Here is a 57,671-nt window from a genome sequence, read left to right on the forward strand (position 1 = left end):
GCAGATTGCGGCGATCTGGGCGGATGTGCTGAAGCTGGAGAAGGTCGGCCTGACCGACAACTTCTTCGAGCTGGGCGGCGATTCGATCATTTCGTTGCAAGTGGTCAGCCGTGCGCGCCAGGTGGATATCCAGTTCACCCCCAAGGAGTTGCTGCAGCATCAGACAGTGCAGGGGCTGGCCTCGGTTGCCCGGTGCAGCGAAGCACAAGTGCTGGAGCAGGGCGCGGTCACCGGGCCTCTGCCACTTGTTCCGGTGCAGCACTGGTTCTTCGAGCAAGCGCTTGTAGTACGTGACCACTGGAACCAGTCGGTGCTGCTCGAACCTGTTGAGGCACTGGATGCGCACCTTTTGAACATGGCGCTGGGCAACCTGCATGCCCATCACGACCTGCTACGGCTCAATACCTGGCAGAGTGCCGGGCGCTGGCAGGCCGCGATCGGCGCGCCGGTATCGACCGAGCTGCTATGGGTACGCGAGTGTGTTGATAGCGAGGCGCTGGAACGCTTGGCTGATCAGGCCCAGCGCAGCCTGAACCTGGCTCAGGGGCCACTGTTGCGCGCCGTGCTGGCAACGCTGGCAGACGGCAGCCAGCGGCTGCTGCTGGTCATTCATCATCTGGTGGTCGATGGCGTGTCATGGCGGATCCTGCTGGAAGACCTGCAACAGGCCTACCAGGCGCTTGCCCTCGGCCAGCCGCTGAAGTTGCCGGCCAAGACCAGCGCGTTCAAGGTCTGGGCCGAACAGCTGCAGGCCTATGCCAGCAGCCAGGCACTGCAACATGAACTGCACTACTGGCGTGATCAACTGCAAGGCGCCAGCGATGCTTTGCCTTGCGATCATCCCCAGGGCGAAAACCGGCAGAAGCATGCAACGTCGGTCAGCACTCGCCTGGACCCGCTCTGGACCCGCAAGCTGCTGCAGCAGGCACCGGCAGCCTATCGCACGCAGATCAACGACCTGTTGTTGACGGCATTGGCCCGTGTGGTCAGCCGTTGGACTGCGCAGCCGCAGGTACTGGTACGCCTGGAAGGCCATGGCCGCGAAGACCTGTTCGACGGTATCGACCTGAGCCGCACGGTGGGTTGGTTCACCAGCATGTACCCGGTCAACCTCAGCCCTCAGCCCGAGCTGGCCAGCTCGATCAAGACCATCAAGGAGCAACTGCGCGCGGTGCCCCACAAGGGCCTGGGCTATGGTGTGCTGCGTTACCTGGGGGCTGGTGAAGCTCGGCAGACGTTAGCGGCGCTGGCCCAGGGGGCGATCATCTTCAACTACCTGGGGCAGTTCGATGGCAGCTTCGACCAGCAGGCGAGCCTGTTCAAACCGGCCCGCGAGAATGCCGGGCTGAACCAGGATGAGGGCGCGCCATTGAGCAGCCTGCTGGCGCTCAATGGGCAGGTGTACGGCGGCGAGCTGACACTGGGCTGGACGTTCAGCCGTGAAGTCTTCGATACCTCGACCATCCAGCAACTGGCCGATGCCTATGCAGAAGAACTCAAGGCCTTGATCGACCATTGCTGCCAGGATGACACCCAAGGCCTCACGCCATCGGACTTCCCATTGGCCCGTCTGAGCCAGGCGCAACTGGACGACCTGCCGGTACCTGCTGCTCAGATCGCCGATATCTACCCGCTGTCGCCGATGCAACAGGGCATGCTGTTCCATACCCTGCAGGAGAGCGACGCCGCGCTGTACATCAACCAGACTGCGGTCGATGTGCACGGCCTGGACATCGACCGCTTCGTCGCGGCCTGGAACCAGGTGATCGCCAGCCACGACATCCTGCGCACGGTCTTCCTGTCATCGGCCCGGTGGGCGGAGCCCTTGCAGGTGGTGCAGCGTCAGGCCAGTCTGCCGCTGCGCGTGCTCGACTGGCGTGGGCGTGAGGTGACCAGCGACGCCTTGCAGGCGCTGGCAGCCGAAGAGGCTGCCGAAGGCTTCGACCTGGCGTGTGCCCCCCTGATGTGCCTGACGCTGGTTCGAGTGGACGAGCAACGCCTGCACCTGATCTGGTCGCGTCACCACATCCTCATGGATGGCTGGAGCAATTCACGGTTGCTGGGCGAGGTGTTGCAGGTTTATCACGGCCGGCCTGCCAGCCATGCGGGGGGGCGCTTCGGTGACTACATCCGTTGGCTCGCCGAGCAGCCGATGGGCAAGCTGGAGCAGTTCTGGAGCGAGAAGCTGCGTGCCCTGGAGGGGCCGACGCTGTTGGCCGAAAGTGTTGCGCCGCAGGCGGACGGCAAGCTTGTCGGGCACCATGCGCTGTACCTGCATTGGGATGCGCAGCGCACGCAACACCTGCGTGACCAGGCCCGGCGCCTGAGGGTCACGCCCAATACCCTGGTCCAGGCCACCTGGCTGTTGCTGCTGCAACGCTACACCGGCCAGGCCAGCGTGTGCTTCGGCGCCACAGTGGCCGGGCGCCCCAGCAGCCTGGCTGGTGCAGGCGAGATGCTGGGGCTGTTCATCAACACGCTACCGGTGGTGCAGGCGCCGCAACCCCAGCACATTGTCAGCGACTGGCTGCACCAGCTGCAGCACTACAACCTGGAGCTGCGCGACCACGAGCATGCAGCGCTGGCCGATGTACAACGCTGGGCCGGGCGGCCAGGGCAAGCGCTGTTCGACAGCATCGTGGTGTTCGAGAACTACCCGGTTGACGATCGCCTGCGCGAGGGCGGCGGCGGAACGTTGCGCTTTGGTGAAGTACGTAACCGCGACGTCACCAACTATGCCATGGACCTGGCCGTGCAATTGGGCGAAACCTTTTCGGTAGAGTTCCTGTACCTGCGCAACCGCTTTACCGAAGCCGCTGTCGAGTGCCTGCGCGGCAGTTTCGAAAGCCTGCTGAGCGCCATGCTGGACAATCCCCAGGCCACGCTGGGCAGCCTGGGCATGCTGACGCCGGCGCAGGCAAGGCACGCCGACCTGCGCAACCAGCTTGCGGCACCTGGGCGCGAGCAGCCGCTGCTCGCCGAGCGTATCGCCGGGCATGCCCGTGAGCGTGGTGAGGCCATGGCGGTAGTCTGCGGTGGCCAACAGTTGACCTATACCCAGCTGGACGCTCGCGCGAACCGCCTTGCCCACCACCTGATCGCGCAGGGCGTGCGCCCGGAAAGCTGCGTGGGCATTGCCCTGGAGCGGTCGGTGGAGGTGATCGTGGCCTTCCTGGCAGTGATGAAGACTGGCGCAGCTTATGTGCCACTGGATATCGACTATCCACAAGAGCGCCTGCAGTGGATTGTCGAGGACTCGGCAATGCACCTGCTGGTCAGCAGCAGTGGCCTGCGCCAGCGCTTTACCCAGGTAGCGCGGTGCGTCGAGCTCGACCAGCAAGCGCTGGACCATCTGCCTGCTACTGCACCTGTACAGCGCGCGTGCGCGGATAACCTGGCTTATCTGATCTACACGTCTGGTTCTACCGGCAAGCCCAAAGGTGTGGCGGTGAGCCATGGCCAGATTCGCATGCACTGCCAGGCCATCGCCGGGCTGTACGAGATGGACCTGCACACCCGCGAGCTGCTGTTCATGTCGTTCGCCTTCGACGGGGCGCAGGAACGCTGGCTGTCGACGTTGTCCTCGGGTGGTTGCCTGGTGGTGCGTGACAACCGGCTGTGGACGGCAGAAGAAACCTGGCAGACCTTGCATGCCCAGCGTATCGACATCGCCTGCTTCCCGCCGGCCTACCTGCAACAGTTGGCCGAATTCGCCGATAGCCAGCAGCAGCCCGCGCCAGCAGTGCGGGTGTACTGCTTTGGCGGCGATGCGGTACCGGACGCCCTGTTCGAGCACGTCAAGCGCACGCTGCGCCCGCGCTGGTTGACCAACGGCTATGGGCCGACGGAAACCGTGGTTACGCCTTTGCTGTGGAAAGTGCCGGTGCAACGAACCTGTGAGGCTGTGTACGCGCCGATCGGCGACCGCGTTGGCGAGCGTGCGCTGCACGTGCTGGACCAGCACCTCAACCCGCTGCCCGATGGTGTGGCCGGTGAGCTTTATATCGGCGGAGAGGGCGTGGCGCGTGGCTATCACCAGCGGGCCGCACTCACGGCCGAGCGCTTCGTGGCCGACCCGTTTGCCACGGGTGGCCGCCTGTACCGTACCGGTGACCGGGTGCGTCGCCGCGCCGATGGCGTCATCGACTTCCTCGGGCGGCTGGACAACCAGCTGAAGATTCGAGGGTTCCGCATCGAGCCGGGAGAAATCGAGGCACGCCTGCGCAACCTGGCTGGCGTGCGCGATGCCGTGGTGGTGGCGCGTGACATCAGCACGGGCAAGCAACTGATCGGCTACGTGGTAACGGACAATGCCGATACCCGCGCCAAGCAATTACGTGATGCCCTGCGCGCCGACCTGCCGGATCACATGGTGCCGGCACAGCTTGTACTGATGCCGGCGCTGCCGCTCACCCCCAACGGCAAGATCGACCGCAATGGCCTGCCGGCACCCGAGTTTGCCGCAAGCCGGGCATGGGTTGCCCCGCGTAATGCGATCGAGCAGGCGCTGGCAGCGATCTGGCAGGAAGTACTGCAAGTCGAGCAGGTCGGTGTCGATGACAACTTCTTCGAACTGGGTGGTGACTCGCTGCGCGTGCTGAAGATGCTGTCCAAGGTCCGCGCCTGCGAGGATTTGCCTATCGAACTGAAACTGCGTGATGTGATTGCCCGGCCGACCATCGCCGAGTTGTCGGGTTATGCCCCCGACGATGCCAGCCTGGACCCGCTGTTGTTGCTGAACAGCCGAGTGAGCGCGAGTACGCCGCTGTTCTGCCTGCATGCCGGGTTTGGCACGGTGTTCGATTACGAGCCATTGGCCCGCCGGCTGGAAGGCCGTTGCACGGTTTATGGCCTGCAATGCCGGATGCTGCTGGATCACGCCTGGGTGGATGATTCGCTGGAAACGATGGCTATCGATTACGCACAGTACATCCGGCAGAAGCAACCCGAAGGGCCTTATCAGCTGGCAGGTTGGTCGCTGGGCGGCACCCTGGCGGTGTTGGTGGCCAAGGAGTTGGAAAGCCAGGGGCAGCGGGTTGCGGTGCTGGCCTTGGTGGACAGCTTCGTGCCCTCGACCAGGCAAGCCGTGCAGGAAAGTGACTGGAGCGCCGACCTGCGTGGCTTCCTGGCGGTGATTCTCGGGGTTTCGGCCGATGCACTGGTGCTGCCGATCGTGCCCGCCGGCAGTACTCAGGATGCCCTGGAGCGCGTGATCGGAACGGCAAGGGCCGCACAGGCTGCACAGTCGGCCTATGCCGAAATCGGCAACGCTGATCTGGCGCAGACCTTTGTTGTGGCAATGAAACTCAAGGCGCTTTCGCGTCAATTGCGCCAGCTACCGTCTACCGAGGCAGCGGCAAGTTGCTGGTGGGCGGGGGAGGGCGCGCACGCGGGTGGCATTTCGGGTAGCTGCCAGGACATTGCTGTTGATGCCGGGCACTATGACATCCTCGAACAGGTGGATGTCCTTGAGGGGATGATTGCCAGGCTGTTGCTGGCAGATACGATCAGCCCGTAAACCTGCTCACTCTTTGTAGGAGCGGCCTTGTGTCGCGAAAGCGACACAAGGCCGCTCCTGCAACGGACCGCGTACCGATGCGAAGACCATGCAGGCATGAAAAAGGCGACCTCCAGGGTCGCCTTTTTTCGTTCTGCTGATCAGAAATCGTAGCGCAGGTTCAGCGTCGCGTTTCTCGGCGCGCCATAGTGGCCATAGTTGCCGGCCAGGCCTGCGTAGTACTTTTTGTCGAACAGGTTGTCCACGTTCAGCGTGGCGGCCAGGTGCTCGCTGATCTTGTAGCGGGCCATCAGGCTGGCCACGGCGTAGTCTTCCTGGGTGATGCGCGTGTTGTAGCGGGTGGCCAGGGATTGCTGGGAGTTCCAGTTGACTCCACCACCAACAGTCAGGCGCTCCCATTCGCCGGGCAGGCGGTAGGTAGTCCACAGGCGGAATGTATCCAGCGGCAGTTGAGATGTCAGGCGAGTGCCATTGGCATCTTCCGTGCGGGAGTGGCTGTAACCGGTATGAACTTCCAGCCCGCGAGCCACTTCGCCGGACAGTTCAAGATCAATACCTTTGGTTTCGGCGCCGCTGACCGCGCGGTAAGCGGTGGAGTTAGGCACGCCCGGTACGCTGAAGCCGGTGTCTTCCTCTGCAAGGTTGTCGCGCTTGATGAGGTAGATCGCCGCGTTGGCGTTCAGGCGGCCGTCGTAGAATTCACCCTTCCAGCCCATTTCATAGTTCTGCCCGATTACAGGGTCCAGCACCTTGCCGGTACGGTCGCGGCTGGTCTGTGGCTTGAAGATATCGGTGTAGCTGGCGTACACCGATTGCTCATCGGTCAGGTCGTAGATCAGGCCGGCGTACGGTGTTACCTCTCCGCGCTCATTCAGTTGCGTGGGGTTGCCGTTGCCAGTGGTCAATACCACCTGGTTCGAGTCCGAACGGTAATTGGTGGTACGGGCACCGAGAATCATGTGCAGGTCGTCGGTGAGGTTGAGCCGGGTGGCAATGAAGTAGCCGGTCTGGCGGATAGTCAGATCATAATCCAGCAGTGGCGAATAGTTGCCAGGTTGCGGTATGCGGTTGCCCCAGGTGTAGAAGTTGAATGTGGCTTCCCCAGCTGTCCCGGTGAAGTGGTTGTTCTCGTAATCCATGTAGTCGAAGCCGGTAACCAGTTCGTGGGTCTGGCCAAACAGCTCGAAAGGCCCCTGCAGCGTGATGTTCATGCCCCGCTGAACCTGATGGGCATCGACTTGCAGCAGGTCGGACTTGGCGTTGCCGGTGGCTTGATCGAGGGTAGAGACACCGGCACCGGTGCGATAGAACGCCGACAGCGAGTCGCGATCGACATCCATGTAGTTGCCGGCCATTTTCAACTGCCAACCATTGCCAAGCTCCTGATCCAGGCCGAAGGAGTAGTTCTTGGTGGTGTAGTCTTCATACATCCAGCGCGGCCCGGAACTGGTCGAGCGGGAGAAGTTGGTGGGCTGGCCATTGCTGAAAAACAGCGGCACACCTGGCGCGCCATTGGCGTCGTAGGTCTGGTAGTCCATGCCGAAGCGCACGGTGGTGGTATCGGTCAGGTCTGCTTCGAGCACGCCGTAGACCAAGTCACGGTCCTGGCTGTACCAGTCCATGTAGCTCTGGTTGCTCTGCTTGGCGGCCACCAGGCGGCCACGCAGCTTGCCGCTTTCGATCAGCGGGCCGGATACATCGGCCTCGGTGCGATAGTAGTCCCACGAGCCCACACCGGCCTGCACATACGACTGGAATTCACGCGTGGGGCGTTTGCGTACCATGTTGACCACACCGTTGGGCTCGCCCGCACCGGTCATCAGGCCAGTGGCACCGCGGACGATCTCGATGCGGTCGAACATGGCCATGTCCATCAGGGTGTTGGGCATGTTGCGCGTCAGGTAGTCTTGCGTGGTGTTCACGCCATCGAGCTGGTAGGTACTGATTTCCGAGCCGCGCGAATAGATGTGAAAGCGCTCGCCACCGTCCTGGGACATGGTGATGCCCGGGTTCTGCTTCAGCACGTCGGTAATGGTCGCCAGGTGCTGGTCGTCCATTTGCTGACGGGTGATGACGCTGATGCTTTGTGGTGTTTCGCGTATCGACAGGTTCATGCGGGTGGCCGTGCTGGTCACGCCGGTAGTGTAGGAACCCGTGCCTTCGGTAGTGGCCCCCAGGCCCACACTATTGACGTTGGTCGCCGAAAGCTCGACCTGACCGTCCTTTGCGGCTGAACTCGCTGTTACCGTCACGGTGTTGCCGTCGATCTGATAACGCAGCCCGCTGCCGCCCAGCAGGATGCGCAGGGACGAAGCTAGGTCGTGGCGCCCTTTGAGTGCAGAGGAGCGCAGGCCACCGATATCTTCCGGGCTGTACAGCAACTGGGTATCGGTCTGCCTGGCCAGTGCCTGCAACGCCGAATTCATCGACTGCGCAGGAATATCCAGGGTCCACTCCTGTGCCTGCACCTGGGCAACCATCGCAGCGGATATCGCCAGGCCCAGGCCGATGCGTGTGAACGCGCGCTGGGGACGAAGGGAATGACGGATCAGTAATGCTTTGGCAAGCGGGTTGAGCGGGCCGGGGAGGGACTTGGACATCTATTGCGGTCTCGTTGGCAGAGGGTTTTTTTCTATGTCAGCTATAGGACGCAGCACCTGTTAAAAACCGGAACGATTCTTATTGGCGATTTTTTTGGCCGGTGCTGCGTTAACCGCGTCACAACTTCACAGTTCGCGTGCTACGCGAAAGCCGAGGAAGTCCCCCCGGGTGGTCTTGAGGCGGTCGTTGCGGTTGGCCGAGCGGGAGAAGATCGGCGGCTCGCCCCAGTCGTTGCCGCGCATGTGCGCGCGAATGCACTTGGGGTTCTGGATCCAGGCACTGCCGTCGGTGGGGGCGCCTTCGTAGCTGTCGTGGTAGCAGTCGGCGACCCATTCGTAGACGTTGCCGTGCATGTCGTACATGCCGAAGGCATTGGGCGGGTAGCTGCCCACCGGGGCGGTGAAGGCATGACCGTCCTTGGGGCCATAGGTGTTGGCGTGCTTGCTGATCTCGTACTTGCCCGGTTCGTCGAAGGGGAAGGGGAACGGGCCGCTGGAACCGGCACGGGCGGCATATTCGCGTTCGGCTTCGCTGACCATGCGGTACGGTTTGCCGGTGGTTTTCGCCAGCCATCGGGTGTAGGCCTGCACCTCGTCGTAGTCGACGCACACCGCCGGCTGGCGGGGGCCTTGCTTGTAGCTGGGCTTGCTGGCTTCGCACCAGCGGCCGGGGCGCTCGTCGCCGCTCCTGATGACGGTGCCGGTGGCCTTGATGTAGGCATCCAGTTCGCCGGCGGTGACCTGGTAGCGGCTCATGGCGAAGGGCTTGGCGAAGGTCACGGTGTGCAGCGGGCCCTCGTCGGGTTGGCGGCCGACTTCGTCATCGGGGGCACCCATCACGTAGCTGCCGGCGGGCAGCACGACCATCTCGGGGCAGTCCTTGCAGTCCTTGAACACGTCGCCGGGCTTGGCGGCGTGGGCGTAGGCGCTGACCAGCAGCAGGCAGGTGATCTGGGCTGGCCGGTAGCGCCAGGTGGATATTTTCATCGGTAGGCCTCGAAACGGGTGAATGCGGGCTGCGTTTCGCATTCAGACGAATCGGGGCGGTGAGAAATTAACCAACATCCAAGGTAGCGCGGTCTTACTGTGGGAGCGGCCTTGTGTCGCGAAAGGGGCGCGCAGCGGCCCCACACTCTCAGCTTCGCCGCAGATATTGCTGGGGCCGCTCTGCGGCCCTTTCGCGACACAAGGCCGCTCCCACAAAAGCTGTTCGCGCGAGTACCGTAGGCAGTGGTTGCAAGGCATGGGGCACCGGGCTATAGTCCAGTCCACTGTTCCTTTCCCGAAGACCTGTTCATGCCAGCCAGCCCTTCCACCACAAGCTTTGCCATCGCGCCAGTCGCGGGCATGGTCGTGCGTGGCTGCCAACAGCCGGCGATGATCAGTCACTATCCACCACCACCTGTCAGTGGCGTCGTAGGCGGCGTAGCTCCGCCTCCTTGCGTGGTCGTGCTGGGCTGATCGGCTTCTGGCCGCAACCCTTCGCACACGCAACCTACTGAACACGGTCGGCGGCTTCCCTCGCTGAAGCGCACGCCGTCCGTCTGGCTTATTCGCCTTGAATCAGGTGGCAATACATGTCTGTCTTTAGCAAAGCATCCGTGGCCTCGGCGGCCACTACCAGCCTGTTCGTCCTGCTGTGGAGCAGCGGGGCGATCGTCTCCAAGCTCGGCCTGGCGCATGCCAGCCCGTTCGCCTTCCTGCTGTTGCGCTCGGCGCTGGCCCTGGCCGGCCTGCTGCTGATCGGCCCGTTGCTGGGGCTGCGCTGGCCGCGCAGTCGCGGGGCCATCCTTCGGGCCCTGGGCACTGGCTGTGTGCTGCTCGGCGCCTACCAGATCTTCTACCTGCTGGCGCTCGATACCCATGTCACCCCCGGCATCATGGCCACGGTGATGGGAGTACAACCGATCCTGACCGTGGTGCTGATGGAGCGCCAGCGCTCCTGGAGCCGCTTGTTCGGCTTAGGGTTGGGGCTTGGCGGGTTGATCATGGTGGTCTACCAGGGCATCAACCTGGGCGGGGTGTCGCTGGCGGGAATGCTGTTCGCCCTGCTGGCGCTGGCCAGCATGACCTTCGGCTCGATCCTGCAGAAGCGCATCACCGACAACCCCATGGGCACGCTGCCGCTGCAGTACCTGGCCGGCTTTGCCATGTGCGCGTTGTTCGCGCCGCTGCAGCCGTTGCATGTGGAGTGGACTGGCGGTTTCGTCGGCGCGCTGCTGTGGATGGGGCTGGTGGTCTCGCTGCTGGCGACCCTGCTGCTGTACCGACTGATCGCCAAGGGTAACCTGGTCAATGTCACCAGCCTGTTCTACCTGGTGCCGGCAGTGACCGCGGTGATGGACCTGCTGATCTTCGGCAACCGCCTGGCGCCGCTCAGCCTGCTGGGCATGGGGTTGATCGTGGTGGGCCTGCTGTTCGTGTTCCGCAAGCCCGCCGCGCGCTTGGCCGAGGCGTAGGCCCTAGCGGAATTCTTCGGGGATGGCGTGGCGCAATACGCCCTCCTCGAAGTCCAGCAGGCCGGCTTCGCGCTGGGTGAGCAGGTAGTAGAGCAAGGTGTCGAGCGAGCGCTGCGGCGGGACCTCGACCGCCAGCATCTTCACCGCCTGCTCGGTTTCGCAGTTGCAGCCGAAGTCGTGCAAGGCCGCGCGTACCTGGTCCAGGGTTTCCGGGGGCCTGACGATAACCCGGAACACCGAACTGCCGCTGCTGTGGCGCAGTTCGGCGAACCAGGTTTCGCCGGCTTCCTCACGGGTGCCGATCACGTCGCCCGGGGCGATGCCGTAGACATGGAAGGGAATGTTGTCGACGGCATGGCCGCCTTCCACGGCCTTGGCCCACAGGCCCTCGACCGAGGCGGGCGGGTAGCCATTTTCGTCCTGCTCCAGGCGGAACAGGACCTTCTTGTACGCGTCGTTCATCCTGTACCCCGCTTCAGCTGCGCGCCGGGCGCAGCACCAGCCACAATGCCAGGCCAATCAGCAGGCCGCCGTACAGGTGCGCCATCGACAGCGGTTCGTCCAGCAGCCACGCACCCCACAATACACCGAATACCGGGATCAGGAAGGTCACGGTGCTAGCCTTGACCGGGCCGATCTCCTCCAGCAGGCGGAAGTACAGGATGTAGGCGAACGCTGTGCACAGCAGGCCCAGGCCCAGCAGCGACAGCCACACCTGCCAGCCGCCCCAGCTGGCCGGTGGCTGGCTCAGCGCGCTCCAGGCGAACAATGGGCTCAGCATCAAGGTGGCGCCGAGCATGCTGCCCAGTGCCGACAGGCGGCTGTCCAGGCCGCTTACCCAGCGGCGGGCGAGGAAGCCGGCAAAGCCGTAGCAGGTGGTGGCCGCCAGGCAGGCAAGGGCGCCTTGCAGCAGGGCCAGGTCCAGGGCCACCGGGCCGGCGCCGCTGAGGATGCCGACGCCGAACAGGCCCAGGAAGATGCCGCAGAGCTTGGCCAGGGTCATCGGTTCGCGGAAGAACAGCACGCCGACCAGCACGCCCATCAGCGGCGTGGTGGCGTTGAAGATTGCCGAGTAGCCGGCTGGCAGCACCTGGGCGGCCACGGAGTAGAAGGTGGCGGGGATACCGGAGTTGATCATGCCCAGTACCAGGCAGGCGCCGAGCTTGCCCTGGAAGTCCCAGCGCACGCGGGCGGCGGCAAGCAGGGCGACCAGGCCCAGACAGGCGATGGACACGCGGAAGAACGCCGTCGGCACCGTGCCCAGTTCGGGGGCGATGATGCGCATGAACAGGAAGCTCGCCCCCCAGACGGCGGCAAGGGTCAGCAGACGGGCTAGGGCGATGGGGCTCACAACGGTCTCCGGAGGCAGGGCAGGGGCGCGAGTGTACGCCAGGGGGGCAGGGGATTCTTGTGCTTTCTTGCGGTGTAAACCTGTGCCGGCCTCTTCGCGGGCACGCTCGCTCCCACAGGTTCTCTGCAATGCTCGGCCCTGTGGTAAGCCTGTGGGAGCGGGCGAGCCCGCGAAGAGGCCGGCACAGGCTCCGCAAAAACCAAGAGGCGACTAAGCTCTGTAACTCAACACCGCACCGAGGTCTTCGCATGTCCCAGCCCTGGCCCGCTGTCGAAATCGCCCGGATGATCCTCGCCGGCTTCGACAACTACCGCGACCACTTCCAGCGCATCACCCTCGGTGCCCGCAAGCGCTTCGAGCAGGCGCACTGGCAGGATATCCAGCGTGCCTCCGCCGCCCGCATCAATCTCTATGAAGAGAAGGTCGCCGAGGTCAACGGCTGGCTACGTCAGGGCTTCGCCGAGGATGTGCTGCTGGATGTGGATCAATGGCCCCTGGTGAAGAACGCCTATATCCACCTGATCGACCCGCGGCTGGACGACGAGCTGTCCGAGACCTGGTACAACTCGCTGTTCTGCAGCCTGTTCAGCCACGACCTGATCAGCGACGGCTGCATGTTCATCCACACCACCCGGCCGTCCATGCGCAGCCGTGAGCGCGCCGCGCAAACCCGTACCTATCGGCCTGACGCTGGGCTCAAGAGCCTGCTGCGGGCGGTGTTCAGCGATTACCCGTTCGAAGTGCCGTACGGCGACCTGGAGGGCGACCTGGCGCGCCTGGAAGATCAGCTGCGCGAGTGCCTGCCGGACTGGGTATGCAAGGATCCGAAACTGGCGTTGGAGCTGTTTGTGCCGGTGCTCTACCGCAACAAGGGTGCCTACCTGGTCGGCCGGCTGTTCAACAGCGACGAGCAGTGGCCGCTGGTAATCCCGCTGCTGCACCGCGAAGGGCACGGTATCGAGGCCGATGCGCTGATCACCGACGAGGCCGAGGTGTCGATCATCTTTTCCTTCACCCGCTCGTACTTCATGGTCGATGTGCCGGTGCCGGCGGAGTTCGTCAACTTCCTCAAGCGCATCTTGCCGGGCAAGCACATTGCCGAGCTGTATACCTCCATCGGTTTCTACAAGCACGGCAAGTCGGAGTTCTACCGGGCGCTGATCAACCACCTGGCCAGCAGCGACGACCGCTTCGTCATGGCGCCCGGGGTGCGCGGCATGGTCATGAGCGTGTTCACCCTGCCGGGCTTCAACACCGTGTTCAAGATCATCAAGGACCGTTTTTCACCGTCGAAGACAGTCGACCGCGCCACGGTGATCGACAAGTACCGGCTGGTGAAAAGCGTCGACCGCGTCGGGCGCATGGCCGATACCCAGGAGTTCGCCGATTTTCGTTTTCCGCGCAGCAAGTTCGAGCCGGAATGCCTGGCCGAACTGCTGGAGGTGGCGCCATCGACCGTGGCGCTGGAGGGTGACACGGTGCTGATCCGCCACTGCTGGACCGAACGGCGCATGACGCCGCTGAACCTGTACCTGGAACACGCCAGCGAGGGCCAGGTGCTGGAGGCGCTGGAGGATTACGGCCTGGCCATCAAGCAGCTGGCGGCGGCGAATATTTTCCCAGGCGACATGTTGCTGAAGAACTTTGGCGTTACCCGCCATGGCCGGGTGGTGTTCTATGACTATGACGAGATCAGCTTCCTGACCGAAGTGAACTTCCGCCATATCCCGCCGCCGCGTTACCCGGAAGACGAGATGTCGGGCGAGCCGTGGTACTCGATCGGGCCGCATGACGTGTTCCCCGAGGAGTTTCCGCCGTTCCTGTTTGCCGATATCGGCCAGCGGCGCTTGTTCAGCCGGCTGCATGGGGAGTTGTACGACGCGGATTACTGGAAGGGGCTGCAGGCGGCGATTCGTGAAGGGAAGGTGATCGATGTGTTTCCGTATCGGCGCAAGGGGCGGTGACTGTGCTTTAGCAGGCCTTGCCTCTTCCCGGGTACGGCACAGGATTCGAAACCAGTGGGGTCCATGTGGGAGCGGGTTTACCCGCGAAGAGGCCGGGCCTGCTTTTCCCAGTTACCCCTTCAAACACTTCAATTCACTGAAATCGGTGCGCACCTTGCCCAACCGCTCCTGCAGGAACCGCCGCTGCTGCGGGGTACTCTGGTGCACCAGGTCCACCAGCAAGCTGCGGGCCTGCTGCTCGGTATTCTGGTACGCCGCCCGGTACTCCGGCGTCCACAAGCTCTCCTTGCGCTGCAACAACGTCGCCAGGCGCGGCTCGAAACTGGCATCATTGCGCTGGTTCATCGCCAGCAGCAATTGCTGTTGCCAGTGCGCGCGGTTGGCGATCCATTCGCGGTTCTGGTCGCCCAGCGCCTGGGACCAGGCCTGCACGCGCTGCTTTTGTACCGCGGTCAGCTCGCCAAACCATGGCGTCAGGCGTTTCTCCATGCGTTCGGCACGGCGGGCAATCTGCTTGTCCAACGGCGTATCCACATACTTCTTCTGCCGTTCGCTGATGTCCTCGCGGAACGCCTCGCGCATCTCCGCCACCTGGGCATCGCTCATGCCGCGCAGCAGTTCGGTGGCCGAAGGGGTGATTTCCTCGGCCACCCGGCCAATCGCCTCGCGGGCTTCGCGGGTACGCTGCTGCAGGGCCTGGTCGGTCACCTGGTCGTCGGCGACCATGTCGCGTACCCGGTCCAGCCAGTCGAGATAGCCGGGCAGCTGGGTCTTGCAATGCCAGGCCAGGTGCTCCCGCAGGCGGTCGTCAAGCATGGCCTTCTGCTCGCTGTTCATGGCCAGGTAGTCGCCAAGCGACCACGGCACCAGGCGGTCGAGGTTGCGGTAGGCCAGGTCGATACGGCTGCAGGCGGCCAGGGCCAGGGCGCAGCCGATGGCGACGAGCAGGGCTTTGGACAGGCGTAGCGGCATGGGCTGTTCCTTGCGGGGGCTTGCCCGACGGTAGACGCAAAGAGGCGCTGACGGTTCCACTGCATCAGCGGTCGGGCGGCGCGCTGGCTTCAGGTGTAGAATAGTCGCCTTGTCTTGAGGAACATCGGAAATGGCTCTGCTTGGGCGTTACAACAGTTTGCAAATCGTGAAACACGTGGACTTCGGCCTGTACCTGGACGGCGGCGCCGACGGCGAGATCCTGCTGCCCGGGCGCTACATCCCGAAAAACGCCGAAACCGAAGTGGATGACTGGCTGAACGTGTTCATCTACCTGGACAGCGAAGACCAGCTGATCGCCACCACCGAAAAGCCCAAGGTGCAGGTTGGCGAGTTCGCCAGCCTCAAGGTCAAGGACATCAACGGTGCCGGCATCTTCCTCGACTGGGGCCTGTCGAAGGACCTGCTGATGCCGTACTCGGAAGAGGCGCGGCCGCTGAAGATCGGCGACTACTGCGTGGTGCACGTGTACCTCGACAAGCGCACCCGCCGCATCACTGCCACCTCTCGCCTGGACCGTTACCTGGACCGCACCCCGGCCGACTACCAGGTAGGCCAGCCGGTCGAACTTCTGGTGGCCGGCGAGACGCCAATGGGCTTCAAGGCGATTATCAACAACCGCCACTGGGGCCTGATCCACAAGAACGAGGTGTTCAAGTTCCTGCGCTCGGGCATGCACGAGAAAGGCTTCATCAAGGAAGTGCGCGCGGACGGCAAGATCGCCTTGAGCCTGCAGCCGGTCGGCGCTGCCCTGGCCGACAGCCTGCAGGAGCAGATCATGGCGCGCCTGGAGGCCGAAGGCGGAGTGCTGGGGGTGTGCGACAAGAGCGATCCGGCGCTGATCAGCAAGCTGTTCAACGTCAGCAAGGGCAACTTCAAGAAGGCTATTGGCGGGTTGTTCAAGCAAGGCCGCATCGTCATCCATGACGATCGCATCGAGAAGGCCTGATCAGGCCTGCACGAAGGTACGGAAGTCCAGCTGCTCGCCACCCGGGCGGGTGTCGCGCAGCAGCGAGTCGCGGTCGGCGCTGAGGGCCAGGCTGATGGTCGAGCGGCGCTTGCCAGGGTTGCGCACTTCCATCTGTTCCTGGTGAGCACGCAGGAAGTTGGTCGGCACCTTCAAGTGCTGCAGCTCGTCACTTTCCGGGGTGTGCAGCAGCAGGTTGACCCAGTCGGGCTGGCCCTTGCGCAGCAGCGCCACCGGCACCTCGAACCACCACAGGTTGCGCTTGCGGTCGAGGATGGCGAACAGGGTGTTGCTGCTGGTCAGCACCGGGCGGGCCAGTGCTTCGTTGCGCCGGGCGATGGCTGCGGGTTTGTCGAGTTTCATGCAGGTTCCTGCGGGTTGACGCTATGAAGGCCTGCATTGTGAGGGGTGGCGGGTAGCGGGGCAAGGTTTGCCAACCGCCTTGCCGTTCGGCTCGAGGGCGAGAAAACTGTTGGAACGCTTGGCGAAGGCGTTGGGTCCACCGACTGTCGGCACGGTCCACGTGCCCCCAATTGCAGGAGTTTTGCCATGAGCGGTACCAAAGACAAAGCGAAAGGCCTGGCCAACGAAGCGATCGGCAACGTCAAGCAGGGTGTCGGCAAAGTGACCGACAACGAGCGACTGCGGGCCGAGGGTGAAGCGCAGGAGCTCAAGGGCGAGGGGCAACAGATCAAGGGCAACGTGAAGGACGCGGTGAAAAAGCCTTGATGTAAGTGGCCTGTCCCGGCCTTTTCCCGGGTGAACCCGCTCCCACAGGTGCTGCACAGACTTCACGCACTGTGCAGCACCTGTGGGAGCGGGTTTACCCGCGAAGAGGCCGGTACTTGCGTAAGCAAATTCTTGCAGCATGGCCGGGATCAGCACAGTAACGGCATGGTCTATTAGACTTACCGTGGTACTCACGAATCGAGCGGCGAAAGGAGACGCTATGATTTTCCCCGACCTGCGCGGTCTGCCCCTGCACCGCGTGCTGGTACGCACCGTCAAGGAATTCCTCGACGACGAAATGTCGACCTACGCTTCCGCGCTGGCCTACCAGATGCTGTTTTCGTTATTCCCCTTCCTGCTATTCCTGATCGCCCTGATCGGTTTCCTGCACCTGCCGGACTTCTTCTCCTGGCTGCGCCTTCAATCGGAGCTGGTGTTGCCACCCCAGGCGCTGGAGCAGGTGAACCCGGTGATCGACCAGTTGCAGCAGTCCAAGGGCGGGCTGCTGTCGGCGGGTATCGTGATTGCCCTGTGGACTGCATCGGCGGGTGTGCGCTTGATGATGAGCGCGATGAACGCCGCCTACGATGTGCCCGAGGGCCGCCCCGTGTGGAAGCGCATCCCGTTGTCGATCGTCTACACCGTAGGCATTGCCGGCATGTTGCTGGTGGCTGCGGCGCTGATGGTGCTGGGGCCGCAGGTGATGGAGTGGATTGCCGCCCAGGTCGGCATGCAGGAGGTGATCGTCACGGTGTGGACCATTCTGCGCTGGCCGGCAATCATCATCCTGATGATGGTGGCGGTTGCGCTGATCTACTACGTGATGCCCGATGTGAAGCAGCAGTTCCGCTTCATCACCCCGGGCTCGGTGCTGGCGGTGGTGGTTTGGATCGTGGCGTCGCTGGGCTTTGCCTACTACGTGAAGACCTTTGCCGACTACAACGCCATGTACGGCAGTATCGGTGCAATCATCGTGCTATTGCTGTATTTCTATATCTCTGCTGCCGTTTTGCTGCTGGGCGCGGAGATGAACGCAGTGATCGAACACATGTCGAGCGAGGGCAAGAACCCTGGCGAGAAGGACGTCGATGAGCACAAGCCCCGCGAGACCATTAGCGTGCTGGGCCATGAGCACCCGGTACCGAGCGAGCACCAATCTTCAGAGCCGACACCCCGATGATCCGTGACATTCTCAAGATGGGCGACGAACGCCTGCTGCGCATCGCCCCACCAGTGCCCGAGCACATGCTCGGCAGTGCCGAACTGCAGCAACTGATCGACGACATGTTCGAAACCATGCGCCATGTGGGCGGCGTGGGGCTGGCCGCGCCACAGATCGGCATCGACCTGCAGCTGGTGATCTTCGGCTTCGAGCGCAGCGAGCGCTACCCGGATGCCGAACCGGTGCCGCAGACCATCCTGCTCAACCCGGTCATCACGCCGACATCCAGCGAGATCGAGGATGGTTGGGAAGGCTGCCTTTCAGTGCCCGGCCTGCGCGGTGTGGTGCCGCGTTTCAAGCACATCTGCTATGAAGGCATCGACCCCCAGGGCAATCCGATCAACCGCTTTGCCGACGGCTTCCATGCGCGGGTGGTGCAGCATGAATGTGACCACCTGATCGGTCGGTTGTACCCGTCACGCATCCAGGACTTTTCCCGGTTCGGCTACACCGAGGTGCTGTTCCCCGGGCTCGACGCCAGCGACGACTGACCTCGTTGCAGTGCCACCAGGCGCTTGCTGCGCTGATAGCGTTGCAAGCGGCCAGCCAGGGCTTCCGGCAGCTGCAGGGCCATGTCGAAGCCCAGGCGCTGGTAGAAGGGCGCAAGGTCCGGGTGGCAGAACAGCCAGGTGGGCCCGCCAGCCTGCGCCAGCGCCGCCTCGACCAACCGCCCGGCCACCCCCTGGCTGCGCCGCTGCGGGTCGACGAACAACCCGGTCAGCCAGAAGCCATCGCCCACCGGGCTCAGGCTCAAGCCTGCGATGATGCCGGGGCCCCGCGCCACCCACAGCTCAGCATCGCCCGCAGCACGCATGCGTGAGCCGTGCTGACGGTAGAAGTGGTCCAGCAGCCGGCGTTCCGGGGCCGAAAGCTTCGAACAGTACAAATTTTCAGAAATTGCTCGCCCTGCCCTGAAAGGTGGCCAGAGGCTCTGGCCCGATGTTTTGCGGTGAACTTGTCGCAGATTGTTGCATATCTGGCAAGGGTGAATGTCCGAGTTCGGGGTTCAACTATTCCAGGCCGGGAGTAGACTTTTACTCATCCCCACTGGCAGTACGAAGCGGGATCGGTACTTCGTGCCATCTTCACCGCAGATGGCAACTTCTCCGCGCCGGGCACGGCAATAGAAGTCAATCGATCAGCTTGAATGCTCAAAAGGCAGACTCACATGAAACCATTACTGATTCTTGCATTGGTCGGTATGTCCTCGTTCGCCCTCGCCGATGAGGCCAGACCCGTCTCCAGCGAGCCCGTCGCCCAGCAGTACGACTACTCCATGAACCTGGACATCAAGCGGGTGATCAACCTGTCGACCATCCCCAACGTCTGCGAAGTGGTACCTGCGACCATGACTTACGAAGACCACCAGGGCCAGGTGCACACCATTCAGTACCGGGCCATGGGTGAGGGGTGCCAGCAGGGTTGAGCCCGCCAAGGACCCGCCACAGCATTTTCAGCACCTGTGGGATCGAGCGCCGCCCGCGCGGCGCTCGGTCTCACAGGCGCCACATCACCCAAGGCATGCACCTTGTCGCCCCTATGCAATTCCCCGATATGCATTTCAAACCACAATCAACCCAGAATAATTTCCTCGACCTGTCGATTCCTCCCTCCCCCGTTCGACCATAGGTGAGAGCACGTTGCACCCCTGTGCCCAATCACCCATGACCTGTCGGAGGAACCCCCGATGAGCACCGCAGCCGAAACCGAGATCCGCCAATTGATCGAGCGCTGGATGCAGGCCGTGCGCGACCGCGACATCCCCAACATCGTCGCTCCCTATGCCGACGATATTGTCGCCTTCGATGCCATCCAGGCCCTGCAATTCAAAGGCAAGGCAACCTACCAGGCGCATTGGGAGATGTGCATGAACATGTGCACCGGCCAGATGGTTTTCGAATTCGCTGAACTCACCATGCATGCCGATGGCGACCTGGCCCTGGCGCACTGGCTGAACCGCTGTGGCCCAGCGGACAACGAAAGCCAGTGCGGTTTCATGCGCGCCACCGTGGGCTATCGTCGTCAAGGTGGCCAGTGGCAGGTAATCCACGAACACTGGTCGGCGCCATTCGACATGGCAACTCAGAAAGCCCTGTTCGATCTCAAGCCCTGAGCCGTTATCGCCAAACGCACTTTGCCAATGCCCTGGAGGTGACCATGAAATACCTGTGCCTGGTCTATTGTGACGAGGGGCTGCTGCACAGCCTGCCCGACAGCCCGGAAGACGCCGAATGCATGGCGTATGCCGAATCCATCCAAGGCTCCGGGCGAATGCTGGCGGCCGAGGCGCTGAAGCCGGTGCAGACCGCCACCACCGTGCGCGTGCGCAACGGGCACATGAGCCTGACCGACGGCCCGTTCGCCGAGACCAAGGAGCAACTGGCGGGCTTCTACCTGGTGGAAGCCCGCGACCTGAACGAGGCGCTGAACATCGCCAAGGGCATCCCCGCCGCGCGGGTCGGCAGTGTCGAGGTGCGGCCGGTGCGCGAACTGCAACCCTGACAGCAATGGAGACCTAACAGCATGAGCCTTGCACACCCCGCGCAAGCGCAACACGAGTTGTCCATCAGCCGCCTGATCGACGCGCCACCGGCCAAGGTGTTCCGCGCCTGGACCGAGCCCCAGTGGCTGATGCAGTGGTGGGGGCCGCACGGCATGACCACCCCGGAGTGCGAGATGCAGCTGTGGAGCGGTGGCCTGTTCCGCACCCTGATGCGGGCGCCGGATGGCAGCGAGTATCCGAACCAGGGCGTGTTCCTGGAAATCGCCGCGCCGCGGCGTCTGGTGTTCACCGATGCCTTCGGCCCAGGCTGGGTACCTTCGGACAAGGCCTTCATGACTGCCGTGATCAGTTTTGACGAGGAGCAGGGCAAAACCCGCTACACCGCCCGCGCCTGGCACTGGAATGCCGCCGATTGCCGCGCCCATGAGGAAATGGGCTTCCACCAGGGTTGGGGAGAAAGCCTGGACCGCCTGGTGGAGGTGGTGACCCAGCGGATGCCCGACTGATGTCGGTACTGGCGCAGGTACGTGCCGAGGTCGAGGCGGTCTACCGGAGCGAGTCACGGCGCATCCTGGCGACACTGATCCGCCTTCTGGGTGATTTCGACCTGGCCGAGGAGGCCATGCACGATGCCTTCTTCATCGCCGTCGAGCGCTGGCAGCGCGACGGTATTCCCGATAACCCGCGGGCGTGGCTGGTGTCCACCGGCCGCTTCAAGGCCATCGATGCGTTGCGTCGACGGGCCCGATTCGACCGTTCCCAGGCAGACCTGAGCATGCTGCTCGACGGCCAGGCACAGGACCCCAGCGAGGAAGAACTGCTGGCTGACGACCGTCTGCGGCTGATCTTCACCTGCTGCCACCCGTCCTTGTCCGCCGATGCCCAGGTGCCGCTGACCCTGCGCGAAGTCTGCGACCTGACCACCGAGCAGATTGCCCGTGCATTCCTGCAGAGCCCGGCCACCATCGCCCAGCGCATCGTGCGCGCCAAGGCCAAGATCCGCGATGCCGGCATCCCTTATCAGGTGCCGGAGCTGAACGAACTGCCCGAGCGGCTGGAGAGCGTGCTGCGGGTGATCTACCTGGTGTTCAACGAGGGCTATTCGGCATCGTCGGGCGAGGCGCTGTTGCAGCAGGAACTGAGCGATGAAGCCATTCGCCTGGCGCGGCTGCTGGTGCAGTTGCTGCCCGACCCGGAGGCGGTCGGCCTGCTGGCCTTGATGTTGCTGCAGGCGTCCCGGCAGCGGGCACGTACCGATGGCCGGGGCAACCTGGTATTACTGGAGCATCAGGACCGCAGCCTGTGGGACCGGCAACGCATCGTAGAAGGCTGCGAGCTGGTGCGCCAGGCCCTGCAAAGCCGGGCGTTTGGTGCCTATACCGTGCAAGCGGCGATTGCGGCGGTGCATGCCGAAGCGGCGACGGCAGCAGCGACCGACTGGGCGGAGATTGTCGGGCTGTATGACGTGCTGCAGCGGCATTGGCCGTCAGCAGTTGTGGAGCTGAACAGGGCCGTGGCGCTGGCGAAGCGGGATGGGCCAGAGGTCGGGCTGCGGGAAGTCGAAGGTATTCTGGCGAGGGGTGAGTTGCTGGACTATCACCTGGCGCATGCGACGCGGGGTGAGCTGCATTACCAGTTGGGGCAAAAAGAGGAGGCCCGTGCGGCCTGGCGGCAGGCGCTGGCGCTGGCCCGGCAGGAGCCGGAGCGCAGGCATATCGAGCGGCGGTTGCAGGCTATCGAATGATGTTGGCTGTGCCGGCCTCTTCGCGGGTAAACCCGCTCCCACAGGATTGCGTCACAGCTTGATGCTGTGAGGTCCATGTGGGAGCGGGTTTACCCGCGAAAGGGCCGGTACTGCCTGCATCAATCTTCAGCTAGCCACAAAATTCGGCGGCGAAACCAGTTCGACGGTCTGCTGCTTGCGCGGCGCCAGGATCTCGGCCTCGCCCTGGACCACCAGCTCATCATTCTGGTTGTACACATTGGTGGCGATACGCACCTTGAACTTGGGCAGCTTCTCCAGGATTTCCAGGCGCACGGTCAGGGTATCGCCAATTTTGACCGGCTTCTGGAAGCTCATCTGCTGGCCCAGGTAGATGGTGCCAGGGCCAGGCAGGGTGCAGGCCACTGCAGCACTGATCAGCGCGCCGCTGAACATGCCGTGGGCGATGCGCTCGCGGAACATGCTCTTGGCAGCGAACTCGGCGTCCAGGTGTACCGGGTTGTGGTCACCGGACATCGCGGCGAACAACTGGATGTCGCGTTCTTCGACGGACTTCTTGTACTCGGCCTTCTGGCCGACTTCGAGGGCTTCGTAAGGCGTGTTGGTGACCTGGGACATCGGGGCTTCCTTAAGCGGTAGGCGAGGGCGGCTATCATTCACTGCGCACAGGGCGGCCTAGAGCCAGTGCCTGTTCGAGCCAGCCGAGAATATCGGCGGTGACCTCGTCACGGTTGGTTTCGTTGAGTACTTCGTGTCGCGCCTCAGGATAGATGCGCAGCTGTACATGTCGATTGCCGGTCGCGCGCAGGGCGTCGGCCAGGTGGGTGAGACGCTTGCCGGCACTGACCGGATCACATTCACCACCGATAACCAGCAGCGGCAGGTTCGGATCGATCTGCGCGAGGTTACTCGGCTGGCTGATCTGCGCCAAGCCTTGTAGCAGGTCGAGCCACAACTGGTTGCTGCAACGAAAGCCGCACAGCGGGTCTTTGACGTACAGGTCGACCTGCGCAGGGTCGCGGCTGAGCCAGTCGAACGCCGTGCGGTTGGGCTTGAAGGCCTTGTTGAACGAGCCGAACGACAACCACTCGATCAGCGCGCTCTTGCCCAGCGGCCCCTGGCGCCAGGCTTCCAGCCGGGCAATCAGCCGCGCCATGCGGTACAGCGCCGCTGGCTGATAGTTGGAGCCGCTGAGGATCGCCCCATGCAGGCTGCCACTGTGGTGCAGCAGATAGGCCTGGGCGATGTAACTGCCCATGCTGTGGCCGAACAGGAACAGCGGCGTGCACGGGTACTGCTGGCCGATGTGCTGCGCCAGCAGCCCGAGGTCGTTGACCACGGCATTCCAGCCATGATGGCGGGCGAACAGGCCGAGGCTGCCCAGTTCGGCGGTGCGCCCATGGCCGCGTTGGTCGGCGGCGAACAGGGCGAAGCCGGCCTCGCTCAAGGCATGGCCCAGGTGCTGGTAGCGCCCGGCATGCTCGGCCATGCCGTGGGCCAGCAACACAACGGCTTTTACCGGTGTGGCTGGCAACCATTGGTGCACATACAGGCTGCAGTGCTCGCTGGCGGGCAGCCAGAAGGCGTCGTGAGGCATGGCGGGTCCTTGTGCGCACAGATACCCGAACAGTGTATGCACAACCGACCGGATTGCAGGAAGGGCACAAATAAGATTCACAATGTTAATGGCGGCACTTGGCGTATATGCCGCCTTGGGCTTACCTGCTAACGTCGGATCAACGCCTTTTCGCTTTCGGGCGGGCAGGTGAAAGGACTACAGGACTCACAGCAGGTCCAGGCAGAGGAACAATAATAAATGCAAGCCGACTTCTGGAATGACAAGCGCCCGGCGGGCGTACCTTCTACCATCGATATCAATGCCTACACCTCGGTCGTCGAGGTGTTCGAGCGCTCCTGCAAACGCTTCGCCGACCGCCCGGCCTTCAGCAACCTGGGCGTGACCCTGACCTACGCGGAGCTGGAGCGCCACTCGGCGGCCTTCGCCGCCTGGTTGCAGCAGCACACCGACCTCAAGCCGGGCGACCGCATCGCGGTGCAGATGCCCAACGTGCTGCAATACCCCATCGCCGTGTTCGGTGCCCTGCGCGCAGGCCTGATCGTGGTCAACACCAACCCGCTGTACACCGAGCGCGAGATGCGCCACCAGTTCAAGGATAGCGGTGCGCGTGCGCTGGTGTACCTGAACATGTTCGGCAAGCGCGTGCAGGAGGTGCTTCCCGATACCGGCATCGAGTACCTGATCGAGGCGAAGATGGGCGACTTGCTGCCCACCGCCAAGGGCTGGTTGGTCAACACGGTGGTCGACAAACTGAAGAAGATGGTACCTGCCTACCACCTGCCCCAGGCGGTGCCGTTCAAGCAGGTGCTGCGCCAGGGCCGCGAGTTGTCGCACAAGCCGGTGCCACTGAGCCTGGACGACATCGCCGTGCTGCAATACACCGGCGGCACTACCGGCCTGGCCAAGGGCGCCATGCTAACCAACGGCAACCTGGTGGCCAACATGCTGCAGGTGCTGGCCTGCTTCTCGCAGCACGGGCCGGACGGGCAGAAGCTGATCAAGGACGGCCAGGAAGTGATGATCGCGCCGCTCCCGCTGTACCACATCTATGCCTTTACCGCGAACTGCATGTGCATGATGGTCACCGGCAACCACAACGTGCTGATCACCAACCCTCGGGATATTTCCGGCTTCATCAAGGAGCTGGGCAAATGGCGTTTCTCCGCCTTGCTGGGCCTGAACACGCTGTTCGTCGCGCTGATGGACCACCCGGGCTTCCGTCAGCTCGACTTTTCGGCGCTGAAGGTCACCAACTCCGGCGGCACCGCGCTGGTCAAGGCCACGGCCGAACGCTGGGAGGCGCTTACCGGCTGCCGCATCGTCGAAGGCTACGGGCTGACCGAAACCTCTCCGGTGGCCAGCACCAACCCCTATGGCCAGCTGGCGCGTCTGGGCACGGTGGGCATCCCGGTGGCCGGCACCGCCTTCAAGGTGATCGACGATGACGGCAACGAGTTGCCGCTGGGCGAACGGGGCGAGCTGTGCATCAAGGGCCCGCAGGTGATGAAAGGCTACTGGCAGCAGCCCGAGGCCACGGCCCAGGCCCTGGATGCGGAGGGCTGGTTCAAGACCGGCGACATCGCGGTGATCGACCCGGACGGCTTCACCCGCATTGTCGATCGCAAGAAGGACATGATCATTGTCTCGGGTTTCAACGTGTACCCCAACGAGATCGAGGATGTGGTGATGGGCCACCCCAAGGTTGCCAACTGCGCTGCCATCGGCGTGCCGGACGAGCGCTCCGGCGAGGCGGTGAAACTGTTCGTGGTGCCGCGCGAGGGCGGGCTGAGCGTGGATGAGCTGAAGGCCTACTGCAAGGCCAACTTCACCGGTTACAAGGTGCCCAAGCACATCGTGCTGCGCGAGTCGTTGCCGATGACGCCGGTGGGCAAGATCCTGCGGCGGGAGCTGCGCGACATAGCTTGATACCGGGTTGGCTTCTTCGCGGGCTTGCCCGCTCCCACAGGTACTGCACAGCATTCGAGAACTGTGAGGTCCCTGTGGGAGCGGGCAAGCCCGCGAATGCCGTGAAACCGCTCTAACAGGCTATTTATAGCCCGATCTGCGACATTTTGGATAATTACTCTAAAAATGACCTGTATTGTTCATTGAGTCATTTTTGTGACCGTGAGGCCTGTTTTGGCCTCTAGGCGACCCCAGGCAAAGCTGTTACTCTCGGCCCGCTTTCAGATGATCCGGTTTGCAACGAGCCGTCATCTCATATCAATAATAAGCGCATCGACGCGTGAATCGAACTTCGCTGTTGCTGAAGGAGTGGGCTTCCATGATCGAACATTTTTGGAAGGATAAGTACCCAGCCGGGATTACGGCGGAAATCAATCCTGACGAATTCCCCAATATCCAGGCGGTACTCAAGCAATCCTGCCAACGCTTTGCCGACAAACCGGCCTTTAGCAACCTGGGCAAGACTATCACTTATGGCGAGCTGTATGCGCTGTCGGGGGCGTTTGCCGCCTGGTTGCAGCAGCATACCGACCTCAAGCCGGGTGACCGTATTGCCGTGCAGCTGCCTAACGTACTGCAATACCCGGTGGCGGTCTTCGGTGCCATGCGTGCCGGGCTGATCGTGGTCAACACCAACCCGCTGTACACCGCACGGGAAATGGAACACCAGTTCAACGACTCCGGCGCCAAGGCCCTGGTGTGCCTGGCCAACATGGCCCACCTGGCCGAGAAGGTGGTGCCCAAGACCCAGGTCAGGCACGTCATCGTCACCGAAGTCGCCGACCTGCTGCCGCCGCTCAAGCGCCTGCTGATCAACAGCGTGATCAAGTACGTGAAGAAGATGGTGCCGGCCTACAATCTGCCGCGTGCCGTACGTTTCAACGATGCACTGGCGCTGGGCAAGGGCCAGCCGGTGACCGAGGCGAACCCGCAGGCCAACGACGTGGCGGTACTGCAGTACACCGGTGGTACTACCGGCGTGGCCAAGGGCGCGATGCTGACCCACCGCAACCTGGTGGCCAACATGCTGCAGTGCCGAGCGCTGATGGGCTCCAACCTGCACGAAGGCTGCGAAATCCTCATCACCCCGCTGCCGCTGTACCACATCTACGCCTTTACCTTCCATTGCATGGCAATGATGCTGATCGGCAACCACAACGTGCTGATCAGCAACCCGCGTGACCTGCCGGCCATGGTCAAGGAGCTGGGCAAGTGGAAGTTCAGCGGCTTCGTCGGCCTCAACACCTTGTTCGTTGCCTTGTGCAACAACGAGGCGTTCCGTGCTCTGGACTTCTCGGCGTTGAAGATCACCCTGTCCGGCGGCATGGCCTTGCAGCTGAGCGTGGCCGAACGCTGGAAAGCCGTGACCGGCTGCGCCATCTGCGAAGGCTACGGCATGACCGAGACCAGCCCGGTGGCCGCGGTGAACCCGGCGGAAGCCAACCAGGTCGGCACCATCGGTATTCCGGTGCCGTCCACCCTGTGCAAGGTCATCGACGACAACGGCAACGAGCTGCCGCTGGGCGAGGTGGGCGAGTTGTGCGTCAAGGGCCCGCAGGTGATGAAGGGCTACTGGCAGCGCGAGGACGCCACCGCCGAGATCCTCGACAGCAATGGCTGGCTGAAGACCGGTGACATCGCCGTGATCCAGCCGGACGGCTACATGCGCATCGTCGACCGCAAGAAGGACATGATCCTGGTCTCGGGCTTCAACGTGTACCCCAACGAGCTGGAAGATGTGCTGGCGGCCTTGCCGGGCGTGCTGCAGTGCGCGGCTATCGGCGTGCCGGACGAGAAGTCCGGTGAAGTGATCAAGGTGTTCATCGTGGTCAAGCCGGGCATGACCGTGACCAAGGAACAGGTGATGGAGCACATGCGCGCCAACGTCACCGGCTACAAGGTCCCGCGCCAGATCGAGTTCCGCGATGCGCTGCCAACCACCAACGTGGGCAAGATCCTGCGCCGCGAACTGCGCGATGAAGAGCTGAAGAAACAGGGCTTGAAGAAGATCGCCTGATCAGAGCCCTGCACGCTCAGTGTGGGAGCGGCCTCGTGTCGCGAAAGGGCCGCGAAGCGGCCCCAGCAATTTCAGCATCACAGCTGAGACCCTGGGGCCGCTTTGCGGCCCTTTCGCGACACAAGGCCGCTCCCACAGAGACCGCGTAATCAGCGCAGTTTCTCCAGCATCTGGTAGTACCACATCCCCGCCGCCAGCAGCGGGTTGCCCAGCAAGTCCCCCATCGGCACCCGCACATGCTTGCACTGGGCAAAGGTGTCGAACTTCTCCAGCGTCCCGGTCAACGCCTCGGCCATGATCTCGCCCATGATGTGGCTGGTGGCAATCCCGTGCCCCGAATAACCCTGGCAATACCACACGTTGTCCGACAGCTTGCCCAGCTGCGGGATGCGGTTGACCACGATGCCCATGGCGCAGCTCCACTGGAACTCGATCGGCACGCCTTTCAACGCCGGGAAGGTGCGCTCGATGCACGGGCGCAGTTCGCCTTCGATATCCCGTGAATCACGGCCGGAATAGTTGGCGCCACCGCCGAACAACAGGCGCTTGTCGGCGGTCAGGCGGTAGTAGTCGAGGACGAAGCGGCAGTCGTACACCGCCAGGTCCTGCGGGTTGATCTGTTCGGCCAGTTCCCCCAGCGGCGCGGTGGTGACGATGCCGCCCATGGCCGGGAAAATCTTGCCCTTGAGCTGGCGCTTTTCCAGTTTGTGGTACACATCGCCGGCCAGCATCACCTGGCGCGCCTCGACCCGCCCGTGGGCAGTGACCACCGCCGGGCGCGGGCCGTGGACGATGTCCAGCACCTCGGAGTTTTCGAAAATCAGTGCCCCCAGGCCATGGGCGGCACGGGCCTCCCCCAAACACAGGTTGAGCGGGTGCAGGTGCAGGTTGCGCAGGTTCTTCAGAGCGCCCAGATACAGCGGGCTTTGCAGGTGCTCGGCGGTGCCATTGCGGTCCAGCAGTTGCACCTGCTCGCCCATGCCGCGCCGCCGGGCTTCGGCTTCGAATGCGCGCAGCTCCTCCATGTGCGAGGGCTTCATGGCCGCGTGCAGGTGTCCGTGCTTGAGGTCGCAGTCGATGCCGTACCGCGCCACGCGCTGCTCGATCACCTGGTGGCCGCGCCAACGCAAGTGCCAGATGAAGTCATCGACCTCGGCACCCAGGCGGTTGCGCATCTGTGAGCGCATGGCTTCGTCGCCCGACAGGCTGCCGGTGACCTGGCCGCCGTTGCGCCCGCTGGCACCCCAGCCGATGCGGTTGGTTTCGACGATGGCCACTTTCAGGCCACGTTCGGCCAGCTCCACCGCCGTGGCCACGCCGGTGAAACCGCCGCCGATGATCGCCACATCCACCTGTACCGTGCCCTTGAGCTGCGGGTACTCGGTGTGGTCGTTGAGGGTGGCGCTGTAGTAGGACGGCGCGCGTTGCGCCGGGCCCTTGTTCAATGCTGCGTTCATGAGGGTTCCTTGTTATCTGGGGGCTCAGGCCTGGTGCAGGTACCAACGCCAGTCCTGCTCGCTGACTTCGGCCATGAACTGGCGGTACTCGGCGCGCTTGACCTTCAGGTACACGCCAAGGAAGTCCTCGCCCAGTGCTTCGCGAGCCCAGCTGGAGTGCTGCAGGGCGTCGAGGGCCGTCAACCAGTCGGTGGGCAGGTGTTCGGTGGCCTGGGCATAGCCGTTGCCTTCCACCGGCGCGCCCGGGTCCAGCTGTTCGCGGATGCCCCGATGGCTGGCGGCGAGGATCGCCGCAGCGGCCAGGTAGGGGTTGGCGTCGGCGCCGCAGATGCGGTGCTCCACATGCCGGCTGTTGGCTGGGCCACCCGGTATGCGCAGGCTCACGGTGCGGTTGTCGACGCCCCAGGTCGGCGCCAGCGGGGCATAGCTGTTGGCCTGGAAGCGGCGGAACGAGTTGGCGTTGGGGCAGAACAGCAGCAGCGAGTCGCGCAGGTGGCGCAGCATGCCGGCCACGGCCTGGCGCAGCAGCGGGGTGCCGGCCTTGTCCTCACTGGCGAACAGGTTGTTGCCGGCGCTGTCGGCCAGGCTCAGGTGCATGTGCATGCCGGTACCGGCCAGTTGCGCGAACGGCTTGGCCATGAAGCAGGCCTGCATGCCATGGGCATGGGCCACGCCCTTGACCAGGCGCTTGTAGCGCACGGCCTGGTCCATTGCCTGCAGGGCGTCGCCGTGCTCGAGGGTGATTTCCACCTGGCCGGGGGCGTATTCCGAAATCGCCGTGCGGGCCGGGATGCCCTGGGCCTTGCAGGCGGCGTAGAGGTCAGCGAGGAACGGCTCGATCTGCTCCAGTTCACGCAGGCCATACACCTGGGTGGTGCGTGGGCGGCCGCCGTCGTTGTCCAGCGCCGGTTGCGGGCGGCCCTGGGCATCAGGTTGCTGGTCGAGCAGGTAGAACTCCAGCTCGCAGGCCATCACCGGATGGTAGCCGTCGTCCTTCAGGGCTTCGATGGTACGCAGCAACACATGGCGCGGGTCGGCGATGCTGGCCGGCAGGCCCTCGCTTGGGTGCATGCTCACCTGCACCGCGGCGGTCGGCACCCGACGCCAGGGCAGGCGCACCAGGCTTCCTTCAAGCGGGTAGGCGCGGCAGTCGATATCGCCCACATCCCACACCAGGCCGGAGTTTTCCACGTCGTCGCCGTTCAGGGTCAGGCCAAGGATGGTGCTGGGCAGCGGCCGGCCGGTCTGGTAAACGGCCAGCAGTTCCTCGCGGTGCAGCAGTTTGCCGCGCGGCACGCCGTTGGCGTCGAGGATGAACAGTTCGAACAGTTCGATATCGGGGTTGTCGGCCAGAAAACGGCTGGCCTGCTCTACGGGTGCAAAGTGCATGATGGATTCGCTCACGGGCGCACGGAACCACCGCGCATGCAGGCGGCCCGGCTGATTAAAACGGCCAGACGACGGCCGGGTTGGGTCAGGAAGGCGTGAGCGAGAAATCCGGTGGGCGTGCGTGACGGCAGTGCCAAAGGGCCCAGAAGGCGAGGATGATGTGGACCAGCGGATTTTCACCGGCATGGCGCCGGGCCTTCGGCAGCGAAGGGCGGGACAGCGGTGGGGCGATGGGCTGGACGGGAGTCATGCCTTTGATACTCACATGCGGCGTAAGGTTGATTAAAGCAGTGAATGGCAACCTTTACATCGCGTTTGGCTAAACATATACGCTGTTGCAACTGGCCTCTTCGCGGGTTAACCCGCTCCCACAGGATCGCATCAAGGCTGAGACCTGTGGGAGCGGGTTTACCCGCGAAGAGGCCGGCACAGGCAGCAGAAAACCGGCAAATCTGCCACAATCGCGCATCCTTCGAATGCCGATCATGAAAAAGCAGGCCCACCTGCATCACTAAAAAGCCCCATGACTGACCACGCCATCGACAAACTGCTGCAAAACCTCGACCACGCCATGATCGCCGACCGCCATCGCCTGCGCCGGCAATTGCACGAACTGCGCAAGCGCCCCGACGAGGCGAAGCTGGCGCAGTGGGTGGAAAAGGTCCAGGCGTCCTGCGCCCAGGTCACCGCGCGCCAGCAGAGCGTGCCGACCGTGCGCTACGACGACAGCCTGCCCATCGCTGCCAAGCGTGACGAAATCAAGAAGGCCCTGGCCGAGCACCAGGTGCTGGTGATCGCCGGCGAAACCGGCTCGGGCAAGACCACCCAGTTGCCGAAGATCTGCCTCGAGCTGGGCCGTGGCAGCCATGGTTTGATCGCCCATACCCAGCCACGCCGGATCGCCGCCCGCAGCGTTGCCGCGCGGGTCGCCGAAGAGCTGGGCACGCCCCTGGGCGGGCTGGTTGGCTACCAGGTGCGCTTCGAGGACCAGAGCGACGCCAACACCCTGGTCAAGCTGATGACCGACGGCATTCTGCTGGCCGAAACCCAGCACGACCGTTTCCTCGAGCGCTACGACACGATCATCGTCGACGAAGCCCACGAGCGCAGCCTGAACATCGACTTCCTGCTCGGCTACCTGAAGACCCTGCTGCACCGCCGCCCGGACCTGAAGCTGATCATCACCTCGGCGACCATCGACCTGGAACGTTTCTCCAGGCACTTCGACGGCGCACCGATTATCGAGGTGTCCGGGCGTACCTTCCCGGTGGAAACCTGGTACCGCCCACTGACCAGCGAGCAGGACGAGGAGGGCAACCAGATCGAGGACGACCTCACCGTCGACCAGGCAATCCTCGCCACGCTGGACGAGCTTGCGCACCACGAACGAAGCGAGGGCAAAGGCCCCGGCGATGTGCTGATCTTCCTGCCGGGCGAGCGGGAGATCCGTGATGCCGCCGAGATCCTGCGCAAGGCGCAACTGCGCCACACCGAGATCCTGCCGTTGTACGCGCGCCTGTCGCCGGCCGAGCAGCAGCGCATCTTCCACCCACACACCGGGCGGCGTGTGGTGCTGGCCACCAACGTCGCTGAAACCTCGTTGACCGTGCCTGGCATCCGCTACGTGATCGACACCGGTACCGCGCGCATCAGCCGCTACAGCTACCGCGCCAAGGTCCAGCGCCTGCCCATCGAGGCCGTGTCGCAGGCCAGTGCCAACCAGCGCAAGGGCCGCTGTGGCCGGGTCGAGCCGGGCATCTGTGTGCGCCTGTACAGCGAAGAGGATTTCAACAGCCGGCCGGCGTTCACCGACCCGGAGATCCTGCGCACCAACCTGGCGGCAGTGATCCTGCAGATGCTGCACCTGCGCCTGGGCGCAATCGACGCTTTCCCGTTCATCGAGCCGCCGGATGGCAAGGCCATCAGCGACGGTTTCAACCTGTTGCAGGAGCTGTCGGCGGTCAACCGCGAAAACCAGCTGACGCCGATCGGCCGCCAGCTGGCGCGCCTGCCGATCGACCCACGGCTGGGCCGCATGCTGCTTGAAGGCGCCCGCCTGGGCAGCCTGCAGGAAGTGCTGATCGTCACCAGCGCACTGTCGGTGCAAGACCCTCGCGAACGCCCGCCGGAGCGCCAGCAGGCTGCCGACCAGGCGCACGCGCAATGGAAGGACGTGGATTCCGACTTCGCCGCGCTGGTCAACCTGTGGCGTGGCTTCGAGGAACAGCGTCAGGCGTTGACCGCCAACCCGCTGCGCAACTGGTGCCGCAAGAATTTCCTGAACTACCTGCGCCTGCGCGAATGGCGCGATGCCCATCGCCAGTTGGCGCTGATCTGCCGTGATCTGCAGCTGACAGTGAACAAGGAGCCGTCCGACTACCCGAAAATGCACAAGGCCATTCTCAGTGGCCTGCTCAGCCAGATCGGCCAGAAGACCGAAGAGGGCGACTACCAGGGCGCCCGTCAGCGGCGCTTCTGGGTGCACCCGTCGTCGGGCCTGGGGCGCAAGCGCCCGCAGTGGGTGATGGCGGCCGAACTGGTCGAAACCACCAAGCTGTACGCACGCATGGTGGCCAGGATCGAGCCGGACTGGATCGAGCCGCTGGCCGGCCACCTGGTCAAGAAGAACCACTTCGAGCCGCATTGGGAGAAGAAGCGCGGGCAGGTGGTGGCCTACGAGCAGATCACCCTTTATGGCCTGATCCTTGTCGGCCGTCGGCCGGTGCATTTCGGCCCGATCGACCCGGTCACCTCGCGCGAGCTGTTCATCCGCGAAGGCCTGGTGGGTGGCGAAATCCAGTCGCGAGCCAAGTGCCTGACGGCCAACAAGCGCCTGCTGGAAGAGCTCGACGAACTGGAGGCCAAAGCCCGCCGCCGTGACATCCTGGCCGACGAAGAGACGCTGTACGCCTTCTACGAAGCGCGTCTGCCGGCGGAAATTCACCAGACCGCGACCTTCGACAGCTGGTACCGCATGGGCAGCCAGAAGGACGCCAACCTGCTGATCATGCGCGAGGAAGACGTGCTGGCCCGCGAGGCCAGCGAAGTCACCGCCGCGCAGTACCCCGACAGCATGCAGGTGGGCGAGCTGCGCCTGCCGCTGAGTTACCACTTCGAGCCTGGCCACCCCCGCGATGGCGTGACCGTGCGGGTGCCGGCACCGCTGCTGCCGAGCCTGCCGGGCGAGCGCCTGGAATGGCTGGTGCCGGGCCTGCTGGAAGCCAAGTGCGTGGCGCTGGTGCGCAACCTGCCCAAGGCCCTGCGCAAGAACTTCGTGCCGGTGCCGGACTTCGTCAAGGCCTCGCTGGCGCGCATGACCTTCGGCCAGGGCGCATTGCCGCAGGCCTTGGGCCAGGAACTGCTGCGCATGACCGGCGCCCGTGTGCCCGACGAGGCCTGGGACGAGTCGGTCAACCTGGTCGAAGGCCACCTGCGCATGAACATCGAAGTGGTCGATGGCCAGGGCAAGTTCCTGGGTGAAGGCCGCGACCTGGCCGAGCTGACCGCGCGCTTTGCCGCCGCCAGTCAGGCAGCGTTGGCCGTGCCGCGTGACGCCAAGAGCGAGCAGCCGGTGCAGGCCAAGGCTTTCAGCGAGGTGAAGCAGACCGCGCAGCAGAAGATCGCCGGCCTGTCGATGACCGTGTACCCGGCGCTGGTGGAAGAGGGCGGCACCGTGCGCGAAGGGCGCTTCTCGACCCAGGCCGAGGCCGAGTTCCAGCACCGCCGCGCCTTGCAGCGCTTGTTGCTGCAGCAGCTGGCCGAGCCGGCCAAGTACCTGCGTGGCAAGCTGCCTGGGCTGACCGAGCTGGGCCTGCTGTACCGTGAAATGGGTCGGGTCGAGGCGCTGGTCGAGGACATTCTGCTGGCAAGCCTGGACAGCTGCATCCTCGAAGGCGAACAGCCGCTGCCACGCGACGGTGCGGCACTGGCTGGCCTGGCCGAGCGCAAGCGCGGCAGCTGGGCCGAGCATGCCGAGCGCCTGGCACGGCAGACATTGGAAGTGCTGAAGCTGTGGCATGGGCTGCAGAAGCGCTTCAAGGGCAAGATCGACCTGAGCCAGGCGGTGGCGCTGAACGACATCAAGCAACAGCTCGGCAACCTGGTGTACCCGGGCTTCGTGCGCGAGACCCCTGTGGGCTGGTTCAAGGAGCTGCCGCGTTACCTCAAGGCGGTGGAACTGCGCCTGGAGAAGCTGGGTTCGCAGGTGCAGAAGGACCGTGTGTGGAGCGGCGAGCTGGCCAACCTGTGGGCGCAGTACAAGGCCCGTGCCGACAAGCATGCCCAGGAAGGCAAGCGCGATGAGCAACTGACGGTGTACCGCTGGTGGCTGGAGGAATATCGGGTGTCGTTGTTTGCCCAGCAGTTGGGGACCAAGGTGCCGATTTCGGACAAGCGATTGAGCAAGCAATGGAGCCAGATGGAGGGCTAAACTTCCACAGTTGTGGCAATATTGATGCAATTTGGGGCCGCCTGGCGGCCCCTTCGCAGGTATAGCAGTGTCCTCAGAGAGCGGTGCGATCCCTGTGGGAGCGGGCATGCCCGCGAACGAGGGTACAGACCTCGCCTTTAAATTGGCACTAAAGTGCCATTAACCTGTCATGTTTCCCAGCCAGCGCCCCGTGGCGATGGCCTTTGACCAGAGGAACGACCGTGCATAACGTCGTGATCAGCGGCACCGGCCTGTACACCCCGGCCCAGAGCATTTCCAACGAAGAACTGGTAGCGTCCTTCAACACCTGGTCGCAGCAGTTCAACCAGGACAACGCCGCCGCCATCGAGCGCGGTGAAATCGAGGCGGCGCCGCTGTCCGATGCGGCCTTCATTGAAAAGGCCTCGGGCATCAAGAGCCGCTTCGTCATGGACAAGGCCGGCATCCTCGACCCGCAGCGCATGAAACCGCGCCTGCCCGAGCGCTCCAACGACGAACCGTCGGTGCTCTGCGAAATGGCTGTCGCCGCCGCCCGCCAGGCCCTGGAGCGCGCCGGTCGTACAGCGGCCGATGTCGATGGGGTGATCGTCGCCTGTTCCAACTTGCAGCGCCCGTACCCGGCCATCGCCATCGAAGTGCAGCAGGCGCTGGGCATCCAGGGCTTTGCCTTCGACATGAACGTGGCCTGCTCGTCCGCCACTTTCGGCATCCAGACCGCCGCCAACAGCGTGGCCCTGGGCCAGGCGCGCGCGGTGCTGATGGTCAACCCGGAGGTATGCACCGGCCACCTGAACTTCCGTGACCGCGACAGCCACTTCATTTTTGGTGATGCCGCCACCGCGGTGTTGCTCGAGCGTGCCGACAAGGCCACCTCGGCGCATCAGTTCGAGATCGTCAGCAGCAAGCTGTGGACCGAGTTCTCCAACAATATCCGTAACAACTTCGGCTTCCTCAACCGCGCGGCGGAAGAGGGCGAGGGTGCGGCGGACAAGCTGTTCATCCAGGAAGGCCGCAAGGTGTTCCGCGAGGTGTGCCCGAAGGTGGCCGAGCTGATCGGTGAGCACCTGCAGGAAAACGGGCTGCAGCCAAGCGATGTAAAACGCTTCTGGCTGCACCAGGCCAACCTCAGCATGAACCACCTGATCGTCAAGAAGCTGCTGGGGCGTGAAGTGGCCGAGGAAGACGCACCGGTGATTCTCGACCGTTACGCCAACACCAGTTCGGCAGGGTCGGTTATTGCCTTCCACCTGTACCAGGACGACTTGGCCAAGGGCTCACTGGGCGTGTTGAGCTCGTTTGGTGCGGGGTATTCGATTGGTAGCGTGATCCTGCGCAAGCGCTGATTTATCTGGCGCCTGTACCGGCCTCTTCGCGGGCTTGCCCGCTCCCACAGGTACTCCACAGTTTTCAAGAGCTGTGGTGATTCTGTGGGAGCGGGCGAGCCCGCGAAGAGGCCGGCGCATTTCTGCCAGGCAAGAAAAAGCGGGAAATGCCGGATGGGGTCGGCATTTCCCGCTTCAGGTGAAACAGTGCAGGGTGTCGCTTAGAACTTGGCTTCCAGGTCGACCTGCAGGGTATCTACATCGGCATCGCTGTTGGGCAATTGCGACAGGTCGGTCTTGGCCATCAGGTAGGCAGCGCCCAGAGAGAAGTTCTTGTCGATTTCATACCCGACCTTGAACTTGTGCCCGCGCGAACCGGTAAAGCCGTTGCCAAAGTCAGAGTCGGTGAACAGGCTGACCACGGCGTTACGCTGCACATCGCGGTAGTTGTAGTCCAGGCTCCAGGCGCCGACTTTGGTTTTCAGGCCCGCCAACCAGGCCTGGTCTTCCCCATCGGTGCTTTCGGTGTTTTTCACATACTGGCCGTAAGCAGAGAGCGGGATGGCAAAGCCGGTGAAGTCCAGCTGGCCGAAGCCTTCCACGAGGTTGAACTCGTTGGTGGTGTTGCCGAACGACTGCAGGATGGTGGCTTCCTTGTCGTTGTCGTAGCCATAGATACTGGCACCTACGGTCAGCTTGAGCACATCGGCCGGGGCGAATTTGGCGCCCAACTGGCCGTGATAGACCTGTGCGTCATGCTTGTATTGCACGCCGTCGCCATCGACGTTGTCCTTGAGGGTGTACTGACCGGCGCTGGCGAACACCTCGGCCCCGCCCAGGTCGGTCTTGTAGGTGGCTGCCACGCCTTCCGGGTTGATGTCGCTATCCCAGATGATGTCGCCCATGCTCACCCACGGCTGCGCCATCTTGCCGCCGATCAGGTGCAGGTTGGGAACTGCAGTCGGGTGCCAGTCGAGGTAGGCCTGGTCGACCCACAGCGACTTCTTGTCGAAGTAGTTGTCGAAGCTCTGGTTTGTCGAACGGCGGTCGGCACTGCTGCCGGTGGCGATACGGATGCCCGCGTCTACCTGCGGGTTGATTTCGCTGTAGAAGCCGACACGGGCGCGCACGCGCTGGCGGTCCTGGTTGCCGCTGCTGCTGTTAGGGTCGTCGACGTTGACGTCTTCGTAACGCAGGCGCACATCGCCCTTGACCTGGGTCTTGGCGGCCCATGCCACTTTCTGTTCAAAGGAGCTCATCCGTTCGGATTGCGCTTTCTGAGCGGCCTTTTCCTTGGTTTCTTGAGCCAGGTCCGCCTGCAGTTCGTTGTACTGCGCCTGGTTGATCGAGCCGTTGGCGCGGAGCATTTCGAGCAGCTTGGCGTCGACAGCTGCACTGGCCGGAGTACTCAGAGCCAGCATCATGCCGGTGAGGCTCACTCCGGTAAGTGTAGAAACAAGACGCATAAGGTTCTCCCTGTTGAATGAGATGGGGGAGGCTCAAGCGCCCGCCCCTGTGTTGGCATGTCTTCGGAAAGGGCCTGAATAGACAGGTTCTGGGGTTCCGGAAAACAGGCGCAAGTATTGCGGGGGCGAATGACAGATTAATGTCGAATTAGTGGCACTGCGGTTAAGTAATTGAGAATGAAAGGATCTGTGCCGGCTATCGTGATTTGAGTGGCGGGCCTTCCTTGGGGATACTGGGTACCTTGAAACAGCGAGCCAAAACCGTGACCAGCCTGTACAGCCTTGCCCATTTGCGTGATCTACCGGCGGCCACCTGGGATGCCCTGGTGCCGGCCGGCCAGCCGTTCCTGCGCCATGCGTTCCTCAGCGCCATGGAGGACAGCGGCAGCGTTGCGCGCAACACCGGCTGGGCCGCCGAGCACCTGGTGCTGGAGCGTGACGGGCAGGTACGGGCGCTGCTGCCGGCGTACCGCAAATGGCACTCGTTCGGTGAGTACGTGTTCGACCATGGCTGGGCCGATGCCTGCGAGCGGGCCGGCATTGCCTACTATCCCAAGCTGCTCGGTGCCGTGCCGTTCAGCCCGGTCAGCGGCCCGCGCCTGCTTGCCGCCGACACAGCCGATGGCTTGCTGATGCTGCAGGCCTTGCCGGAGTACCTGGGCAAGGGCGGGCTGTCTGGCGCGCATATCAATTTCACCGAGCCGGCGCTGGACGAACAGCTGGCCGGCCAGCCGGGCTGGATGGAGCGCCTGGGTTGCCAGTTTCATTGGCGCAACAACGGCTACCGCGACTTCCAGGATTTTCTCGACAGCCTGAGTTCGCGCAAGCGCAAGCAGATGCGCAAGGAGCGTGAACAGGTGGCCGGGCACGGTATTGAATTCCGCTGGTACCGTGGGGGTGAACTGGATGAGGCGCAGTGGGATTTCGTCTACCGCTGCTATGCCAATACCTACGCGGTGCGCCGCCGAGCGCCCTACCTGACGCGCGAGTTCTTCAGCCTGCTGGCCGAGCGCATGCCCGAGGCCTTGCGCGTGGTGATGGCGCGGCAGGGGGGCCGTGATGTGGCCATGGCCCTTAGCCTGGTGGGGGGCGACAGCCTGTTTGGCCGCTACTGGGGGTGCCTGGATGAATTCGACCGGCTGCATTTCGAAACCTGTTTCTATCAGGGCATGGACTTTGCCATTGCCGAAGGGCTGCAGCGTTTCGATGCAGGGGCGCAGGGGGAGCACAAGCTGATTCGTGGGTTCGAGCCAGTACTGACGCGGTCGTGGCACTACCTGCTGCACCCGGGGTTGCGGCGGGCGGTGGAGGATTTTCTGGTGCAGGAGCGGGAAGGGGTGCGGGCCTATGCCGAGGAGGCCCGGGGGATGTTGCCCTATCGCCGGGACTGATCCATTCATATTGCCTGTGCCGGCCCTTTCGCGGGTGAACCCGCTCCCACAGGTACTGCACAGACCGTGAAACTTGGTCTCTGTGGGAGCGGGTTCACCCGCGAAGAGGCCAGTACAGGAATCAGTCCACCCCGACAAACCCCCCCGTCTGGTGATGCCACAACCGGGCATACAAGCCTTGCTGCTCCAGCAGTTCACTGTGGCTGCCAATTTCTACAATCCGCCCCTTGTCCAGCACCACCAGCCGGTCCATCCGCGCAATGGTGGAAAGCCGGTGGGCAATGGCGATCACTGTCTTGCCCTGCATCAGCGTCTCCAGGCTTTCCTGTATCGCTGCCTCTACCTCCGAATCCAGCGCCGAAGTGGCCTCGTCCATGATCAGGATCGGTGCATTCTTCAATAGCACCCGGGCAATCGCGATACGCTGGCGCTGGCCGCCCGACAGCTTGACCCCGCGCTCGCCCACATGGGCATCGAAACCGGTGCGCCCCTGGGCGTCCGACAGTTGCGGGATGAACTCGTCGGCGCGGGCCCGCCGCACCGCTTCATGCAGCGCCGCCTCGCTGGCACCGGGGCGGCCATACAGCAGGTTGTCGCGGATCGAGCGGTGCAGCAGCGAGGTGTCCTGGGTGATCATGCCGATCTGCGCGCGCAGGCTGGCCTGGCTCACTTCGGCAATGTCCTGGCCGTCGATGAGGATGCGCCCGCCCTGCACGTCATACAGCCTCAGCAGCAGGTTGACCAAGGTCGATTTGCCTGCCCCGGACGGGCCGATCAGGCCGATCTTCTCACCCGGGCGGATGTCCAGGTTGAGCCCTTCGATCACGTTGGCGGCCTTGCCGTAATGGAAGTCCACATCATCGAAGCGTACCGCACCGCGGCTTACCTTGAGCGCCGGTGCGTTGGGCCGGTCGGCGACGGTAACCGGCTGGGCGATGGTCTGCAGGCCGTCCTGGACCATGCCGATATTTTCGAAGATACCGTTGACCACCCACATGATCCAGCCCGACATGTTGACGATACGGATCACCAGGCCGGTGGCCAGGGCGATGGCGCCGACGGTGATCAGCGACTGGCTCCACAGCCACAGTGCCAGGCCGGTGGTTGTGACCACCAGCAGGCCATTGAGGGTCGTGATGACCACGTCCATGCTGGTGACCACGCGTGCGGCCAGCTGGGTTTTCTCTGTCTGTTCACGGATCGCTTCGCGGGCGTATTGCTGCTCGAAGTCGGTATGGGCGAACAGCTTGAGGGTGGCGATGTTGGTGTAGCCGTCGACGATGCGCCCCATCAGCTTGGAGCGGGCGTCGGAGGAAATCACTGAACGTTCCTTCACCCGGGGGACGAAGTAGAACAGCGCGGCGATGTAGCCGGCGATCCACAGCAACAGTGGCAGCATCAGGCGCCAGTCGGCTTCGGCGAACAGCACCAGCGAAGTGATGGCGTAGATCAGCACGTGCCATAGCGCATCCACGGCCTGCACGGCGGAGTCGCGCAGCGAGTTGCCGGTCTGCATGATGCGCTGGGCGATGCGCCCGGCGAAGTCGCTCTGGAAGAAGTTGAGGCTCTGCTTGAGCACATAGGTGTGGTTCTGCCAGCGGATCAGGCTGGTCATGCCGGGGTTGATGGTCTGGTGCACCAGCAGGTCGTGCAGGCCGAAGAACACCGGCCGCAGCAGCAGGATCACTACCAGCATCCAGATCAGCTCGCCGCTGTGTTCGCTGAAGAAATTGGCATTGGGCGTGCCCTGGGCCAGGTCGATGATGCGGCTGAGGTAGCTGAACATCGCCACCTCGATCAGCGAGGCGACCAGGCCCACCACCAGCAGGGCGACAAAGCTCGGCCACACCTGGCGCAGGTAGTACAGGTAGAACGGCCAGACCTGGCCGGGTGGCGACTCGCTGGGCGCGTCGCGGAAGATATCGATCAGTTGCTCGAAACGGCGATACAGCATGGGTGACGACACTCCTGTTTCATCCGACCCTCAGGCGGTTTCACGTCCCTGTGAAGCCTGCGGTCAGTCGATGCGTTTGGCCGACTTGATGTAGACCGGATCGGCCGGAACATCGCGCATGCCTTTCTTGGTGGTGGTCGGCGAATTGACGATCTGGTCGACCACTTCCATGCCCTTGGTCACCTTGCCGAATACGGCATAGCCACGGTCACGCCCAGGGTTGAGGAAGTCGTTGTCGGCCACGTTGATGAAGAACTGGCTGGTGGCCGAGTTCGGGTCCTGGGTACGGGCCATGGACAGCGTGCCGCGGGTGTTCTGCAGGCCGTTGCCGGCCTCGTTGGTGATCGGGGCTCGGGTGTTCTTCTGCACCATCTGGTCGGTGAAGCCCCCGCCCTGAACCATGAAGCCCGGGATTACACGGTGGAAGATGGTGTTGTTGTAGAAGCCGCTGTCGACGTATTCGAGGAAGTTCTTGGTACTGATCGGTGCCTTCTCGGCATTAAGCTCGATTTCGACCTGGCCGAAGCTGGTGTCCAGCAGTACGTGCGGGGTCTTGTCGGAGGCCATGACGCTGGTGGCGAAGGCGACCGAGCAGGCGGTGAGCAGGAGTTTTTTCAGCATGGGCTCAAAGATCCTTGAGAGGTGGAAGCGGCTGCAAGGAACTGCAGCAGGGTCTGGTTGAAGACCTCGGGTTGGTCGAGGGGTGTAGCGTGCCGGGAATCGTCGATGACCACCAGCCTGGCGTGGGGCATGAGGGCGACGTAGCGTTCTTTCAGTTGTATCGGGGTGTAATCGTGGTCGGCGGCGATCACCAGGGTAGGACAGTGGATCTGGCCGATGCGTTCCTGCACGCCCCAGTCGACGATGGCGTCGAAGCTCTTGAGGTAGGCGCGCTTGTCGTTGCGTGCCCAGCGCTGGGCCATCTTGTGCCGCAGTTCGGCCTGCTGCGGTTTGGGAAACAGCCGCTCGGCCAGGCCCTTGCCGACGGTTTCGACACTGAGCAGGCGCGCCAGGCCCCAGCGCTTGAGCCACCATGCCCAGTCACTGCGGGTACGGCGCCTGACCTCGGGGGCGCTGTTGACGATGCACAGGCTGCGCAGCCATTGCGGGTGGTCGACGGCAAACTGGAAGCCGACCATGCCGCCCATGGACAGGCCGACGAAGTGCACGGGGCCGGTGTGCAGGTGTTCGAGCAGGGCCAGCAGGTCGGCACTGAAGGTGGCGATCTGGTAACCGTCGCGTGGCTTGTCGGAGCGGCCGTGGCCACGGATGTCCATGAGGATTACCCGGTAGTGGCGGCTGAGCACCGGCACCTGCAGCTCCCAGTCCTGGCAGCTGGAGCCCAGGCCATGCAGCAATACCAAGGGTTCGCCCTGGCCATATTCCTCGTAATGCAGTGCGCATCCTTCATGTTCGAAATAGGCCATGGGCGCGGTCCTCTCAGGCTTGTGGGGGGGCTGCGAAGGGCACGTCCAGTGGCGCGGTGTCGAAATTGCGCAGCAGGTCGATGAGAATCTGCGTAGCCGGGCCCAAGGTCTTCTCTTTGCTCGAATAAAGGTAGAACAGTGGGTGGCGGCTGCCACCCTGATCCAGCGGCAACGGCTTGAGCACGCCCTCGCGCAGCTCGCGCTCGATCATGTGGCGGGGCAACCAGGCAAAGCCCAGGCCACTGCTGACGAAGGTGGCGGCGGTGCCCAGGCTGCCGACGGTCCAGCGTTGCTCGGCACCCAGCCAGCCGACATCGCGCGGCTGGGCGCGGCCGGAGTCGCGGATTACCACCTGCAACTGGCTTTCCAGGTCCTGGAAGGTCAGCTCGCGGCCCAGGCGGTGCAGGCTGTGTTCGGGGTGGGCAACGGCGACGAACTCCACCGCGCTCAGTTCGGCGCCCAGGTAGCCGCCGATGCTGTAGCTGCTGATGGCCAGGTCGGCGATGCCTTCGTGCATCACTTCCTCGACGCCAGACAGCACTTCCTCACGCAGACGCACCCGGCAACCACGGCTCTGTGGCATGAACGCGGCCAGGGCGCGTACCAGGCGGGCACTGGGGTAGGCGGCATCGACCACCAGGCGTACCTCCGCCTCCCAGCCCTGTTCCATGTGGTGGGCAAGGTCCTCGAGCTGGCTGGCCTGCTTGACCAGGTGGCGCGAACGGCGCAGCAGGACATTGCCGGCCTCGGTGAGCACCGCCTTGCGGCCGTCGATGCGCAGCAGCGGCACGCCCAGTTGCTCCTGCATGCGGGCCACTGTGTAGCTGACCGACGACTGTGAGCGGTGCAGTGCCTCGGCGGCCTGGGCAAACCCGCCGTGATCGACCACTGCCTGCAGGGTTCGCCACTGGTCAAGGGTTACGCGCGGCGCTTTCATCTTTCGCTCCTGTTGTCCTAAGCTGCGCTCTTTCAAGGAGAGCGGCCCATGAAGAAATGTTGTGCGGCAATACTGATGTGCCTGCCCCTCGGGGCCATGGCTTATCCCATCGACGTTGAGAAGGAACTGACCGGGGTAAAGCTCGACTACACCGCCTATGACACGGCCTATGACATTGGCGCCATCACCCTCAACAACTATGGGCAGGTACCGGCCGCGTGCAAGGTGACCTTCCGCAACGGCCCGGAGGCGCCACGGGTGCGTCGGGTGAACGTACCGGCCGGTAAAAGCGTCGATGTCACTGCCAAGTTCAACCGGCAGATCATCAAACTACGGATCGCCTTGAATTGCAGCGCAGAATAAGCTGATAAATCGATAGATTGAACCCACTTTTTACGCTTTTTTATCGATAGGTCAAGCCGTAATCTCACCTCCATCGAATCGCAACCCTTTTTGCCGATGGAGGCACCCCATGTCCCGCGTACTGATCATCGAAAGCAGCGCCCGCCAGCAGGATTCCGTTTCCCGTCAGCTGACCCGCGATTTCATTCAGCAGTGGCAGGCCGCCCACCCGGCCGATCAGATCAGTGTGCGCGACCTGGCCGTGAACCCGGTGCCGCACCTGGACGCCAACCTGCTGGGTGGCTGGATGAAGCCCGAAGAACAGCGCAGTGCTGCCGAACTGGACGCCTTGGCCCGCTCCAACGAACTGACCGATGAACTGCTCGCCGCCGACGTGCTGGTGATGGCTGCGCCGATGTACAACTTCACCATCCCCAGCACCCTCAAGGCCTGGCTGGACCATGTGCTGCGTGCCGGCATCACCTTCAAGTACACCCCCACCGGCCCGCAGGGCTTGCTGACTGGCAAGCGCGCCATCGTCCTGACTGCCCGTGGCGGCATCCATGCCGGTGCCACCAGCGACCACCAGGAACCGTATCTGCGCCAGGTAATGGCCTTCATCGGCATTCACGATGTCGACTTCATCCATGCCGAAGGCCTGAACATGAGCGGCGAGTTCCACGAGAAGGGCGTCAACCAGGCCAAGGCCAAGCTGGCGGCGGTGGCCTGAGGCTTAGCGAATTCCCAACCCTGACACCTGTTGTTGCTCCTTTGGGTGTACCTGCCCGGCCCGCATGGCCGGGCTTTTTTTTGCCTGTGAATTTTGTGGGGGCCTGTGCCGGCCTCTTCGCGGGTAAACCCGCTCCCACAGGGACACCACTGATCTGAGGTGCCGTGATATTCCTGTGGGAGCGGGTTTACCCGCGAAGAGGCCGGCACAGCCCCACATTCCTCATGGTTGAACTCATTCATCGCAACCCGCTAAGGTCGCGGCCTTGATCCACGAGAGGCAACCATGGGCTACCTGATAATCGTCGCGCTGATCCAGGCGTTTTCCTTCAGTCTGATCGGCGAGTACCTGGCCGGGCACGTCGACAGCTACTTTGCCGTGCTCGCGCGTGTGGTGCTGGCTGGCCTGGTATTCCTGCCGCTGACCCGCTGGCGCCAGGTCGAGCCGCGCTTCATGCGCTCGATGCTGCTGATCGGCGCGCTGCAGTACGGCATCACCTACGTCTGCCTGTACCTGAGCTTTCGCGTGCTCACCGTGCCGGAGGTGCTGCTGTTCACTATTCTCACGCCGTTGCACGTGACGCTGATCGAAGACGCCATGAGCCGGCGCTTCAACCCGTGGGCCTTGTTGGCAGCGCTGGTGGCGGTGGCCGGCGCGGCGGTGATCCGCTTCGACACCATCAGCGGCGAGTTCTTCATCGGCTTCCTGCTGCTGCAACTGGCCAACTTCACCTACGCCGCCGGCCAGGTGCTGTACCGCCACCTGGTAGCACGCCACCCCAGCGACTTGCCGCACTACAAGCGTTTTGGCTACTTCTACCTGGGCGCGTTGATCGTGGTGTTGCCGGCCTTCCTGCTGTTTGGCAACGTCCAGCACCTGCCGACCACCAACGTGCAGTGGCTGGTGCTGCTGTTCCTGGGGCTGTGCCCGACGGCGCTGGGCCTGTACTGGTGGAACAAGGGCGCGTGCCTGGTATCTGGGGCCACGCTGGCGGTGATGAACAACCTGCATGTGCCGGTAGGGTTGCTGCTCAATCTGCTGATCTGGAACCAGGACGAGCCATTGGGCAGGCTGTTCATCGGCGGGGCAGTGATCCTGGCGTCGGTGTGGATGAGCCGCCTGGGTACCCTGACGTTATCAAGCAAGCCATGGCGCAGTCAGCTATGACGCGTTCGTTACTGAACCCAAATTTCGCCGGTCCCTACCCGATAATCCGGAAAACAAAATCGGGAGACCGGCGTGAAGCTAGAAACGCGAAGTATCGAATTTGTCCCACACGCGGAGCGTTATGGCACGCCTAAACGATTGTTCACTATCTGGTTCAGCTCCAACTTCCAGATAACCGCGCTGATGGTCGGCACTCTGGGCATTGCATCGGGGCTAAGCCTTGGCTGGACCTTGTTGGGCCTGTTGGTCGGCAACCTCATCGGTACCGTGTTCATGGCCGCGCACTCTGCCCAGGGGCCTCACCTGGGCGTGCCACAGATGATCCAGAGCCGGGCCCAGTTCGGTGTCCATGGTGCCGCGCTCCCTCTGCTGGTGATGGTCACGGCCGCAGTCCTGTTCCTCGCCGCCAGCGGCGTGCTGATGCGCAATGCCCTGCAGGCCCTGGTGCCCATGAGCGATGACCAGGCGATCGTGGTGGTCGGCTTGCTGACCTTTGTCATCGGCTTTGTCGGCTACGAGCTGATCCACCGCCTGGGCGCGTGGATGAGCCTGTTGTCCACGCTGGTTTTTGCCGGCGCCCTGGTGCTGATTCTGTTGCACCCCGGCGACATGGCAACCACAACGGCGGTGAGTACCGGCTTTTCGTTCACCGCCTTTAACCTGATCGTGGCCCAGTCGGCCTCCTGGACGCTGGGGTATGGCCCCTATGTGGCCGATTACTCGCGCTACCTCCCGGCCAACGTCAACCCCCGCGCCACGTTCTGGGCCACCTATTGCGGTTGTGCGCTGGGCTCCTTCGCCATGATGGCGCTCGGCGCGCTGGTGGCGGTGGAACTGCCCTCGGCACTGGGACATGACCCCGCCACAGCCATTGCCGCGTTGTTTGGCCCGTGGGCGCCGTTGGCGCTGGCAGTGATCGCGCTGGGGGTGATCCAGTACAACGTGCTGTGCCTGTACAGCGCCTATATGTCGTCGGTCACGATCTTTGGCGCCTTCAAGACCATCCGGCGCGTGACCGCGACGGCCAAGGCCTTGGTAATGGCAGGGCTGACCACAGCGGCAACGCTGATCGCCATCGCCACCCAGTACAATTTCGATACGTTCTTTGCCGACATCCTGATCGGCCAGCTGTACCTGCTGATCCCATGGAGCGCGATCAACCTGGTGGATTACTACTGGGTATGCAGGGGCCACTATGATGTGGGGGCGCTATATGACGCCAAGGGGCGTTATGGATGCTTCAATCGTCGAAGCCTGGCGGTGTACGCCGTGTCGATCATCGGTACCATCCCGTTCATGAAACTGTCGTTCTACACGGGCTTCGTGGCCGAGTGGCTGGGGGCGGATATCAGTTGGGCGATGGGGTTGATCCTGGCCGGTGCGCTGTATTGCATGGTCCATGGGCGCGAGAGCAACCGGCTTTCGACAACCATGAATGCGCACCCCTGACTCGGTTCTGACACGGAAAGGGGCCGCTTTGCGGCCCATCGCCGGCAAGCCAGCTCCCACAGGGGATAGCGCCAACTTTTAGGATATAAGCAAGACAGTTGCTCCCACAGGTACTGCACACATCTCGAATTTTGCGCGGAGCCTGTGGGAGCTGGCTTGCCGGCGATGGGCTGCGAAGCAGCCCCGGCAATATCAAGCCTCGCTCATTTCTTCCAGCCGACGCGGCACAGGCTCTTGCGATACACGCCCGCTTAACCCCACCCGCATGTCGTTGCCACTTGGCTGCTGATACAGGCTCAGCCCGAACTCCGGCAACACCGCCAGCAGGTAGTCGAAGATATCCCCCTGAATCCGCTCGTACTCAGCCCACGCTGTGGTAGTGGTAAAGCAGTAGATTTCCAGCGGTACACCCTCGGCGGTGGTCTGCATCTGCCGGACCATGCATGTCATGTTCGGGTGCACGTTGGGGTGGTTTTTCAGGTAGGCCAGGGCGAATGCCCGGAAGGTGCCGATGTTGGTCAGCTTACGGCGGTTGGCCGACAGCTCGGCCACTGGCCCCAGGGCCTCGTTCCAGCTTTGCAGTTCCTGGCGCTTGCCCGCCAGGTAGTCGCGCAGAAGGCTGATCTGGCTCAGCCGCTGTTCTTCCTCGCGAGTCAGGAACCGCACGCCGGCCGCGTCGATGAACAGGCTGCGCTTGATGCGCCGGCCACCGGACTGCTGCATGCCGCGGTAGTTGCGGAACGACTCGCTCATCAGGCGCCAGGTGGGGATGGAGACGATGGTCTTGTCGAAGTTCTGCACCTTCACGGTGTGCAGGGTGATGTCCACCACATCACCGTCGGCGCCCACCTGGGGCATTTCGATCCAGTCGCCCACGTGCAGCATGTCGTTGCTGGTCAGCTGCACACTGGCGACGAACGACAGCAGGGTGTCCTTGTACACCAACAGCAGCACCGCCGACATGGCACCCAGGCCCGACAGCAGCAGCAGCGGCGAGCGGTCGATCAGGGTGGCGACGATGACGATGGAGGCGAAAATCCACAGCATCATCTTGGCCAGCTGCACGTAGCCCTTGATCGAACGGGTGCGGGCGTGTTCGGTGCGGGCATAAATGTCGAGCAGGGCATCCAGCAGGCACGACAGCGCCATGGTCATGAACAGCAGGGTAAAGGCCAGGGCAACATTGCCGAGGAAGTGCTGGGCGGTGTCGGACAGCTCGGGCACCAGTTTCAGGCCGAACTGCAGCACCAGTGATGGCGTGGTCTGTGCCAGGCGGTGGAACACCTTGTTGTTGCGCAGGTCGTCCAGCCACTTCAGCGCTGGCTGGCGGGCCAGCAGGCGGGCGCCATGCAGCACCAGGAAGCGTGCCAGGCGGCCGATCACCAGGGAAAGGAGCAGCAGCACCGCCAGGCCGATGGCCGCGTGCAGCATCGGATGTTGGTCAAGGGTGCCCCACAGGTCGAGGGAGTCACGCCAGATTCGTTGGATATCCATGGGCTTGCGTACAGTCTTGTTGCCAAACGAAGCGCCATTAGAGCCCGGATGGCGACAAAGTTGCCAAAAGAAATTCGGCTAAGGCGGCAGAAAACGTTACCCTATGCAACTGAATTTTCCGCACTTGCCTGAGGTTACCTCCGTGTTCTCCCAATTCGCCCTGCACGAACGCCTGCTTAAAGCCGTGGCCGAGCTTAACTTTGTCGAGCCAACCCCGGTGCAGGCGGCGGCCATCCCCCTGGCCCTGCAAGGGCGTGACCTGCGCGTGACCGCGCAGACCGGCAGCGGCAAGACCGCGGCCTTCGTGCTGCCACTGCTCAACCGCCTGGTCGACCTGCGCGAGCGCCGCGTGGAGATCCGCGCGCTTATCCTGCTGCCGACCCGTGAACTGGCCCAGCAGACCCTCAAGCAGGTGCAGCTGTTCTCCCAGTTCACCTACATCAAGTCGGGCCTGGTTACCGGTGGTGAAGACTTCAAGGAACAGGCCGCCATGCTGCGCAAGGTGCCGGACGTGCTGATCGGCACCCCGGGCCGCCTGCTCGAGCAGCTCAATGCCGGCAACCTCGACCTGTCCCACGTACAGGTACTGATCCTCGACGAAGCCGACCGCATGCTCGACATGGGCTTTGCCGAAGACATGGAGCGCCTGTGCAAGGAGTGCGAGAACCGCCAGCAGACCCTGCTGTTCTCCGCCACCACCGGTGGTGCTGCCCTGCGCGACATCATCGGCAAGGTGCTGAAAGACCCAGAGCACCTGATGCTCAACAGCGTCTCGCAGCTGGCCGAAGGCACCCGCCAGCAGATCATCACCGCCGACCACGACCAGCACAAAGAGCAGATCGTGCAGTGGCTGCTGGCCAACGAAACCTTCGACAAGGCGATCATCTTCACCAACACCCGCGCGCTGGCCGACCGTATCTACGGCCACCTGGTGGCCAAGGACGTGAAGGCCTTCGTGCTGCATGGCGAGAAGGACCAGAAGGACCGCAAGCTGGCCCTGGACCGCTTCAAGCAAGGCAGCTCCAAGGTGCTGGTAGCTACCGACGTTGCGGCCCGTGGCCTGGACATCGACGGCCTGGACCTGGTGATCAACTTCGACATGCCGCGCAGCGGTGACGAGTACGTGCACCGTGTAGGCCGTACCGGCCGTGCCGGTGGCGAAGGCCTGGCGATCTCGCTCATCACCCACAACGACTGGAACCTGATGTCGAGCATCGAACGCTACCTCAAGCAGCAGTTCGAGCGCCGGGTGATCAAGGAAGTGAAGGGCACCTACAGCGGGCCTAAGAAGGTCAAGGCCTCGGGCAAAGCCGCTGGCAGCAAGAAGAAAAAGGTCGAGAAGAAGACCGGCGACAAGAAGGCGGCCGCCAAGCGCAAGCCAACCGCCAAGCCGAAGGCCAATGCACCGCTGGCCAGCGCTGACGGCCTGGCGCCGCTGAAGAAGCGCAAGCCTGCGGCCGATTAACCTTCAGTATCGCTGTTGGTTTCTTCGCGGGCACGCCCGCTCCCACAGGATAATCACAGATCGAAGGCTGTGTTGTCCAAGTGGGAGCGGGCGTGCCCCCGAAGAGGCCAGCACAGGCGACCACTATTCAGCCTTTTTCTCCGCCTCTTTCAACTCCTTGATCCGCTTGTCGATCAGCTGACACTTGTCGGGCAAGTCCTTGGTGGCTCGACTCATGGATGATCGAGAGGCTTTAGTCCGGGGTCTTTTTGCTTCGGTGCGGCAGGGGAGGGGATGGCCGTTATACGGTTTTTTCTACGGTCTTGGCGCTGTGGCTGGTGGGGCACCGGGCGGGATGTCTTTCTACGGTAGCCGACTTTCAGGGGGGCTGGGAACGAAGTTTTCAGGGCTTCGGCATGATGGCACAGCGTGTAGTTAGGTAGTTAGGTATGTAGGCAGGTTTCGGGAAAGGTAACTACAGGCTTGGGGCGTCTAGCACAGGCATTTGAGTTCTGCTGTAGTTATGTAGTTAGGTTTTTACATGAATTAGAGGAAGGGTGATAACCCTATAGCTACTACAGGGTTATACAGGTATTGCCAGCAAAATAGGGTAAAACCTAGCTACGCTAACTACACCTTGCTCAAACCCTTGTGCTAGAGCTGTTTTGCCTGTAGTTAGGTCCTAACTACACTCCGCCCTTTCCCAACTACACCCCCCGATAGCGGTGCCATCATCCGACGCCATCCATGGCCCCGAGAACCACGATCAACGATCACAGTTCGAACTGGTCATAGGTGTCTGCCACATCCTGTGCGGTAAGTCCGATGTAGGCCATGGTTACGGCCGGGCTGCTGTGGTTCAGCACCTTGCAGATCAGCTCGATGGACTTGCCTGCCTTGTGCATCATCCAGCCCCGTGTCTTGCGCATGCTGTGGGTACCCAGCGCGATACCCAGTTCATCACCCACGGCCTTGAACGCCTTGGCTACGGCCACACGGCTCACTGGCTTGCCCTTGGCGCGGTTGCTGTCCACTTCGAACAGGTACACCGCTCCAGGCTTTGACCTGGCCTCCACGATGGCCATAGCCGGCTCATTCAGCTTGATTGTGCGTGGCTTGCCGGTCTTGCCCTCTACCACCCTCAATTGCCCCGTCTGTGCCTCCTGCAGCGTGATTTCCAGCAGGTCGCTGATGCGCAGCGCCGTGTTGATCCCGAACTTCCAGATGTCCGCGTACAGCGTGTTGCTCCGGGCGTTGAGGGTCAGCTTGCGCTGGACCAGATCAATGTCCGTTTGCGTCTTCACCGCTTCAACGAGTTGCATGGCTCGCCCCTTGATTTTGCTGGCTTCGCTAGTTAACACAATTTTTCTTGATGGTCAGGATGCGCCTGCTTTTGCTGGAAGTCAACAGCCATGAGGGTTGGCTAGTTAACAGAATACTATTGTGTAAATTAGAGGCCGTCAGAAAAAGGGCCACCAAGCTGAAAAGGCGACCGTGGTGGGGGTGTGTCGTCCTTTGCGTGATCGTTGAAACGTAATACTAGGGGTGAGTCCCCACAGAAATTTTCCAAAAATTTCGGCCAAAAATCCAAGCCCCGGCCACTTAAACCTGTGCAACTCGCAAACGGTAACTAACGAACGCAACTTAAAATTCCGCCACCCAATCAATAACTTGTGCCAACCCTTAATTTAAATTAATCGCAAAATTTAAACGGTAACTCCAACCCATTGTTAAAACGCAACTTTTTACGCCGCAAGGACTATATGCAAGAATCATACCGTTCGTCGGGAAGTTGTTGTATAGACAACTATTAGATATTAGTTTGAATGTACTCAGCGATTCATCCGGGGGGATGCGCCGATGAACTTGCAGCCAACTATCAGCGCAACAGCCGCAGTCACCAGCCAGCAACTGGCTGATCTTCTGGCTATTACCCCTAGCGCCCTTTGCCACCATCCCGAGCTGCCACAGGCCACCCCTGTGCATACCGGCCGCCCCGGCAAACCGCAGCATGCTTTCACCCTGGAAGACCTGGCCGCGTTCGCCTTCGACCAGACTGCGCACCTCAGCGAGTGTGAGGTTCGCCTGAGGCTCGCTCTTGCCGGCCGCTGCAAACCACCGCGCACCCGCCCCGCCACGAAGCGCCCGCACCGCCTGGTGGACAACGACCAGGGCGGCTACACCGCTGTGCCCCAGCTTGGCCCCGACGATTTCGACCTCGACCAACAGGCGGCCATCCGGCAAGCCGTCAAACAGGAGCCACGACCATGAACGACATCTACTACGGCTACAGCCGCTTGAACGTGGGTGAGGCCCACCCCGGCACCGGGCACGTCGTCACGCAACACGATATCGACGACGACAACCTGCAACGCCTGATTCGTGAAGCGGACGCTGCCGAGGAACACGCGGCGCGACTGCGCTTTATCGCGCATGAACTCAGCCTGTCCATCTACGCCCGCCGGGAGCAAAAGCCATGAATTTCGCCGAAGCCTTCGCCACGCCGCCCGCGCCCACTGTCGGCGGCCTGCCGCTCGAAACGTTCATGGGCCTGGTACAGCTGTACGGGGAAAGCTGCGCCAAGATTCTGCGCGGCCTGGAACGTGAACTTGTGCTGATGCAGCTCATTGCCCTGGAAGAACGCGACCAGGGCGGATTCACCATCCATTAAGCGCCCGGCCACTGTGCTGGGGGAGTAAGGAGAAATGGCCAGTTTCATCGACGCACTCAACCAAGGCGTCAACAACGTGACCGGCACGCCGCTCGGTCAGCTCGGGTTGCAGATGCTCATGGCGTCCGGGCCGCAGCAAGGCAACCCCGGATTCGGCGCACGCCTGGGGCAGGCCTTCGGCGGCATGAGTGAAATGCAGCGTGTGCAGGCACTGCAGCAGTACCGCGACCAGATGATGCAGGTACAACAGCAACAGATGCAGATGCGGCAACAGGCCGCCCAGGCCGAGACTGAACGGCAACGGCAGTACCAAGCCCGCTTGCAAGACCCGAACTTCCTCAAAAGCTTGTCTCCGATGGCACGCCAGATGGCCCAGCTCGGTGTCGACCCGGCCGACCTGATTCGCGCCACCAACGCCGACAACCTGGCCCAGCATCGCCAGGCCACGCTGCAGCAGGATCAGGCTCAGTTCGCCCAGCGCCACGCCGGTGCCGGTGGCGGCTCGTCCGGTCCAAGAACCCCAGCACCGCGCCCCTACATCGACCAGCCTGTCGGCAACGGCCTGATGCAGCGCCACAAGTTCAATCCGCAGGTCGGTGATTACGTCCCCTGGGGCGAACCGTTCAGCCAGTTTGCGCCAGGCCGCAAAGCCGCAACCGGTGCTGACGCCGCCACTGAGGCGATCATGGGCGCCGAGGCCGAACCTGTGCCGGATACGTCCGCATTGCCAGGTACCGGCAACCTCCAGTCGTATGCACCGGGGCAACAGCAGGCGCCGATTGGCGTCATGCCGATGGCCGCAGCAGGCGGCAATGCCCAGTCTGCAACCCAGGCCAAGCCAGCCCCCAAAGCTGGTATGCGCGTACCTGGCCAGGCGCAGATCGCCCGCCCGCTCACCAAAGCGGACTATGACGCTCTGCCGGCTGGCGCCCAGTACATCGACCCAGTAAGTGGCAAGACCGCCACTAAGCGAGGTTAACGTGCAATGGCCACCAGTGCTTTCGGTGACGAAATTCCCGACGACCCAGTGGCGCCTGGCCCTGCTGCGCGCCAACCGCAACCGGCGCCAGCGCAGCCACAGGTAAGCGCATTCGGCGACCCGCTGTCCGCGTTCGGTGACGCCCTCGACGACGAGCCGGCTCAACCTGTGCCTCCTGCAGCAGCCCAGCCCTGGAACGCCAACGACTTGTTGCCGGAAAGCCTTCGCCCCATCGGCCAGGCAATTGACGACTACGGCCTGAGCCTGAGCAAAGGTTTCGTCGGCGCTGCCGAAGCCGCCACCGGTCTGGGCGACATCGTGTCGGGTGGTCGGGTATCGCCGGCCATGAAATCCGGCCTGGGCTATGACCCAGCTGGTCGTCGCGCAGAACTCGACCGCATGGCAACGCCCGAACACCAGCAGGCCATGCAACAGCTCGACCGCGCCCAGGGCTTCGCCGGTACGCTGCAGGCGCTGCGCGACAATCCATCCCTGATCCCGCACGCCATCGCCGAGTCGCTGCCAAGCATGGCGCTGGGCGGCGCCGCTGGCCGTGGCATCGCACTCGGTGCTAAAGCCCTTGGTGCTGCTCCAGGCCTGGCAGGCATGATCGGCGCCGGGGCCGGTGAAGGGCTGGTGGCATCCGGGCAGAACGCATCCCGTACTGTGCAAGAGACTGGTGGCCTGACCCTCGGTCAGACTGGCGCAGCCGTCGCATCTGGCGCTGCCACTGGCCTGCTCGGCGCTGCTGGCGCCAAGATCGGCAAGGCCCTCGGCATTGGGGATGTGGACGCAATGTTGGCCGGCCAGAACGGCGCCGACTTCGCCCGTAGTCTGGTATCCCGAGTGCTCGGTGGTACCACGCTGGAGGCACTGGAGGAAGCCGGACAAGGCACTTCCGACCAGGTGCTCGGGAACATCGCACTGGGCAAAGACCCGCTCGCTGGCGTGGCCAAGGCTGCGACCTTGGGCGGCATTACTGGTGGCGTGATGGGCGGCGCTGCAAACCTGCTGACTCGCCCCAACGCGGCCCAGGCCCAGCAGACCGAAGTCCCGCAGGTTGATCCGCGCATCGAAGCTGCCCGCGCAGCCGTACCCGGTGCGATCCGCAGCTACTTGAACCCCGAGCAGGCAACCCCGGCACCGGCTGCTCCGCCAACCCCGCCACGGCCAGCGCCCCAGCCAACCCCGCAACCCGTGCCATTCGCTGGTAGCCGGGACATCACACCGCTACTCGATAACCTGGGCGTGGAAGGCGAACAGCGCACCCGCTCGCTCGATCTGCTGCGCCCAGCCGAACAGGACATCGAAGCGCGCCGCCGTGGTGTCGTCACCATGGACGAACAACATCGCCTGGCCAGCCTAATCGGCCTCGACGGTGCCCAGGCGCAGGCATTCAGCCGCAGGATCGGCCAGGCCTGGAATGCCGAACAGATCATCGCCGGAACCGACCTTGTGAGCGACCGCCTGAAAACGGTCATGGAGCAGCAACAACGCATCGCCAGCGGCCAGGCCAGCGACATCGAGAAGGCCACCTTTGTGCAAGACCTGGGCGACCTGAAAACCGTGTTCGGTGAACTCATGGGCGCACGCGCCGAGAGTGGCCGAGCACTGGCAGCACAGCGCCGGCAGGTGCAGAACATCAACGAGGCCGCCCGAATCCTTGAGGGTATCGGCGGCGTGCAAGGCGCTGACGACCTGGCCGCTGCCATCGGCAAGGCAGTCCAGGCCGGCGGCGTACAGAACCTGGCCAAACTGGTCGGCCAGCCCGAGAGCAAGATGCAACGCCTGTTCGGTTACTACTTCCGGGCAGCCCTGCTCAGCGGTGTCCGCACCCATGCGGTGAACATCACCAGCAACACCGCCACCCTCGGCAACGAGATTATCGAGCGCAGCATTGCCGCTGGCATCGGTGCGACCAAACGCGCCTTGACCGGGGGCAAGTCCGGCCAGACCGTTTTCGCTGAACCCCTCGACCTGCTGATCGGCATGAGCCGGGGCATGTCGAAGGCCGGCACCGCAGCCGTCGATGCTTTCCGTACCGGCGAGTCAGCTGTGCTGGGCGGGCAGGCTAAACAGGACAACAGCCAAGGCCTGAACAATGCCCCACGCCGGCCTGGCGTGCTGGGTGGTGCAGCCTTCGCCGCCGACCGCCTTGCCAGCCTGCCATACCGTGCACTTGGTGCCGAGGACGCATTTTTTGCAACGCTCAATTTCGAGGCCCAGTTGCGTACCTTGGCCCGCCGCGAAGCGATCAGGGAGAAACGCGAGGGGCGGCTACCCGATGGTGTGAAGTTCAGCCAGCGTATCGAGCAGATCGTGCAGAACCCCACGCCCAAAATGATCGAAGCAGCAGGCAACGACGCCCGCATCAACACTTTCAACAGCAAGGCAGGCACCTTTGCCGCAGCGGTCATGGCGGCGAAGTCCAAGGCGCCCTGGCTGAACCTGATTGTGCCCTTCGTCCGCACCCCGGCCAACGTGGTCAAGTTCGGACTGCAGCGCACCCCGCTGGCTCCGTTCTTCAAGGAAGTGCGCGAAGACTTCGCCGCTGGTGGCGCACGGCAGGAGCGCGCCGCCGCCCGAATCGTATGGGGCACTGGCGTGATGGTCATGGCCGGCATGGCGGCCCAGGCTGGGTACATCACAGGCGCAGGCCCCGATGACAAACGCGAGCGCCAGGCCCTGCTCAACACCGGCTGGCGCCCGTACTCGGTGCGCGGGAGCGATGGCACCTACCACGAATACAACCGCCTTGACCCCTTTGCCCAGTGGCTCGGCCTGGCCGCCGACATGGCGACCATGGACTACCAGAACAAAGACGCGACTAACGTTGCCGTTGCCGCGCTTGGGTCGCTGGTGAACAACACGGTAAACAAGACCTACATGCAGGGTCTGTCGAACTTCGTAGAGTTCATGCAAGACCCCAAGCGCAACGCCGAATGGTACTCGCGGCAGATGGCCGGCACCGTCGCGCAGCCGCTTACCTTGCTGTCCAACATCGCCAGCGAGAACGACCCCTACGCCCGCGAAGGTAACTCGATTCTCGACGCCATCAAGTACAGAACTCCCGGCCTGCGCCAAGACCTGCCGACCAAGCTCGATGGCCTCGGTGAACCTGTGTCGAACCGCACCTATCCAGGCGGCCCGTTCTCGATTGCCGCGCCGATTGCACAGTCGCAGGAGAGCAGCGACCCGGTGCGCCAGCTTGCTGGTCGTATTGGCTGGTTGCCTACCGAGTTCCAGAAATCGCTGACCCTCAACGGCCGCAAGATCGAAATTCCAGCAGACCAGCACCATGAGCTGGCGCAGCTTGCCGGCCGCCTGACTCACCGTGGCGCGCAACGCCTGATCCGCTCTCCAGGCTGGGCATCGCTGGATGACGACCAGAAGCGCGACCAGCTCGAAAAAATGGCAACCAAGGCCCGCGCCGCTGTGCGAATGGCCGCGATCCCTTATGTCACTTCGGGCAAGCGCGCCGCCCTCGACAAATTGCGCGACCAGATGGAGGCACAACGATGAACACCGAAATCGAACAAGCGCACGCAGCTGTGCTGGCCGCTCGCAAGGCAGTGGTCGAGCTGCAGGACGCAGAGGCCTATGTCGCCAAGCACCTACCGCTTGCCGGGCAAGCCTTGGAAGCAGCGGTCGCCAAGCTGCGCCGACTGAACCAGGCAGACGGCACCGCCGCCGCAGCCAATCAACAAGCTGAAATCGAGCGGCTCACCGCCGCCATCGCCGCCGTCAAAGAGGGCCGCCACCATGTATGACATCCAACACCTCGACCGCCTGCGCCAGGACTGCGAGTTCCACCAGGTCGACTACAGCCGCGCCAAGCTCATTGCCGACCCGGAAGGTGGTGGGTATTTGGTTACTCACGGCCAGCCCATCGTGCCGCTCGGGCAACTGGGCGAGAACGTACCTTCTGGCACCGTCGGCTACCGTTCAGCCGAGAGCGCAGAAGCCGCGCTGCTCGATGGCTTGCTCAAGCTGATCGTGGCCGAACGTCGTCGTGTGCGATACGGCGCCGTGTGTG

47 protein-coding genes (1 of these 47 running past the window's edge) are annotated in these 57,671 nt (G+C 63.2%); 29 read left to right on the forward strand and 18 right to left on the reverse strand.

The features are described 5' to 3' along the window. The coding region (locus CAF92_RS23685) for a non-ribosomal peptide synthetase (protein WP_143516204.1) at positions 1–5,518 on the forward strand (5,518 nt) is incomplete at its 5' end. A 140-nt stretch (positions 5,519–5,658) separates the two neighbouring features. On the opposite strand, the gene CAF92_RS23690 is transcribed toward CAF92_RS23685, so the two are convergent. Together CAF92_RS23690 and CAF92_RS23695 are read right to left on the reverse strand one after the other, a co-directional pair. Next, complete coding sequence (locus CAF92_RS23690; RefSeq protein ID WP_085602084.1) at positions 5,659–8,118, reverse strand: TonB-dependent receptor; 2,460 nt, start codon at positions 8,116–8,118, stop codon at positions 5,659–5,661. A 126-nt stretch (positions 8,119–8,244) separates the two neighbouring features. Then, positions 8,245–9,105 carry a formylglycine-generating enzyme family protein gene (locus tag CAF92_RS23695; RefSeq protein WP_178081823.1) on the reverse strand — a complete coding sequence of 287 codons (861 nt, stop codon included), beginning with the start codon at positions 9,103–9,105 and terminating at the stop codon, positions 8,245–8,247. A 590-nt stretch (positions 9,106–9,695) separates the two neighbouring features. Between CAF92_RS23695 and CAF92_RS23705 the strand changes: the two genes are divergently transcribed. Then, a complete protein-coding gene (locus CAF92_RS23705; RefSeq protein ID WP_041505660.1) occupies positions 9,696–10,577 on the forward strand; it encodes a DMT family transporter in 882 nt (293 codons plus the stop codon). A 3-nt stretch (positions 10,578–10,580) separates the two neighbouring features. Here CAF92_RS23705 and CAF92_RS23710 read toward each other — a convergent pair whose 3' ends face one another. After that, positions 10,581–11,039 (reverse strand): DUF4265 domain-containing protein, encoded by a 459-nt coding sequence (locus CAF92_RS23710; RefSeq protein ID WP_085602086.1) that lies wholly within the window; start codon positions 11,037–11,039, stop codon positions 10,581–10,583. A 13-nt stretch (positions 11,040–11,052) separates the two neighbouring features. Further along, positions 11,053–11,928: a DMT family transporter gene (locus CAF92_RS23715; RefSeq protein ID WP_046614694.1), complete on the reverse strand. Its 876-nt coding sequence runs from the start codon at positions 11,926–11,928 to the stop codon at positions 11,053–11,055. Positions 11,929–12,176: 248 nt separating this feature from the next. On the opposite strand from CAF92_RS23715, the gene aceK reads away from it, so the two are divergent. Further along, positions 12,177–13,892, forward strand: a complete 1,716-nt coding sequence (aceK, locus tag CAF92_RS23720; protein WP_085602087.1) for a bifunctional isocitrate dehydrogenase kinase/phosphatase — start codon at positions 12,177–12,179, stop codon at positions 13,890–13,892. Positions 13,893–14,003: 111 nt separating this feature from the next. On the opposite strand, the gene CAF92_RS23725 is transcribed toward aceK, so the two are convergent. Next, on the reverse strand, positions 14,004–14,864 hold the full coding sequence (locus CAF92_RS23725) for a DUF6279 family lipoprotein (protein ID WP_046614692.1): 861 nt from the start codon (positions 14,862–14,864) through the stop codon (positions 14,004–14,006). Between the two features lie 130 nt (positions 14,865–14,994). Here CAF92_RS23725 and CAF92_RS23730 point away from each other — a divergent pair, with 130 nt between their 5' ends. Beyond that, on the forward strand, positions 14,995–15,831 hold the full coding sequence (locus CAF92_RS23730) for a S1 RNA-binding domain-containing protein (RefSeq protein ID WP_013973728.1): 837 nt from the start codon (positions 14,995–14,997) through the stop codon (positions 15,829–15,831). On the opposite strand, the gene CAF92_RS23735 is transcribed toward CAF92_RS23730, so the two are convergent. After that, positions 15,832–16,212, reverse strand: coding sequence for a hypothetical protein (locus CAF92_RS23735; protein WP_013973727.1), 381 nt, complete (start codon positions 16,210–16,212; stop codon positions 15,832–15,834). Positions 16,213–16,398: 186 nt separating this feature from the next. Between CAF92_RS23735 and CAF92_RS23740 the strand changes: the two genes are divergently transcribed. The 3 genes from CAF92_RS23740 (at position 16,399) to def (ending at position 18,291) form a co-directional block, all read left to right on the forward strand. Next, the gene (locus CAF92_RS23740; RefSeq protein ID WP_015271319.1) at positions 16,399–16,578 is read left to right on the forward strand and encodes a CsbD family protein; all 180 of its coding nucleotides are present in this window, start codon (positions 16,399–16,401) and stop codon (positions 16,576–16,578) included. Positions 16,579–16,798: 220 nt separating this feature from the next. Next, a complete protein-coding gene (locus tag CAF92_RS23745; protein WP_046614691.1) occupies positions 16,799–17,758 on the forward strand; it encodes a YihY/virulence factor BrkB family protein in 960 nt (319 codons plus the stop codon). Next, positions 17,755–18,291: a peptide deformylase gene (gene def / locus CAF92_RS23750; RefSeq protein ID WP_013973724.1), complete on the forward strand. Its 537-nt coding sequence runs from the start codon at positions 17,755–17,757 to the stop codon at positions 18,289–18,291. The genes CAF92_RS23745 and def overlap by 4 nt, the downstream gene beginning before the upstream one ends. Here def and CAF92_RS23755 read toward each other — a convergent pair. Then, entirely contained in the window at positions 18,246–18,614 is a 369-nt protein-coding gene (locus tag CAF92_RS23755) for a GNAT family N-acetyltransferase (RefSeq protein WP_046614689.1), read from the reverse strand. The two genes, def and CAF92_RS23755, sit on opposite strands and share 46 nt — an antisense overlap. Before the next feature lie 354 nt (positions 18,615–18,968). Between CAF92_RS23755 and CAF92_RS23760 the strand changes: the two genes are divergently transcribed. From CAF92_RS23760 to CAF92_RS23780, 5 genes are all read left to right on the forward strand, one after another. Further along, positions 18,969–19,226, forward strand: a complete 258-nt coding sequence (locus CAF92_RS23760; RefSeq protein ID WP_004375752.1) for a DUF2790 domain-containing protein — start codon at positions 18,969–18,971, stop codon at positions 19,224–19,226. 261 nt (positions 19,227–19,487) lie between these two features. Next, positions 19,488–19,913, forward strand: coding sequence for a nuclear transport factor 2 family protein (locus CAF92_RS23765; RefSeq protein ID WP_085602088.1), 426 nt, complete (start codon positions 19,488–19,490; stop codon positions 19,911–19,913). Between the two features lie 44 nt (positions 19,914–19,957). Next, a complete protein-coding gene (locus CAF92_RS23770) occupies positions 19,958–20,302 on the forward strand; it encodes a YciI family protein (RefSeq protein ID WP_046614687.1) in 345 nt (114 codons plus the stop codon). Positions 20,303–20,323: 21 nt separating this feature from the next. Continuing rightward, positions 20,324–20,809 (forward strand): SRPBCC family protein, encoded by a 486-nt coding sequence (locus CAF92_RS23775; RefSeq protein WP_046614686.1) that lies wholly within the window; start codon positions 20,324–20,326, stop codon positions 20,807–20,809. Next, entirely contained in the window at positions 20,809–22,047 is a 1,239-nt protein-coding gene (locus CAF92_RS23780) for an RNA polymerase sigma factor (protein WP_085602089.1), read from the forward strand. Before CAF92_RS23775 ends, CAF92_RS23780 begins: the two co-directional genes overlap by 1 nt. 126 nt (positions 22,048–22,173) lie before the next feature. Here CAF92_RS23780 and CAF92_RS23785 read toward each other — a convergent pair whose 3' ends face one another. Both CAF92_RS23785 and CAF92_RS23790 read right to left on the reverse strand, forming a co-directional pair. Beyond that, positions 22,174–22,644: a MaoC family dehydratase gene (locus CAF92_RS23785; RefSeq protein WP_012273633.1), complete on the reverse strand. Its 471-nt coding sequence runs from the start codon at positions 22,642–22,644 to the stop codon at positions 22,174–22,176. Between the two features lie 34 nt (positions 22,645–22,678). Then, complete coding sequence (locus tag CAF92_RS23790; protein WP_085602090.1) at positions 22,679–23,623, reverse strand: alpha/beta hydrolase; 945 nt, start codon at positions 23,621–23,623, stop codon at positions 22,679–22,681. 219 nt (positions 23,624–23,842) lie between these two features. On the opposite strand from CAF92_RS23790, the gene fadD2 reads away from it, so the two are divergent. Further along, positions 23,843–25,531, forward strand: coding sequence for a long-chain-fatty-acid--CoA ligase FadD2 (gene fadD2 / locus CAF92_RS23795; RefSeq protein WP_085602091.1), 1,689 nt, complete (start codon positions 23,843–23,845; stop codon positions 25,529–25,531). A gap of 358 nt (positions 25,532–25,889) precedes the next feature. Further along, positions 25,890–27,587: a long-chain-fatty-acid--CoA ligase FadD1 gene (fadD1, locus tag CAF92_RS23800; protein ID WP_046614682.1), complete on the forward strand. Its 1,698-nt coding sequence runs from the start codon at positions 25,890–25,892 to the stop codon at positions 27,585–27,587. 149 nt (positions 27,588–27,736) lie between these two features. On the opposite strand, the gene CAF92_RS23805 is transcribed toward fadD1, so the two are convergent. Then, entirely contained in the window at positions 27,737–29,044 is a 1,308-nt protein-coding gene (locus tag CAF92_RS23805) for an FAD-binding oxidoreductase (RefSeq protein WP_085602092.1), read from the reverse strand. Between the two features lie 24 nt (positions 29,045–29,068). Further along, entirely contained in the window at positions 29,069–30,433 is a 1,365-nt protein-coding gene (locus tag CAF92_RS23810) for a glutamine synthetase family protein (RefSeq protein ID WP_085602093.1), read from the reverse strand. A 523-nt stretch (positions 30,434–30,956) separates the two neighbouring features. Here CAF92_RS23810 and hrpA point away from each other — a divergent pair. Both hrpA and CAF92_RS23820 read left to right on the forward strand, forming a co-directional pair. After that, positions 30,957–34,862 carry an ATP-dependent RNA helicase HrpA gene (gene hrpA / locus CAF92_RS23815; RefSeq protein ID WP_085602094.1) on the forward strand — a complete coding sequence of 1,302 codons (3,906 nt, stop codon included), beginning with the start codon at positions 30,957–30,959 and terminating at the stop codon, positions 34,860–34,862. Positions 34,863–35,083: 221 nt separating this feature from the next. Next, positions 35,084–36,205, forward strand: a complete 1,122-nt coding sequence (locus CAF92_RS23820) for a beta-ketoacyl-ACP synthase III (RefSeq protein WP_046614678.1) — start codon at positions 35,084–35,086, stop codon at positions 36,203–36,205. Between the two features lie 200 nt (positions 36,206–36,405). Here CAF92_RS23820 and CAF92_RS23825 read toward each other — a convergent pair whose 3' ends face one another. After that, positions 36,406–37,650 carry a putative porin gene (locus CAF92_RS23825; protein ID WP_015271304.1) on the reverse strand — a complete coding sequence of 415 codons (1,245 nt, stop codon included), beginning with the start codon at positions 37,648–37,650 and terminating at the stop codon, positions 36,406–36,408. A gap of 263 nt (positions 37,651–37,913) precedes the next feature. Between CAF92_RS23825 and CAF92_RS23830 the strand changes: the two genes are divergently transcribed. Next, a complete protein-coding gene (locus CAF92_RS23830) occupies positions 37,914–39,041 on the forward strand; it encodes a GNAT family N-acetyltransferase (protein WP_085602125.1) in 1,128 nt (375 codons plus the stop codon). A 121-nt stretch (positions 39,042–39,162) separates the two neighbouring features. Here the strand turns inward: CAF92_RS23830 and CAF92_RS23835 are convergent, their stop codons facing one another. From CAF92_RS23835 to CAF92_RS23850, 4 genes are all read right to left on the reverse strand, one after another. Beyond that, positions 39,163–40,995, reverse strand: a complete 1,833-nt coding sequence (locus CAF92_RS23835) for an ABC transporter ATP-binding protein (protein WP_085602095.1) — start codon at positions 40,993–40,995, stop codon at positions 39,163–39,165. 63 nt (positions 40,996–41,058) lie between these two features. Then, positions 41,059–41,616: a peptidylprolyl isomerase gene (locus tag CAF92_RS23840; protein ID WP_046614676.1), complete on the reverse strand. Its 558-nt coding sequence runs from the start codon at positions 41,614–41,616 to the stop codon at positions 41,059–41,061. Continuing rightward, positions 41,610–42,422 (reverse strand): alpha/beta fold hydrolase, encoded by an 813-nt coding sequence (locus CAF92_RS23845; protein ID WP_085602096.1) that lies wholly within the window; start codon positions 42,420–42,422, stop codon positions 41,610–41,612. The genes CAF92_RS23840 and CAF92_RS23845 overlap by 7 nt, the downstream gene beginning before the upstream one ends. A gap of 13 nt (positions 42,423–42,435) precedes the next feature. Then, positions 42,436–43,359: a LysR family transcriptional regulator gene (locus CAF92_RS23850; protein ID WP_012273620.1), complete on the reverse strand. Its 924-nt coding sequence runs from the start codon at positions 43,357–43,359 to the stop codon at positions 42,436–42,438. A gap of 48 nt (positions 43,360–43,407) precedes the next feature. Between CAF92_RS23850 and CAF92_RS23855 the strand changes: the two genes are divergently transcribed. The 4 genes from CAF92_RS23855 to CAF92_RS23875 all read left to right on the forward strand — a co-directional run bounded on the left by CAF92_RS23855 (position 43,408) and on the right by CAF92_RS23875 (position 47,047). Continuing rightward, a complete protein-coding gene (locus tag CAF92_RS23855) occupies positions 43,408–43,722 on the forward strand; it encodes a hypothetical protein (protein WP_012051530.1) in 315 nt (104 codons plus the stop codon). Positions 43,723–43,831: 109 nt separating this feature from the next. After that, on the forward strand, positions 43,832–44,431 hold the full coding sequence (locus CAF92_RS23860) for an FMN-dependent NADH-azoreductase (RefSeq protein ID WP_085602097.1): 600 nt from the start codon (positions 43,832–43,834) through the stop codon (positions 44,429–44,431). A 285-nt stretch (positions 44,432–44,716) separates the two neighbouring features. After that, positions 44,717–45,598 carry a carboxylate/amino acid/amine transporter gene (locus CAF92_RS23870; RefSeq protein WP_046614672.1) on the forward strand — a complete coding sequence of 294 codons (882 nt, stop codon included), beginning with the start codon at positions 44,717–44,719 and terminating at the stop codon, positions 45,596–45,598. Positions 45,599–45,670: 72 nt separating this feature from the next. After that, the gene (locus tag CAF92_RS23875; protein WP_085602099.1) at positions 45,671–47,047 is read left to right on the forward strand and encodes a cytosine permease; all 1,377 of its coding nucleotides are present in this window, start codon (positions 45,671–45,673) and stop codon (positions 47,045–47,047) included. Between the two features lie 192 nt (positions 47,048–47,239). On the opposite strand, the gene CAF92_RS23880 is transcribed toward CAF92_RS23875, so the two are convergent. Further along, positions 47,240–48,541, reverse strand: a complete 1,302-nt coding sequence (locus CAF92_RS23880) for a mechanosensitive ion channel family protein (protein WP_085602100.1) — start codon at positions 48,539–48,541, stop codon at positions 47,240–47,242. 103 nt (positions 48,542–48,644) lie between these two features. Between CAF92_RS23880 and CAF92_RS23885 the strand changes: the two genes are divergently transcribed. After that, entirely contained in the window at positions 48,645–50,006 is a 1,362-nt protein-coding gene (locus CAF92_RS23885) for a DEAD/DEAH box helicase (protein WP_085602101.1), read from the forward strand. 752 nt (positions 50,007–50,758) lie between these two features. Here CAF92_RS23885 and CAF92_RS23890 read toward each other — a convergent pair. Then, the gene (locus tag CAF92_RS23890; protein WP_085602102.1) at positions 50,759–51,307 is read right to left on the reverse strand and encodes a tyrosine-type recombinase/integrase; all 549 of its coding nucleotides are present in this window, start codon (positions 51,305–51,307) and stop codon (positions 50,759–50,761) included. Between the two features lie 538 nt (positions 51,308–51,845). On the opposite strand from CAF92_RS23890, the gene CAF92_RS23895 reads away from it, so the two are divergent. The 7 genes in view from CAF92_RS23895 to CAF92_RS23925 are tightly spaced (at most 34 nt apart) and all read left to right on the forward strand, a layout consistent with a single transcriptional unit that may run on beyond the window. Beyond that, entirely contained in the window at positions 51,846–52,256 is a 411-nt protein-coding gene (locus CAF92_RS23895) for a hypothetical protein (RefSeq protein WP_143516206.1), read from the forward strand. Further along, positions 52,253–52,465 (forward strand): hypothetical protein, encoded by a 213-nt coding sequence (locus tag CAF92_RS23900; protein ID WP_085602104.1) that lies wholly within the window; start codon positions 52,253–52,255, stop codon positions 52,463–52,465. The genes CAF92_RS23895 and CAF92_RS23900 overlap by 4 nt, the downstream gene beginning before the upstream one ends. Next, the gene (locus CAF92_RS23905; protein ID WP_085602105.1) at positions 52,462–52,656 is read left to right on the forward strand and encodes a hypothetical protein; all 195 of its coding nucleotides are present in this window, start codon (positions 52,462–52,464) and stop codon (positions 52,654–52,656) included. The genes CAF92_RS23900 and CAF92_RS23905 overlap by 4 nt, the downstream gene beginning before the upstream one ends. A gap of 34 nt (positions 52,657–52,690) precedes the next feature. Beyond that, positions 52,691–53,635, forward strand: a complete 945-nt coding sequence (locus CAF92_RS23910; protein ID WP_085602106.1) for a hypothetical protein — start codon at positions 52,691–52,693, stop codon at positions 53,633–53,635. Between the two features lie 6 nt (positions 53,636–53,641). Further along, positions 53,642–57,157, forward strand: coding sequence for a hypothetical protein (locus CAF92_RS23915; protein ID WP_085602107.1), 3,516 nt, complete (start codon positions 53,642–53,644; stop codon positions 57,155–57,157). Further along, entirely contained in the window at positions 57,154–57,405 is a 252-nt protein-coding gene (locus CAF92_RS23920) for a hypothetical protein (protein WP_085602108.1), read from the forward strand. Before CAF92_RS23915 ends, CAF92_RS23920 begins: the two co-directional genes overlap by 4 nt. Further along, positions 57,398–57,671 carry the 5' portion of a hypothetical protein gene (locus tag CAF92_RS23925; RefSeq protein ID WP_085602109.1) on the forward strand. The gene runs 272 nt beyond the window's last position, so the window shows 274 of its 546 coding nt (coding positions 1–274); the start codon lies at positions 57,398–57,400; its stop codon lies beyond the right edge, outside the window. Before CAF92_RS23920 ends, CAF92_RS23925 begins: the two co-directional genes overlap by 8 nt.

The sequence above is a fragment of the Pseudomonas sp. B10(2017) genome, assembly GCF_002113295.1.
GTDB lineage: Bacteria > Pseudomonadota > Gammaproteobacteria > Pseudomonadales > Pseudomonadaceae > Aquipseudomonas > Aquipseudomonas pudica.

What these genes read in the sequence shown, in the direction of transcription:
- aceK (WP_085602087.1), top strand. Translation starts at nt 12,177, where the DNA reads ATGTCCCAGCCCTGGCCCGCTGTCGAAATCGCCCGGATGATCCTCGCC.
- fadD1 (WP_046614682.1), top strand. Translation starts at nt 25,890, where the DNA reads ATGATCGAACATTTTTGGAAGGATAAGTACCCAGCCGGGATTACGGCG.
- CAF92_RS23860 (WP_085602097.1), top strand. Translation starts at nt 43,832, where the DNA reads ATGTCCCGCGTACTGATCATCGAAAGCAGCGCCCGCCAGCAGGATTCC.
- CAF92_RS23765 (WP_085602088.1), top strand. Translation starts at nt 19,488, where the DNA reads ATGAGCACCGCAGCCGAAACCGAGATCCGCCAATTGATCGAGCGCTGG.
- CAF92_RS23880 (WP_085602100.1), bottom strand. Translation starts at nt 48,541, where the DNA reads ATGGATATCCAACGAATCTGGCGTGACTCCCTCGACCTGTGGGGCACC.
- CAF92_RS23855 (WP_012051530.1), top strand. Translation starts at nt 43,408, where the DNA reads ATGAAGAAATGTTGTGCGGCAATACTGATGTGCCTGCCCCTCGGGGCC.
- CAF92_RS23775 (WP_046614686.1), top strand. Translation starts at nt 20,324, where the DNA reads ATGAGCCTTGCACACCCCGCGCAAGCGCAACACGAGTTGTCCATCAGC.
- CAF92_RS23835 (WP_085602095.1), bottom strand. Translation starts at nt 40,995, where the DNA reads ATGCTGTATCGCCGTTTCGAGCAACTGATCGATATCTTCCGCGACGCG.
- CAF92_RS23710 (WP_085602086.1), bottom strand. Translation starts at nt 11,039, where the DNA reads ATGAACGACGCGTACAAGAAGGTCCTGTTCCGCCTGGAGCAGGACGAA.
- def (WP_013973724.1), top strand. Translation starts at nt 17,755, where the DNA reads ATGATCCGTGACATTCTCAAGATGGGCGACGAACGCCTGCTGCGCATC.
- CAF92_RS23790 (WP_085602090.1), bottom strand. Translation starts at nt 23,623, where the DNA reads ATGCCTCACGACGCCTTCTGGCTGCCCGCCAGCGAGCACTGCAGCCTG.
- CAF92_RS23895 (WP_143516206.1), top strand. Translation starts at nt 51,846, where the DNA reads ATGAACTTGCAGCCAACTATCAGCGCAACAGCCGCAGTCACCAGCCAG.
- CAF92_RS23785 (WP_012273633.1), bottom strand. Translation starts at nt 22,644, where the DNA reads ATGTCCCAGGTCACCAACACGCCTTACGAAGCCCTCGAAGTCGGCCAG.
- CAF92_RS23745 (WP_046614691.1), top strand. Translation starts at nt 16,799, where the DNA reads ATGATTTTCCCCGACCTGCGCGGTCTGCCCCTGCACCGCGTGCTGGTA.
- CAF92_RS23805 (WP_085602092.1), bottom strand. Translation starts at nt 29,044, where the DNA reads ATGAACGCAGCATTGAACAAGGGCCCGGCGCAACGCGCGCCGTCCTAC.
- CAF92_RS23705 (WP_041505660.1), top strand. Translation starts at nt 9,696, where the DNA reads ATGTCTGTCTTTAGCAAAGCATCCGTGGCCTCGGCGGCCACTACCAGC.
- CAF92_RS23910 (WP_085602106.1), top strand. Translation starts at nt 52,691, where the DNA reads ATGGCCAGTTTCATCGACGCACTCAACCAAGGCGTCAACAACGTGACC.
- CAF92_RS23905 (WP_085602105.1), top strand. Translation starts at nt 52,462, where the DNA reads ATGAATTTCGCCGAAGCCTTCGCCACGCCGCCCGCGCCCACTGTCGGC.
- CAF92_RS23850 (WP_012273620.1), bottom strand. Translation starts at nt 43,359, where the DNA reads ATGAAAGCGCCGCGCGTAACCCTTGACCAGTGGCGAACCCTGCAGGCA.
- hrpA (WP_085602094.1), top strand. Translation starts at nt 30,957, where the DNA reads ATGACTGACCACGCCATCGACAAACTGCTGCAAAACCTCGACCACGCC.
- CAF92_RS23730 (WP_013973728.1), top strand. Translation starts at nt 14,995, where the DNA reads ATGGCTCTGCTTGGGCGTTACAACAGTTTGCAAATCGTGAAACACGTG.
- CAF92_RS23780 (WP_085602089.1), top strand. Translation starts at nt 20,809, where the DNA reads ATGTCGGTACTGGCGCAGGTACGTGCCGAGGTCGAGGCGGTCTACCGG.
- CAF92_RS23735 (WP_013973727.1), bottom strand. Translation starts at nt 16,212, where the DNA reads ATGAAACTCGACAAACCCGCAGCCATCGCCCGGCGCAACGAAGCACTG.
- CAF92_RS23690 (WP_085602084.1), bottom strand. Translation starts at nt 8,118, where the DNA reads ATGTCCAAGTCCCTCCCCGGCCCGCTCAACCCGCTTGCCAAAGCATTA.
- CAF92_RS23885 (WP_085602101.1), top strand. Translation starts at nt 48,645, where the DNA reads ATGCAACTGAATTTTCCGCACTTGCCTGAGGTTACCTCCGTGTTCTCC.
- CAF92_RS23890 (WP_085602102.1), bottom strand. Translation starts at nt 51,307, where the DNA reads ATGCAACTCGTTGAAGCGGTGAAGACGCAAACGGACATTGATCTGGTC.
- CAF92_RS23770 (WP_046614687.1), top strand. Translation starts at nt 19,958, where the DNA reads ATGAAATACCTGTGCCTGGTCTATTGTGACGAGGGGCTGCTGCACAGC.
- CAF92_RS23755 (WP_046614689.1), bottom strand. Translation starts at nt 18,614, where the DNA reads ATGCGTGCTGCGGGCGATGCTGAGCTGTGGGTGGCGCGGGGCCCCGGC.
- CAF92_RS23900 (WP_085602104.1), top strand. Translation starts at nt 52,253, where the DNA reads ATGAACGACATCTACTACGGCTACAGCCGCTTGAACGTGGGTGAGGCC.
- CAF92_RS23920 (WP_085602108.1), top strand. Translation starts at nt 57,154, where the DNA reads ATGAACACCGAAATCGAACAAGCGCACGCAGCTGTGCTGGCCGCTCGC.
- CAF92_RS23740 (WP_015271319.1), top strand. Translation starts at nt 16,399, where the DNA reads ATGAGCGGTACCAAAGACAAAGCGAAAGGCCTGGCCAACGAAGCGATC.
- CAF92_RS23845 (WP_085602096.1), bottom strand. Translation starts at nt 42,422, where the DNA reads ATGGCCTATTTCGAACATGAAGGATGCGCACTGCATTACGAGGAATAT.
- CAF92_RS23810 (WP_085602093.1), bottom strand. Translation starts at nt 30,433, where the DNA reads ATGCACTTTGCACCCGTAGAGCAGGCCAGCCGTTTTCTGGCCGACAAC.
- CAF92_RS23760 (WP_004375752.1), top strand. Translation starts at nt 18,969, where the DNA reads ATGAAACCATTACTGATTCTTGCATTGGTCGGTATGTCCTCGTTCGCC.
- CAF92_RS23695 (WP_178081823.1), bottom strand. Translation starts at nt 9,105, where the DNA reads ATGAAAATATCCACCTGGCGCTACCGGCCAGCCCAGATCACCTGCCTG.
- CAF92_RS23915 (WP_085602107.1), top strand. Translation starts at nt 53,642, where the DNA reads ATGGCCACCAGTGCTTTCGGTGACGAAATTCCCGACGACCCAGTGGCG.
- CAF92_RS23825 (WP_015271304.1), bottom strand. Translation starts at nt 37,650, where the DNA reads ATGCGTCTTGTTTCTACACTTACCGGAGTGAGCCTCACCGGCATGATG.
- CAF92_RS23870 (WP_046614672.1), top strand. Translation starts at nt 44,717, where the DNA reads ATGGGCTACCTGATAATCGTCGCGCTGATCCAGGCGTTTTCCTTCAGT.
- CAF92_RS23725 (WP_046614692.1), bottom strand. Translation starts at nt 14,864, where the DNA reads ATGCCGCTACGCCTGTCCAAAGCCCTGCTCGTCGCCATCGGCTGCGCC.
- fadD2 (WP_085602091.1), top strand. Translation starts at nt 23,843, where the DNA reads ATGCAAGCCGACTTCTGGAATGACAAGCGCCCGGCGGGCGTACCTTCT.
- CAF92_RS23840 (WP_046614676.1), bottom strand. Translation starts at nt 41,616, where the DNA reads ATGCTGAAAAAACTCCTGCTCACCGCCTGCTCGGTCGCCTTCGCCACC.